The 46,998-nt window shown below is 68.7% G+C and carries 37 protein-coding genes and 3 pseudogenes; 21 read left to right on the top strand and 19 right to left on the bottom strand.

Annotated features, from left to right (window positions below):
• Nucleotides 1-93: 93 nt before the first annotated feature.
• The 7 genes and pseudogenes from ABZ818_RS31510 to ABZ818_RS31480 all read right to left on the bottom strand — a co-directional run.
• Nucleotides 94-756, bottom strand: a pseudogene (locus tag ABZ818_RS31510) (LD-carboxypeptidase); the annotation flags it as partial.
• Between the two features lie 470 nt (nt 757-1,226).
• Nucleotides 1,227-2,246 (bottom strand): Ldh family oxidoreductase, encoded by a 1,020-nt coding sequence (locus tag ABZ818_RS31505; RefSeq protein ID WP_361422108.1) that lies wholly within the window; start codon nt 2,244-2,246, stop codon nt 1,227-1,229.
• A gap of 97 nt (nt 2,247-2,343) precedes the next feature.
• Complete coding sequence (locus tag ABZ818_RS31500) at nt 2,344-3,825, bottom strand: NAD-dependent succinate-semialdehyde dehydrogenase (protein ID WP_361422105.1); 1,482 nt, start codon at nt 3,823-3,825, stop codon at nt 2,344-2,346.
• Between the two features lie 13 nt (nt 3,826-3,838).
• On the bottom strand, nt 3,839-5,098 hold the full coding sequence (locus tag ABZ818_RS31495) for an iron-containing alcohol dehydrogenase (protein WP_361422102.1): 1,260 nt from the start codon (nt 5,096-5,098) through the stop codon (nt 3,839-3,841).
• Nucleotides 5,099-5,271: 173 nt separating this feature from the next.
• Nucleotides 5,272-6,489 (bottom strand): MFS transporter, encoded by a 1,218-nt coding sequence (locus ABZ818_RS31490; RefSeq protein ID WP_361422117.1) that lies wholly within the window; start codon nt 6,487-6,489, stop codon nt 5,272-5,274.
• On the bottom strand, nt 6,489-7,412 hold the full coding sequence (locus tag ABZ818_RS31485) for a dihydrodipicolinate synthase family protein (RefSeq protein ID WP_361422099.1): 924 nt from the start codon (nt 7,410-7,412) through the stop codon (nt 6,489-6,491). Before ABZ818_RS31485 ends, ABZ818_RS31490 begins: the two co-directional genes overlap by 1 nt.
• A 129-nt stretch (nt 7,413-7,541) precedes the next feature.
• Nucleotides 7,542-8,735 carry an aromatic amino acid transaminase gene (locus tag ABZ818_RS31480; RefSeq protein WP_361422096.1) on the bottom strand — a complete coding sequence of 398 codons (1,194 nt, stop codon included), beginning with the start codon at nt 8,733-8,735 and terminating at the stop codon, nt 7,542-7,544.
• 465 nt (nt 8,736-9,200) lie between these two features.
• Between ABZ818_RS31480 and ABZ818_RS31475 the strand changes: the two genes are divergently transcribed.
• Both ABZ818_RS31475 and ABZ818_RS31470 read left to right on the top strand, forming a co-directional pair.
• A complete protein-coding gene (locus ABZ818_RS31475; protein ID WP_361422093.1) occupies nt 9,201-9,665 on the top strand; it encodes an Lrp/AsnC family transcriptional regulator in 465 nt (154 codons plus the stop codon).
• 52 nt (nt 9,666-9,717) lie between these two features.
• Nucleotides 9,718-11,370, top strand: coding sequence for an amino acid permease (locus ABZ818_RS31470; protein WP_361422090.1), 1,653 nt, complete (start codon nt 9,718-9,720; stop codon nt 11,368-11,370).
• A gap of 509 nt (nt 11,371-11,879) precedes the next feature.
• Here the strand turns inward: ABZ818_RS31470 and ABZ818_RS31465 are convergent.
• Nucleotides 11,880-13,223, bottom strand: a complete 1,344-nt coding sequence (locus ABZ818_RS31465) for an endonuclease domain-containing protein (protein WP_361422087.1) — start codon at nt 13,221-13,223, stop codon at nt 11,880-11,882.
• 848 nt (nt 13,224-14,071) lie between these two features.
• Here ABZ818_RS31465 and ABZ818_RS31460 point away from each other — a divergent pair.
• Nucleotides 14,072-15,076 (top strand): replication-relaxation family protein, encoded by a 1,005-nt coding sequence (locus tag ABZ818_RS31460; protein WP_361422084.1) that lies wholly within the window; start codon nt 14,072-14,074, stop codon nt 15,074-15,076.
• A gap of 318 nt (nt 15,077-15,394) precedes the next feature.
• Here ABZ818_RS31460 and ABZ818_RS31455 read toward each other — a convergent pair whose 3' ends face one another.
• Both ABZ818_RS31455 and ABZ818_RS31450 read right to left on the bottom strand, forming a co-directional pair.
• Nucleotides 15,395-16,411 carry an ISAs1 family transposase gene (locus ABZ818_RS31455; protein ID WP_361422114.1) on the bottom strand — a complete coding sequence of 339 codons (1,017 nt, stop codon included), beginning with the start codon at nt 16,409-16,411 and terminating at the stop codon, nt 15,395-15,397.
• A 225-nt stretch (nt 16,412-16,636) separates the two neighbouring features.
• Nucleotides 16,637-17,812, bottom strand: a complete 1,176-nt coding sequence (locus tag ABZ818_RS31450; RefSeq protein WP_361422111.1) for an IS110 family transposase — start codon at nt 17,810-17,812, stop codon at nt 16,637-16,639.
• A 557-nt stretch (nt 17,813-18,369) separates the two neighbouring features.
• Between ABZ818_RS31450 and ABZ818_RS31445 the strand changes: the two genes are divergently transcribed.
• Nucleotides 18,370-18,978 carry a hypothetical protein gene (locus ABZ818_RS31445; RefSeq protein WP_361422081.1) on the top strand — a complete coding sequence of 203 codons (609 nt, stop codon included), beginning with the start codon at nt 18,370-18,372 and terminating at the stop codon, nt 18,976-18,978.
• 1,104 nt (nt 18,979-20,082) lie between these two features.
• Here ABZ818_RS31445 and ABZ818_RS31440 read toward each other — a convergent pair.
• Complete coding sequence (locus ABZ818_RS31440; RefSeq protein WP_361422078.1) at nt 20,083-20,511, bottom strand: vanadium-dependent haloperoxidase; 429 nt, start codon at nt 20,509-20,511, stop codon at nt 20,083-20,085.
• A gap of 28 nt (nt 20,512-20,539) precedes the next feature.
• On the opposite strand from ABZ818_RS31440, the gene ABZ818_RS31435 reads away from it, so the two are divergent.
• The 5 genes from ABZ818_RS31435 to ABZ818_RS31415 all read left to right on the top strand — a co-directional run bounded on the left by ABZ818_RS31435 (nt 20,540) and on the right by ABZ818_RS31415 (nt 23,389).
• A complete protein-coding gene (locus ABZ818_RS31435) occupies nt 20,540-20,662 on the top strand; it encodes a hypothetical protein (protein ID WP_361422075.1) in 123 nt (40 codons plus the stop codon).
• A gap of 369 nt (nt 20,663-21,031) precedes the next feature.
• Nucleotides 21,032-21,229: a hypothetical protein gene (locus ABZ818_RS31430; protein ID WP_361422123.1), complete on the top strand. Its 198-nt coding sequence runs from the start codon at nt 21,032-21,034 to the stop codon at nt 21,227-21,229.
• Complete coding sequence (locus tag ABZ818_RS31425; RefSeq protein WP_361422072.1) at nt 21,226-21,630, top strand: hypothetical protein; 405 nt, start codon at nt 21,226-21,228, stop codon at nt 21,628-21,630. The genes ABZ818_RS31430 and ABZ818_RS31425 overlap by 4 nt, the downstream gene beginning before the upstream one ends.
• 305 nt (nt 21,631-21,935) lie before the next feature.
• Nucleotides 21,936-22,313 (top strand): hypothetical protein, encoded by a 378-nt coding sequence (locus tag ABZ818_RS31420; RefSeq protein ID WP_361422069.1) that lies wholly within the window; start codon nt 21,936-21,938, stop codon nt 22,311-22,313.
• Nucleotides 22,310-23,389, top strand: a complete 1,080-nt coding sequence (locus tag ABZ818_RS31415) for a caspase family protein (protein ID WP_361422066.1) — start codon at nt 22,310-22,312, stop codon at nt 23,387-23,389. Before ABZ818_RS31420 ends, ABZ818_RS31415 begins: the two co-directional genes overlap by 4 nt.
• Before the next feature lie 31 nt (nt 23,390-23,420).
• Here the strand turns inward: ABZ818_RS31415 and ABZ818_RS31410 are convergent, their stop codons facing one another.
• Together ABZ818_RS31410 and ABZ818_RS31405 are read right to left on the bottom strand one after the other, a co-directional pair.
• Nucleotides 23,421-24,524 carry an ATP-binding protein gene (locus tag ABZ818_RS31410; protein ID WP_361422064.1) on the bottom strand — a complete coding sequence of 368 codons (1,104 nt, stop codon included), beginning with the start codon at nt 24,522-24,524 and terminating at the stop codon, nt 23,421-23,423.
• Complete coding sequence (locus tag ABZ818_RS31405; RefSeq protein ID WP_361422061.1) at nt 24,521-28,870, bottom strand: AAA family ATPase; 4,350 nt, start codon at nt 28,868-28,870, stop codon at nt 24,521-24,523. Before ABZ818_RS31405 ends, ABZ818_RS31410 begins: the two co-directional genes overlap by 4 nt.
• A 624-nt stretch (nt 28,871-29,494) precedes the next feature.
• Between ABZ818_RS31405 and ABZ818_RS31400 the strand changes: the two are divergent.
• The 6 genes and pseudogenes from ABZ818_RS31400 to ABZ818_RS31375 form a co-directional block, all read left to right on the top strand.
• Nucleotides 29,495-29,743 (top strand): annotated as a pseudogene (locus ABZ818_RS31400) (ISAzo13 family transposase); the annotation flags it as partial.
• 14 nt (nt 29,744-29,757) lie between these two features.
• Entirely contained in the window at nt 29,758-30,543 is a 786-nt protein-coding gene (locus tag ABZ818_RS31395; protein ID WP_361422120.1) for a hypothetical protein, read from the top strand.
• A gap of 133 nt (nt 30,544-30,676) precedes the next feature.
• The gene (locus ABZ818_RS31390; protein ID WP_361422058.1) at nt 30,677-31,933 is read left to right on the top strand and encodes a substrate-binding domain-containing protein; all 1,257 of its coding nucleotides are present in this window, start codon (nt 30,677-30,679) and stop codon (nt 31,931-31,933) included.
• Nucleotides 31,849-32,157, top strand: coding sequence for a hypothetical protein (locus ABZ818_RS31385; RefSeq protein ID WP_361422055.1), 309 nt, complete (start codon nt 31,849-31,851; stop codon nt 32,155-32,157). The genes ABZ818_RS31390 and ABZ818_RS31385 overlap by 85 nt, the downstream gene beginning before the upstream one ends.
• Complete coding sequence (locus tag ABZ818_RS31380) at nt 32,144-32,443, top strand: hypothetical protein (protein WP_361422052.1); 300 nt, start codon at nt 32,144-32,146, stop codon at nt 32,441-32,443. Before ABZ818_RS31385 ends, ABZ818_RS31380 begins: the two co-directional genes overlap by 14 nt.
• Nucleotides 32,444-32,695: 252 nt before the next feature.
• On the top strand, nt 32,696-32,911 hold the full coding sequence (locus ABZ818_RS31375) for a hypothetical protein (protein ID WP_361422049.1): 216 nt from the start codon (nt 32,696-32,698) through the stop codon (nt 32,909-32,911).
• A 52-nt stretch (nt 32,912-32,963) separates the two neighbouring features.
• On the opposite strand, the gene ABZ818_RS31370 is transcribed toward ABZ818_RS31375, so the two are convergent.
• Entirely contained in the window at nt 32,964-34,238 is a 1,275-nt protein-coding gene (locus tag ABZ818_RS31370) for a cytochrome P450 (protein ID WP_361422046.1), read from the bottom strand.
• Entirely contained in the window at nt 34,235-35,014 is a 780-nt protein-coding gene (locus ABZ818_RS31365) for an alpha/beta hydrolase (protein WP_361422043.1), read from the bottom strand. Before ABZ818_RS31365 ends, ABZ818_RS31370 begins: the two co-directional genes overlap by 4 nt.
• Before the next feature lie 225 nt (nt 35,015-35,239).
• Here ABZ818_RS31365 and ABZ818_RS31360 point away from each other — a divergent pair.
• A pseudogene (locus ABZ818_RS31360) lies at nt 35,240-35,416 on the top strand (transposase); the annotation flags it as partial.
• A gap of 400 nt (nt 35,417-35,816) precedes the next feature.
• Nucleotides 35,817-36,338 carry a hypothetical protein gene (locus ABZ818_RS31355; protein ID WP_361422040.1) on the top strand — a complete coding sequence of 174 codons (522 nt, stop codon included), beginning with the start codon at nt 35,817-35,819 and terminating at the stop codon, nt 36,336-36,338.
• Between the two features lie 332 nt (nt 36,339-36,670).
• Here ABZ818_RS31355 and ABZ818_RS31350 read toward each other — a convergent pair whose 3' ends face one another.
• From ABZ818_RS31350 to ABZ818_RS31340, 3 genes are read right to left on the bottom strand one after another with little or no spacing between them, the layout of a single operon-like run.
• Nucleotides 36,671-37,954, bottom strand: coding sequence for an SWIM zinc finger family protein (locus ABZ818_RS31350; protein ID WP_361422037.1), 1,284 nt, complete (start codon nt 37,952-37,954; stop codon nt 36,671-36,673).
• The gene (locus ABZ818_RS31345) at nt 37,951-40,887 is read right to left on the bottom strand and encodes a DEAD/DEAH box helicase (protein ID WP_361422034.1); all 2,937 of its coding nucleotides are present in this window, start codon (nt 40,885-40,887) and stop codon (nt 37,951-37,953) included. Before ABZ818_RS31345 ends, ABZ818_RS31350 begins: the two co-directional genes overlap by 4 nt.
• Entirely contained in the window at nt 40,884-43,154 is a 2,271-nt protein-coding gene (locus ABZ818_RS31340) for a plasmid pRiA4b ORF-3 family protein (RefSeq protein ID WP_361422031.1), read from the bottom strand. Before ABZ818_RS31340 ends, ABZ818_RS31345 begins: the two co-directional genes overlap by 4 nt.
• Nucleotides 43,155-43,315: 161 nt before the next feature.
• Between ABZ818_RS31340 and ABZ818_RS31335 the strand changes: the two genes are divergently transcribed.
• Nucleotides 43,316-43,972: a DUF6233 domain-containing protein gene (locus ABZ818_RS31335; RefSeq protein ID WP_361422028.1), complete on the top strand. Its 657-nt coding sequence runs from the start codon at nt 43,316-43,318 to the stop codon at nt 43,970-43,972.
• 593 nt (nt 43,973-44,565) lie between these two features.
• On the opposite strand, the gene ABZ818_RS31330 is transcribed toward ABZ818_RS31335, so the two are convergent.
• Entirely contained in the window at nt 44,566-45,210 is a 645-nt protein-coding gene (locus ABZ818_RS31330; RefSeq protein WP_361422025.1) for an SMI1/KNR4 family protein, read from the bottom strand.
• Nucleotides 45,211-45,412: 202 nt separating this feature from the next.
• On the opposite strand from ABZ818_RS31330, the gene ABZ818_RS31325 reads away from it, so the two are divergent.
• The 3 genes from ABZ818_RS31325 to ABZ818_RS31315 all read left to right on the top strand — a co-directional run bounded on the left by ABZ818_RS31325 (nt 45,413) and on the right by ABZ818_RS31315 (nt 46,781).
• Nucleotides 45,413-45,682, top strand: coding sequence for a hypothetical protein (locus ABZ818_RS31325; protein ID WP_361422022.1), 270 nt, complete (start codon nt 45,413-45,415; stop codon nt 45,680-45,682).
• A 306-nt stretch (nt 45,683-45,988) separates the two neighbouring features.
• Nucleotides 45,989-46,228 (top strand): hypothetical protein, encoded by a 240-nt coding sequence (locus tag ABZ818_RS31320; protein WP_361422019.1) that lies wholly within the window; start codon nt 45,989-45,991, stop codon nt 46,226-46,228.
• Between the two features lie 367 nt (nt 46,229-46,595).
• Nucleotides 46,596-46,781 carry a hypothetical protein gene (locus ABZ818_RS31315; RefSeq protein ID WP_361422016.1) on the top strand — a complete coding sequence of 62 codons (186 nt, stop codon included), beginning with the start codon at nt 46,596-46,598 and terminating at the stop codon, nt 46,779-46,781.
• Nucleotides 46,782-46,998: the final 217 nt, after the last annotated feature.

The raw sequence follows: 46,998 nt of genomic DNA, 5'->3' as shown, positions 1-46,998 counted from the left end.
GAGTTCGAACGGATCATCCAAGAAGCGCGGACCCAGACCGATCAGGAGGACCGGGCCGCATAACCAACGTCTCTACGCAACCAGGGGATTGACACCTTCGACTATCCGGTCGCTGTTGTGCCAGGACCAGCCGTCGGCGGGTTCCATGTCCGGTTCGGAGTCGAAGGTATGCGGATCCTGCCAGGGGCGGTTGACGTCCCCGTAGGTGCTTGAGGGAGTGAGCTCGTACTCGCCCGAGGTGAATAGTGCTGCCCGCAGGGAGTCCGCGGTCAGCGGGTGCATCGCGCCGGGGCGTCCGAGCTCGGTCATCACGGTGCCGCCGTGGTAGCTGACGATGCCAAGGTTACGCAGGAACAGCAGCAGGTTGGTGTTGTCGCTGTAGCCGAAGAACGGCTTGGGGTTAGCGCGGAGCAGAGCGCCGTCGAGGTGGGGGAGAACGGTGATCTGGTCGTCGCCGCCCATGCTCGCGATCACCGCCTTGATGTCGGGGTCCGCGAAGGCCGCGTGGATGTCCGCGGCCCGTTCCTCGGGCGAGGCTCCCATCTTCCGGGTGGCCGGGTATTCCACTGTCTTCAGTCCGAAGTCGTCCTGCAGTCTGCGCAGCCCCAGCTCGTAGGGCAGGGGGAAGAGGCCAGGCAGGCCGGATGAGGGGGACAGCACTGCGACCAGGTCTCCGGGGCGGGGCTTGGCAGGGTAGAGAAGATCCGTCGTCTGATGATCGTAGGAGTTGGCGGACCTGGTTCCGCAGGGATTTATTCCGGGACCCGTCGATGGCGTGCCGACCAGTGGGCGCGCTCGCCGGCGAATGGCGGGCCGGGCCGTCGGCAGCTGGCGCGCCGTGCGCTTCGGCTCCGGCGTGCGCTCCAGGATCGGCGCCTTCGACCTCAGGCCGACCCGCGCCAGCGTCGCCAGCCGGTTCGGCGGGACCTTGTCCAACTTCACCCGGCCCAGCCGGAACGCCGAGATCTCATCCACCCGCTCCAGCGCCTTCGCCGGGCGCTGTGACGGCGCCCTGCTGCGCTGGGGAGCTGCCGTTTGAGCGCGCACCACTGACCGGCCCCGCCCGGGCAACGGCGCATGAACCGGGCGGGAGTTTGTAAGGGTCGGGCGGCTTGAGCCAGTCAGGAGATCGCTGGCGTTCGTTTCCTGCCGTGCCGTGTGACGGGGGCTGCGATCCGCGAAGCAACACTGTTCACGCCCAGCCATCACCGGCATCGCCAGTGCTCTTAACCCGCAACTACCGACCGACCGTGGCACGCGGTAAGTGAGAGGATGCGCTTCCAGACGTCGGGAGCGACGTCGATGCCGTTCGCGGCAGCGGCTTCTCTTGTGTGCAGCGCACGGTCGCCGGGGACAAGAACCGGATGCGCGGGATCGCTCGGCTCGGTTTCGCGAATGTCCTTGAGGTAGTGGGAGATGGCCTCGACTGGGCCGGTGGGCTCTGCGACGATGAACACATCGCCCTTGTTGCACGGTTGGGTTGAGTCGAGTGTTCCCGCGACGTCGCGTCCCGTTGCTGTGCCGGTGAGGCTGGCGACGAGGACCTCGAACGCGAGGCCGAGTGCGTATCCCTTGGCGCCGCCGAACGGTGCGATCGCGCCGGCCTTCGCTGCCTCGGCGTCGCGGGTGGGGTTACCGTCCGCGTCCAGGGCCCATCTGTCGGGGAGCGCTTCACCGCGGTGCGCATAGTCGTGGATCTTGCCCATGGCCACGAGACTGGTGGCCATGTCCATCACGAACGGATGCGGCTGGGCGGGTACCCCGATCATCACCGGGTTCGTGCCCACCATCGCCTTCCGGCCGCCCCAGGGGTGCACGAGCGCCTCGCTCGTGGTGAAGCCGATGATCACCTGCCCGGTGCGCGCGATGTCCTCCGCGTACAGGGCCAGCATGCCGATGTGGTTGTTGTTGGCGATCGATGCGAGGGCGATGCCCGTCGACCGCGCGCGCTCGGATATCGCCGTCAGCGCGTGCTGGGCGACCACGGGGCCGATGCCGCGTTCTCCGTCGACGCTCAGGTACGCGTCTGTGGTCCAGGTGTGCCGCCCGGTCGTCGTGCCGTCGGTGACCTTGTTATGGATGCGCTCGACGACCCGAGGAAGACGTAGCAGCCCGTGCGAGGGGAAGCCGCGCAGCTCGGCCTCCACGAGGGAGCGCACGAGGATCTCGGCGTTGGGCTGTGACACACCGGCGTGCAGCAGCACGTCGGTCGCGGTCGATCGGACATCGTCGACGGGGATGAGCACGAGAACTCCAGGGTGCGAAGTCCGCACGGCACGGACAGGTGGTTGTGGTGGAACGTGGGGTGGCGTTCCCGGGCGGGCGCCCGGGAACGCGGCGGGACTACCAGTCGACGGCGATGTACTTGGTCTCGGTGAATTCGAGCATGCCCTCGTGGGCGCCTTCCCGGCCGAGGCCGCTGTGCTTGACACCTCCGAACGGCGCCGCCGGGTCGGAGACGAGGCCGCGGTTGACGGCGATCATCCCGCTCTCGATCCGCTCCGCCGCGCGCATGCCCCGGCTGAGGTCCTCGGTGAACACGTAGGCGGCCAGGCCGTACTCGGTGGAGTTCGCGGCCGCGATGGCCTCTTCGTCGGTGTCGAAGGGGATCAGCGAGGCGACGGGGCCGAAGATCTCCTCGGCGACCATGCGCGCGTCGGCGGGTACGCCGGTGACGACCGTCGGCGGGTAGAAGTGGCCGGGGCTGTCGATCGGCGCCCCGCCCACCTCGATGGTCGCGCCCCGGCCCACGGCGTCCTGGACGAGTTCGTCGACCTTGCGGACGCTGGCGTCGTCGACGAGCGGTCCGACCTCGGTGCCGGCTTCGTAGCCGGCACCGACCTGCAGCTCGGCCATCCGCTTGGCCAGTTGGCGGGCGAAGCGGTCGTGGATGCCGCGCTGGACGTAGATACGGTTCGCGGCGGTGCACGCCTGACCGCCGTTGCGCATCTTGGCGATCATGGCGCCGTCGACGGCTTTGTCCAGGTCGGCGTCGTCGAAGACCAGGAAGGGGGCGTTGCCGCCGAGTTCCATGGAGCAGCTGAGGACGTTGTCGGCGGCCTGCCTCAGCAGGTGCCGGCCGACCTCGGTGGAGCCGGTGAACGACAGCTTGCGCACCCGCGGGTCGGCGAGCACGACGTCCATGACGGCGCCCGTGCGGCGGGTGGTGATGACGTTGACGACTCCCGCCGGGACACCGGCCTCGATCATGATCTGCGCGATGGCGAGCGCGGTCAGCGGGGTGAGCGTCGCGGGCTTGAGCACGGTGGTGCAGCCGGCCGCCAGGGCGGGCGCGAGCTTGCGGGTGGCCATCGCGGCCGGGAAGTTCCAGGGCGTGATCAGGGCGCTCACGCCGATGGGCTGGTGCTGGGCGACGATGCGGTTGCTGCCCGACGGCGACGTGGAGATCTCGCCGATCAGGCGCACGGCCTCCTCGGAGTACCAGCGGAAGAACTCCGCGGCGTAGACGACTTCGGAGCGCGCGTCCGGGAGCGCCTTGCCGTTCTCCAGGGAGATGAGCCGGGCGAGCTGCTCGCTCTTGGCCGTCATCAGTTCGAAGCAGCGCCGCAGGATCTCCGCCCGCTGACGAGGCGGGGTTGCCGACCATGCGGGGAGAGCGGCCGCGGCGGCGTCGACGGCGCGGGTGCCGTCGGCCGGGGTGGCGTCGGCGATCGCGGCGAGCAGGCTGCCGTCGGAGGGGTTGTCGACGGGGATGGTGCCGCCCTCGGCGCCGTCGACCCATGCGTTGTCGATGAGCAGACGCAGCGGGACCGTGAGGTCATCGACCGTGAATTCGTTCTCGGTGGTGTCGGGAGTGGAGGTCATCGCAGTTCTCTTCTCAGTGGCAGGAGCGGAAGGAGCGGTCGCCCTCGAAGGCCGCGCGCGTGATCGCGGTGAGGCCCGCCAGGTCGAGGGGCACCGGGTTGTTGTCGATGAGTCGCTTGGAGTTCTGGGAGAGCTCCGCGATGCGGTCCAGGTCGCCTTCCTGAACACCGAGATCGGCGAGGGTGGAGGGGATGCCGATCGCCGCGAGGATGTCGTCCACGGCCTCGATGCCGGCCCGGGCGGCGTCGGCGACGGCGAGATCGCGGGTGTCCTTGCCGAGTGCCTCCGCGATGCGGGCGAGTTGAGGCTGGATGGCCGGGAAGTTGTGGCGCAGGACGTACGGCAGCAGCAGACCCACGCCGACGCCGTGCGGGGTGTGCGTGAGCGCGCCGACCGGGTACTGGATGGCGTGGGCCGCGGCGGTTCCGGCGTTGCTGAGGGCCATGCCGCCGTAGAGGGCGGCCACCATCATGTCCCCGCGGGCCTTGTCGTTGCCGGGCTCGCGATACGCCGTCACGAGGCTGCGTCCCACCAGGCGGATGCCTTCGAGGGCGATGGAGTCGGTGAGCGGGTTGCGGCCGATGAACACACGCTCTCGGGCGAGTTCCGGTGTGCCCTGCCGGGCGATGGCCGTGTAGGACTCCACCAGGTGGACGAAGGCGTCGGCTCCGGTGGCGGCGGTCAGCGCCGGCGGGCAGGTCAGGGTGAGGGAGGGGTCGCAGACCGCGACGGCCGGGATGATGTGCGGGCTTGAGATGCCCATCTTCATGCCCAGCTTGGGGTCGGAGACCACGGCGATCGCCGTCACCTCCGAGCCGGTTCCCGCCGTGGTGGGTACCGCGATCACGGGCAGGACCGGCCCGGGCACCGCGAACTCGCCGTAGTAGTCGCTCGGTTCACCGCCGTGGGTCAGGAGTACCGACACCACCTTGGCCATGTCCATGCAGCTGCCGCCGCCCACGCCGATGACGACGTCGATCCGCCGCTCGCGCAGTCCGTCGACGCAGGCCATGATCCCGGGCACCGGCAGCTCGGCCTCGGTCTCGCCGTAGACCTCGACGGTCATGCTTTGCTGCTTGAGGGCTGTGACGATCTCGTGCAGCTCGTCGGAGGCCGCCAGTCGCGCGTCCGTGCAGATTAGCGCCGACGACCCGAACTCTCGGGCGATATGTGCGAGTGCTTGTCGCTGGTTGCTGCCGACCAGAATGCTGCGCGGCAGGCGCAGCACGCCGAATGGAGCAGTATCGGTATCCAGTAGGTGTGTGCACGTCACGATGCGCGCCTCCTTGTCATTCGCCTGAGCGTGATGTCGCTGTTGTGGCCCGCGCCTCGGTGAACGTGCCGTGTGGGTTGCCGGAGTTCTGGCCCTGGGACGGTGCACGGCTCTGAGGTCGCGTTTGACGCTTCTGCTCGAACTGGGGTTCTTCTGCGGTCAGTTCGGTGGTGTCAGACCGCCGCTGTTTCGGTTCGCCTGCGCATCAGCAGGGGCCGCATCGCGAGCAGTCCGAGGGCGGGCCCGGGTACGAGCAGCCAGAGCGCGTATGTGCCCCAGGCGGCCATGGCGTTCTGCAGTGCGACGATGCTCACTACCGTCGCGAGGAATCCCGCACTGTTCTGGGCGGTCAGTGCGGTACCGACCAGACGTGAGGGCACGTACCGGGCCGTCATCGAGGAGAACTGGGGCGAGTCCGCGACGACGAAGAGCCCCCACATCGCCAGTGCCCCGATCCTGACCCCGACCGCGCTCTCGGGGATCAGGGGGTAGACCAGGCAGGTCAGTCCCGAACCGGCCAGGGCGGCCGCGGCGACAGCCTCACTGCCGTACCGCTTGCTCAGGATGCCGCCGGCGACGCAGCCGACGCTGCCCGCCGCGATGACGCAAGCGCTGAGCGAGGCGACCGCGACGACGTCCCCCCGGGTGTCGACCAGTTGGGCGCACAGCAGTGGGACAGCACCCCAGAACGCGTACAGCTCCCACATGTGCCCCAGGTAGCCCGCGCACGAGGAACGGAAGGCGGGCAGAGCCAGGAGCGTGCGTACGGACGCCGAGGCCGGTGCCGTCGATGGTGCCGCAGCAGCCCGGATCTCGCGCGGTTCCTGGATGAGCAGGACCAGCACGGCGGCCACCACGGCCAGGACCGACGAGCCCCAGATCACCGCCTGCCAGGGCAGGGATGCTCCCGCCGACCGCAGGATGTGGGGCATCGCCGTGCCCAGCGTGAGCATGGCCACCAGCCAGCCCAGGGCCCAGCCCGAATGCGGGCCGACACGCTGCACGATCATCTTCATGCCCATCGGATAGATCCCCGCGAGCGTGATCCCGACGCCGAGGCGGGCCACCCACGCGAGGGCGAAGCCCGGATCGGCCCACGTCCACGCGCAGTTGAGGACAGCGCCGACGAGACTGCTGAGCGCGAAAATGCGCTCCGGGGAGAAGCGGTCCGCCGCGCCCGTCACGGTGAAGACGAGCGTGCCCAGGATGAATCCGAGCTGGGTGGCGGCCAGTAGCCAGCCGAAGCCCCCGGAGTTCACGTGCAGCCACCGCGACAGGTCCTCTGCCGCACCGCTGGGACTGAACCAAAGGGACGTGCCGAACCATTGCGAAAGAACGATGACCACGATCGCCAGCGATCGGGGCCTGCCGTGGCCACCACCTGTGTTCATCACGCCGGGAGCACTCCGATGCGCTCCAGCACCGCGCGAAGTTCGCGGGTACGGACGTCGTCCAGCGGCTCCATGACCACCTTGCAGGCGTCGTGCTCGATCACGCCCATCCACTTCAGCGCACGCTTGTAGGCCTGCGGGTACTGGAGAACGTTGGCGAACGCGATCGAGTTCAGCGGGCCGACCTTCTCGTGGAAGGCCTGGCGTGCCTCTTCGAGCTTGCCGTCGCGGATGCTCTCGAAGATGAGCGACTGCTCGGCCGGGAGCACACAGCTCGCGGCGGAGGTCATGCCCTCGGCGCCGTACTGCAGCATCAGGAAGTTCAGCTGGTCGTGCCCCGCCCAGGCCTGTACGCGCCCGCCGGTCGCGTCCCCGTACTGGGCGATCTTCGCGGGGTAGGGCAGGAACAGCTTCGAGGAGAACAGCGTCGGGATGTTGTCGGCCATGCGGCGCAGCAGTGGCAGCGAGAACTCGATGCCGGCGCCGCCGTCGTACACCATGAGCGGCAGCTCGGTCGCGTCGCCCACGTGCTTCACGTGCCGGAATATCCCCTCCGCCGCGTGCGGGTGGTAGTAGGGGCCGGTGGTGAAGATGTAGTCGCCGCCGGCCGCCTCCGCGTGCTTGGCCAGCGCGGCGCTCGCATCGGCGGACGAGTGGGCGACCCCGACGCCGACCGGCACGCGGCCAGCGGTGTGCTCGATCACGAGCTCCGCGAAGCGCTGCCGCTCCTCATCGGTGAGGGCGAAGACCTCGCCGGTGCTGCCGAGCGTCAGGATGCCGTGCACCCCCTTGCGCACGACGAAGTCGACGAGCGACCGGGTGGATTCCTCGTCGATGCTGCCATCGGGCCGCATGGGCGTGATGAGCAGGACGTGGTTGCCGAAGAGCCTGTCCTTCTTCGCCTGGAACTTCTCGATGTTCACGTGGCCTCCTATGTAGCCGACTTGCGATGTCCAAAGAATATGCTCATTGCTGGGGCATAGGATTGCTATTACTTGCTTGCAAGGCACGGCTATAGGCAGGATCTGCTAAATCTGCCTCGCCTCAGGCCTTCAGAGTGAGACGCGCACGCCCATCGGAGCTCCCGCGGCGGCCGCGATCGACACGGCGAGATCGGGGATACGAGCGGCGGGGACCCCGGCGAGGCTGATACGCCCGGACGGGATGCCGTACACGGCGTGCTTCTCGCGGAGGTGATCCATCTGTTCGGCCCCGAGGGGGAGCCGCAGGAACATGCCACGCTGATCCCGCAGGGGGGCGAAGGTCTCCCCGTTCGGTGTGCGGATCAGCTCGTCCACCAGTCCGTTGCGCAGCTCCGTCAGGCGTCGGCGCATGTCGTCCAGTTCCGCGCGCCACTGAGCCCGGAGCGCGGGATCGCCGAGGATCTCGGCCACCACGAGCGCCCCGTGCGCGGGAGGCTGGGAGTAGTCCGCGCGGGCGATGACCTCGAGCACTCCGCGCGCGTAGTCGCCCCGCTCCCGGTCAGCCGTCAGCACGATCGCGCAGCCGGTTCGCTCGCTGTAGAGGCCCCACGCCTTCGACCCGCTCACCGCGATGACCGCCTCGGGCACGGTGCGCAGCATCCGTCGCATGCCCTCGAGGTCCTCGTCGAGCCCGTCCCCCAAGCCGAAGTAGGCCTGGTCGACGAACGGTATGACACCACGCTCGGCCATGACGGCCGCCAACTCGCCCCACAGCCACCCCGGCATGCTCAGCCCCGTCGGGTTGTGGCAGCAGCCCTGCAGGAGAATCACATCGCCGGCGCGCGCGGACTTCGCGACGCGCAGGGCGGCCTCCGCGTTCAGCGCCCCATCGAGGGAGACGGGGTACTCGACGACGTTCAGGTTCGCCGCTTCGAGGATCGCCGGGTGATTCACGTAGGCGGGCGTGCCGAGGTAGACGGTCCGATCGGGGCCCGTGGTGGCGAGGAGTTCGGCAAGCAGCCGGAGGGCGCCGGTGCCGGCGACGGTCTGGATGGTGGTCGCGCGGGACACGAGTGCGTCCTCGCCCAGGATGAGCCGGGTCATCGCCGCGTTGAAGTCGAGGTTTCCGGAGAGGCCGAGGTACTCCTTGGTCGGAGCCCGCTCGACGAGCCTGGCCTCCGCTTCGAGCACCGACGGCATGACCGGGGAGCCGCCGGACTCGTCGCGGTAGACGCCGATGACGAGATTCAGGCGTTCGGCCCGGGTGTCCGCCGCATATTCGGCGCTGAGGCGCCACAGCGGATCTAGCTGAAGTGACGGCATGGTGAGCAGCATCTGCGTCTCCCGGTGTGAACTGTTGACGATGGAGCCGCCTCCCGGCGGCAGGTGCGAGGGGTGCTGATCCCGCAGGGCGCGGGAAGCGACGGACGCATCGGAAACCCGGCAAGCCGGGTTCGGGCGACTGCGCCGTTCACGGCGACGAGGAGCACGTCGTTGTGCGGCTTCGGCGTCCTTCGGTCTGCGGACGGCCGCAGGGCAGTAGTGCCTGGGGTTGACCGGTTTCGATCCCGCGGACCTGCAGGAGTGAGCCTCTGGAGGGCGGCCACGTCCTGGGCGATGCGTCGCCCGCAAGGCGCTGGGGCTACGCGGCGAGCTTCCGGGGAACCTCCTGTCCGAGCGGGTACGGCACATCCCTCGAGCGACCTGCGAGAAGAATACGAGAAGTCGACTGGCAGGCGATTGCGTATCTCTTCCCTGAGCGGCACTCGTTTTGGCAGAATCTGCTAAATGATCACCATCGATGAGATCGACCGCCACATCCTCCGTGAGCTGCAGCACAACTCGCGGATCACCAACCAGGAACTCGCTGACCGCGTCGGCCTGTCTCCGTCACCGTGCCTGCGTCGCGTACGCCGTCTGGAAGAGAGCGGCGTCGTGTCGAGCTACACCGCCATCGTCGATCAGACGGCCCTGGGCCTCCCGATCACCGCGTTCGTCCGGATCACTCTCGAACAGCACCGACCCGAGGTCGTGGATGCCGTCGAGGAGCACATCCGGTCCATCCCGCAGATCGTCGAGGCTCACCTCCTCGCGGGCGACCAGGACTATCTCCTCAAGGTCGTGACCGAGTCGTTCGCCACCTACGAGCAGCTGGTGCGGAGTCAGTTGCGCCGCATCCCGTCGCTTGCGTCGGTGCAGACGACGTTCGCCTTCGCGGTCACGAAACCGACGACCCCCCTCCCGATCGCCTGACGCAATGTTCTTGCGAACGCGGGTTTCGCCCTTGATGTGACTCGGAGGCCGGGTGCTAGCTTCGGCGGCCAGCGTCGCCGGTGGCCGGTTATCGGGCCTCACCGTCGACGGTGTCTGCCGACTACACCCAGACGTTGCCCGTGCGCACGGATGGGAAGTCCCAATCCGAGGAGCGTTCATGGCGCAGACCGAAGAATTCGAACAACAGTTCCCATCTGTTCCTGCCGCAGATTTCTCCCGTGAGGAGGAGGGCTACCGCCACGGCCTGCGCGCTCGCCAGGTGCAGATGATCGCCATCGGGGGCGCCATCGGAACCGGCCTGTTCATGGGCGCGGGCGGCCGGCTCGCCTCAGCGGGGCCGGCGCTGGTCCTGGTCTATGCCGTGTGCGGCGTGTTCGCCTACCTGATCCTGCGGGCTCTGGGCGAACTCGTGATGCACCGTACGTCGTCGGGGTCCTTCATTTCGTACGCGAGAGAGTTCTTCGGCGAGAAGGCCGCGTTCATCGCCGGCTGGATGTACTTCCTGCAATGGGCGACGGGGGCGGTCGCCGACGTCACCGCGGCCGCGCTGTATGTGCACTTCTGGTCGGCGTTCACCAGCGTTCCGCAATGGACCCTTGCCCTCATCGCGCTGGTCGTCGTGCTGGCCATGAACCTGCTGTCCGTGCGGATTTTCGGCGAGATGGAGTTCTGGTTCGCGCTGGTCAAGGTGTCGGCGCTCGCGCTGTTCCTGGTCATCGGAGCCGTCTTCCTCGCCTTCCAGTTCCCCCTGCACCCAGGAACCGCGACCGTGACGCCCGGCATCAATCTCTGGGCCGACAACGGCGGACTGTTCCCGACCGGCGTCATCGCGAGCGCGCTCGTCGTGCAGGGTGTCATCTTTGCCTACGCGGGGATCGAGATGGTCGGCACGGCCGCCGGCGAGACCGCGGACGCCAAGCGCGTCATCCCGCGCGCGATCAACACCGTCATCCTCCGCATCGCCGTGTTCTACGTCGGATCCGTCCTGCTCCTTGCTCTCCTCCTGCCATACGCCAAGTACAAGGGCGGAGAGAGCCCGTTCGTCACGTTCTTCGCCAGCATCGGCGACGGATCGTTCGGTGAGATCGCAGGATCGATCATGAACTTCGTCGTCCTCACCGCTGCCCTCTCCAGCCTCAACGCCGGCCTCTACTCGACCGGACGCACCCTCCGCTCGATGGCGTCGTCAGGCGCGGCCCCACGGTTCACCCACCGCCTGAACCGCAACGGCGTCCCCTCCGGCGGCATCTTCCTCACGGCGGGGGTCGCATCCGTGGGCATCATCTTGAACCTGGTCGTCCCGGATGACGCCTTCAACATCGTGCTCAATGTCGCAGCGGTCTGCATTCTGTGCAGCTGGACGTTCATCATCCTCTGCCAGCTGCGCCTGCGCTCATGGGCCGTGCAGGGGCGGGTCACCAGGCCGTCCTTCCGGATGCCCGGTTCCCCCGTCACCTCGTGGATCACCCTGGCCTTCTTGGCGACGATACTTGTACTGATCGCCACGGACTATCCGACGGGCACGTTCACCGTCGGGACCGTCGTGACCGTGGTCGTCCCCGCGCTGGTGATCGGCTGGTTCGCAGCGCGCAACCGGATCAACCAGATCGCCGCAACCCGTAGCGGCAGTGGCGGAGCACGTGGGTTCCAGCAGGGCGTCCAAGCCCCGGGAAACGACCGGTAGTGCGGGACTAACGGCCTTCAACCTGAAGTCCTCGGTGCAGCGGCGTGATGCTGGCGGTAGGCCTCCTCCATGAGGGGTGCGCAGACGGCGGCCCTGCCGTCGGCAGCCGAAACGGTGCGTGAGTGGCCGCGAAACGCGGCAGCCCGCCAGTAGCCGGCCTCGTTCCCATCGCCGAGCCCTGTCCAGAAAGCACCTGCTCCGGCTCGTGTACACGGCCTACTGCTCCGCAGAACCCCGACTGGCGTCTCCAGGCACGGCTGACCCGCACAGCCACGGCGCCCGATCTCGCTGCCGGGCGTGTGAGGCCTTGCCGCAGCAGGAACCAGATGGTTCCAGTTGATCGAGGTCGCGCACGGGTACTACGCCCCTGGCACGCGGTCAGCTCAGCCTGAGCGGCGATGAACTGCCGCATCACGTCAACTCCCGCATCCCAAGCCTGCGTTTCGGCACGGGACACTTCTACGACAACTGTGAGGTGACGTTGGGGTGTCAGGTCTCCCGGTGCTCGCTCAGAACAGTGCTAGGCCCTCGCCGCTGGTGTCCGCGATGACTGGCCGGGACTGGGCAGGGAGGCCGTCCAAGCGGTCAGGACCGGCCGCGGCGGCCACGGCAGGGGCGGTCTCGGCCAACCAGACGCGAAACCGCTCGGCGGCTTCGCGGTAGGGGACTCGCGCCAGGACACGGTGCTCGCCTGAGGGACAGACATCGACTGCGACGGTGAGCATGCAGGAACGGGGCGCCTTCTGACTGCCCGTCCAGGACACGCGCAGGACACCGCAGGGCTTGCGCCCACGGGGGGCGCGGTGGGTCGGGCGCAGCGATCGGCAGGCTATGTGGGCGGTCCATGCGGCGAGGTGTGGCAGGGGCAGGGTGGTGCGTGCGCGGCAGCCGGGGCAGCGGTGCCAGTGGCGAAGCCAGTGGTCGGTGTCGGTGTGGAAGAGGCGTGTGTAGCGGTTCGCCACGCGGATGTCATTGCTGTACAGGTGGTCGGGGCGTTCCTGTGTGTTGCAGGACTGGCATACGGGGGCACGGACGTAGCCGTGTTCGTGGCAGTGGTCGAGGACTGCGGCGGGCGCAGTGCGGCAGACGGCGCACGCCCATCGGGCCACCCTGCGGGAGACATCGGGCTTCCTGCTGAGCACCGAGTACAGCTGGCCTTCCAGCTCTCCGTTGTACGGGCGCAGTGGGGCGGTGGGGCCCTCGGGGCTCGTCGCCTGCTGGCCGTCAGCGGTGTGGGCCTGCCTCCGGTAGGAGGGCGGCTCGGTGACGGCTGCGCTTGCCTGGCGGGTCCGCGCGGCTTGCAGCCACTGCGTTTCGGCGTGCTCGGCCGCGTCCAGCAGCCTGACGACAGCGCGCGGCAGCCACCATGTCCGCGCCGTCCGGTCACGGGTTTGCGCCACGAGTATCTGTCGCCAGTCGATCCCCGCCAGATGGAACGGCTGGCCGCCTTCACGTCGTGCTGCCCGCTCGGGGGCGCCCAGCTCTTGCAGTTCCTTCGTGATGCGATGGCGCCAACGCAGCGGCGTTCCCTCGTTGCACTCCTGCATCGGCGCCGCACGAAACGGACCGACGCGGACCAGGTCTTGCCGATCCATCCCAACCGCGTTCAGTTCCGCTGCCGCCCGGCGTACCTCAACCTCCGGAACGCTCCACTGACCGCCGCTTGCCTTCACTGTCGCCACCGCACGACCGCCGAGCAGGACGTACCCCACCCCGGCATAGGCAGGAGAGCAGGTGAATGCCCCAGAAGCCGTCGGCACAACACTGTCGGCCGTCAAATCGACCCACAGAACGTCTGCGGCACCCAGGGTGATCAGGCCGTCCGTGCGACCGGGCATGACACGCTCTGACATACCGACAGGCTAACGGCCCGCAACGCGGCAACCGGTTCCAAGCGCCTCGGTCAGCCGGGCGGCCGCCATCGGCGCGGGGTTGGAGGGGATGGGCCCCCGGCATGCACCAGTAATTCGGCAAGTAGCGCCCGATCCTTGGCGGCACGGGGGACCTTGACGTGCCCGTCGTGGCCCAGCTCAAGCGGTCCGAGTATGCGAAATTCCACAGATCATTCTGGCATCGTGGCGCGGACGCCTGCTATCCCTGTAGGTGGCAGCTGGCCCGCGAACATCACGGTGTCCCCCGCAGCTGGCAACGTGCCGTGAACGAGGCCCGCGGGCGGTACGAAGCCGAGCAGGGTGAGGAGTCTTCCAGCGCGGCATTGTGACAGGTCTGCTGCCGCTGCTGCCGTGCTTGTGCTGCCGCTGCGCCGCCCTGCCCGCCCGCCTGTTCCTCTGGCGTGCCGGGCTCGCCCGGCACGGAGCGCGGAGGCCCCGCCGACGCGCAACGAGACATCGAGGGTGCCCGATCCCCCGCCGCGCCGACCGCCAGCCACAGCCCGCCCACTTCCTTTTTTCTGTTCTGGGGTCGGCTGCGAGAGGTGCATAGGGGGATGTCGGGCTTCCGACCACGGCTGGACAGGCGTGGTGACCTGCGGATACGCCACCCAGGCCGCGTTCGCGTGCGGGTAGTTGTCGGAGGGGTTATCGGCAGGGATGTCGGCCTGGTTGGGGGCGGTGTTGTCGCATCGTGACCGTGGTCGGGTTGTCCTGGTCGGTGGTGTGGTTGGGGGCATCGGCTGATCTGGCTCGTACACACGGCGCCGTGCAGGACAGTGCCGCACCGTACAGAGAGAGCGGGACGGGCGATGATGGACGTGGACGCGGGCGGTGGCGACCGGATGGCGTTGGCGGTGCTGGCGCAGTACCGGATGGCGACGACCGAGCAGATGCACCTGATCCTCAGCCCTGGGGTGCGGATCGAGCAGACCCGGCGCCGGCTGGCCAAGCTGCGTGCGGAGGGGCTCATCGACCGCATCACCCTGCCGCAGGCCGGACGGACAAGGGCGTGGTTCCCCACCCAGTGCGGCGTGCAGATCGCCTGCGAGTGGCCGGAGTTGCGGGGCCGACGGCCGTCGAAAACGGTGTCGGACCGGACCGCCGTAAGGTTGCGGGTCGGGCACGCGCTGACGGTGACCGAGACGGCGCTGGCCTTCCTGAAGGACGCGCGGCGGCGCGGAGAGTTGTGCCGGCCGCTGGACTGGATCCCCGAGGTCTACCACCCCATTGGAAGCGGTGAAGCCGTCATCCCGGATGCTGTGCTGTTCTACCGGTGCGGCCATGAGGACGGCGACGGCGGGGCGATGCTGCGGGCCTTCGTCGAGGTCGACCGGGCCACCATGGGCCCCGAACGAATGGCTGCCAAACTCAACTCTTATGCCCGCCTCTACCACTACGTGCCCGCGCCTGCGCCCGGCAGGCGGCAGCGGCAGGTCTTCCAGGAACCCTGGCAGGAGGAATGGAGGCGGCACTACCCGCTCTTCCCGCGGCTGCTGTTCGTCCTGGACGGCACCGGCCCCACCGGAATCAAAACCCGTATCAGGGCTCTGCGCGCGGCCGCCGCGGACCCAGCGCTCGCCGGCTTCATGCGCGAGGTCCCTGTGCTGGTGGCGCCGCTGGCCGACGTGCTGCAGGGCGGCCCTGCGGAGCCCGTGTGGCGCCCCATCCAGGACCCCGGCAGCACCGTGAGCTGGAGCCACTCCCCGGACCTGGAGACGCCCCGCGTAGCCCCTGCCCGCCCTGGTGCAGCCGCTGCGCCCTGCCCCGACCACAGGGCCGACCACAGCTGGTCACAGCGTTGCGCACCCAGTTGAGCCCGCGTGGTGCCGGTCAGTGACCCAGGCTCCTGCCCGACCTCGAGCAGCCCGACGGATACGAGTACCAGCGCGGCAGCGCCGGCCGACCCCGTCAGCAGCGCTGGAAACGCTCCCGCCTCGAGGAACTGGCCGCCCGCCGCTCGCATGCGTCCTGACTGCAGCGCGACGAACCGCGCCGCAGACGGGATACCGTAGACCCGCGGCCTCTGGTTAAAGAAGACGACGAACTCCCGGCGGACCAGACGCCGCACGGTGGCCGGTACGGAGAGGCCAGCCACCCAGGGCTTCGGCGTAGTTTCGTGTCGTCCGTTTTGATCATGTGAGGCCGAGAAGGGCAAGGGGCCGGGTTTGGTCTCGGGCTGCCCGTCGGAGGCCGGAGGCGATGTTGCGGGCGCCGGTCAGGCGGAGAGCTCCGATCGCGAGGTTTCTGCAGGTGGCCATCGCTCTGGGGGTGTTTCCGGTCCGCAGCTGGGAGGCGTCCTCGGTGAAGGTGACGTCCCTGACGTGGTGCAGGACCTCGACGGTCCAGTGCCCTCGGACCAGTCGGGCGAGCTGAGCCGGGCCGGCCTGCTCGGCGGTGAGGCTGGTGACCGCGTAGACGGTCTTGAGGCTGATCTTCCCGGTCTTGCGGCGGACGCGGCGGCGGGCGATCTGGACGGCCTGGCGGGCGCCGGGGAAGAGCAGGTTGTTGACCGTGGACACCTTCAGCCGGCGGATCTCCTGGCGGCCGTGACCGGTCGCACGGGTCCTGTCCTGCAGTGGGATCTGCGTCCAGGGAAGGGACTTGAGCTGCCGACGGAGCTTCTTCGTGTTGCGCTTGGCGATCACGATGTAGTGGGCCTGCCGGTCGAGCAGGTAGACGGCGTGGTCATGCTGGGTGTGCATCGCGTCGCTGGTGACGACTGCGCCGGCCAGATCCTCGAGGGTGTCGAGCAGAGGCCGGAAGCGGGTGATCTCGTTGGTCTTCTCACCGACGTCCATCTGGGCCAGGACCAGTGCGTTCACGTGGTCGCAGGCGGCCAGGAGGTGGATCTTCCGTCCCTTCGCGCGGGCCGCACCCCGCAGCGACTTCCCGTCGACCGCGAGCCCTCGCAGCCCTTGTCCCCTGGTCTGCCGGTCCGCGAGCCAGGCTCCGACCGCCCGGTCCAGAGCGTCCGCGTCGATTCTGGCGAGCAGGCGCCGAATCGTGGATTCCGCGGGCCAGGACCGTTTCGGGACCAGCGGGTCGACGGCCGTACCGAGCCGTTCGAGCAGGGCCGGCGGTGCGTCGGCCACCCATTCACTCACCGCGAGCAGGGATCGCGCTCCGGCGAGGACCGCGCAGGCCGTCAGTGCCAGGAGCGTCAGTCACGAGTACCCCGCCCAACATGACGAGACGTCAGCAACGGGCGTCAGCCGACGACGCCGAAGTCCTGACCGAAGAGGGCGCGGTAGTACGCGACTTCCGGTTCGCGCTCCATCCAGCCAGATGTTGCCGGTGGGGGTCTGCGTTGTTGCGTTGTCGGACCATCCGGTTTGTTTCCGCTGCGCTCTTCGAGATGCTTCCCAATGCGGATGTCAAGCCGGGGCGAATGCGGGCGGTGCGACCTCGTAGCACCGCCGATCACGGATCAAGGCCCACAAGACGTTCACGCGCCGCCGGGCCAGGGCGAGCACGGCCTGGACGTGGCGCTTGCCCTCCGCGCGCTTGCGGTCATAGAACTGCCGGGAGTTCGGGTCGCAGCGGATGCTGACCAACGCGGAGGTATAGAAGACCCGTTGGAGTCGGCGGTGGTACTGGCTGGGGCGGTGCAGGTTGCCGCTGACCTTGCCGGAGTCGCGCGGCGCGGGAGCGACCCCGGCGAAGGCTGCCAGCGCGTCCGGGGAGGCGAAGTCGTCCAGGCTGCCGCCGACAGCGGCCAGGAATTCCGCCCCGAGCACGGTCCCGATCCCGGGGAGGCTCTGGACAATGTCGGCCAGTTCGTGGCCTCGGAACCGTTCCTCGATGAGCCCGTCGATCTCGCCTATCCGCTCGTTGAGGGCAATTACCTCCTCGGCCAAGGTGCTGACCAGTTGGGCGATGGTCTGCTCTGCGGGCACGGATGTCTGCTGGCGCTCAGCGGCCTCAACGGCCCGCTCGGCGAGCAACCTTGAGTTCTTGACCTTGCGGTTGGCCAGCCATTTCCCCAGCCGCGCGACTCCGGTCCGGCGGATCGCCGCCGGGGTCTGGTACCCGGTCAGTAGCTTGAGGGGACCGACATAGGTGATGTCCAAGTCCCGCTCGAGTGCGGGGAAGAGACTCAGCAGGGAGCCGCGCAGCCGATTCACAGTACGGGTGCGGTCCTCGACCAGGTCTGCCCGGCGGCCGGTCAGCAGCTTGAGTTCGATCGCGGCCTCGTCGCCGAGGTTGATCGGGCGCAGGTCGCGCCGCATGCGGGCCTGGTCGGCGATGACGTAGGCGTCGCGGGCGTCGGTCCTGCCCTCGCCGCGGTAGCCGTCAGAGGCGCGGTTGACCAGGCGACCGGGTATGTAGAGGACCTTCTGGCTGTGCGCGAGGAGCAGGGCGAGCAGGAGCGCCGGCTCGCCGCCAGTCATGTCGATCGCCCAGGTCACCTCGTCTCCCTCGGCCACGTCCAAGACGTCACCGATCGGCTTCAGCAGCTCGGGTTCATCGTTCGCGACACGGCGCGACAACTGGGTGTTGCCCTCGGCGTCCAGGGCCAGGCCGTGGTGGTGGCCCTTGCCGCTGTCGATCCCTGCCTATATGCGGCTCATCGTGCTCCTGACGTGCAGACTCGTGCTGTCCTTACCGCAGACGACCTCGCCGGCATTGCTCTACGCAGCGACCTTCTCGCACTTCCCAATCGGCGGCCGAGTCGTCGTGGGGAGTCGGGTGGCCAAGCATCTCGAGCCACGGTCGGCAGCACGACGAAAACCACACCCGATTCCCTGGGTGCCGCAACCCTACGAATGGCTGGGGCGATCCCAGAGAGGAAGGTAGAGCACGACGAATGGATCGCCTCACCTCGCCGCCCCCTCCCCGAAGGGGATATGGGTGATATCTACCGTAAACTCCCTTTTGGTTCCTCCGCGCTACCCAACGCACCGAATTGCAACCGCCAGTTGATGCCCAACACCAGGACGAGGGACACTACCTGGCGGATGCGTGTTCCCGACCGACTGGCACTCGCTTCGGTATCCTCCCGTGCAGGTCATCGAGGCCATCTACCCAAAGATTACTGGGCAGTTGACCTCAGGGTTTCGTGGTAGCGTCCTTGTTCGGAGGGACAGTGCAACCTGAAAGGGAAATCGTGAACACGGAGAAGATCGCCGCTCGCCGCCTCTCGCTGGAAGAGGTGACGAAGCTCGGCGTGAAGGACAGGCTCTTCGTTTCCGCCGACACGGCAAAACTCAAGCTTCCCGACTGCTATGTCCCTGCTTTTCTGACCAAGTCCGGTGAGGATTTCGAGGGCGGCTCGATCACGGCGAGAACCGTATTCCAGGAAGAGGTCTCCTGCCTTCCCGACGACGAGAATGAAGCCGGAATCTACTTGGCCGACGAGAACGGCTCGGTGACCATCGAGGTCCTCCAGTCCGCCGGTGTCGTGCTGGACCTGGCACTTTTCGTCCCTGGTGGGGACAAGGGGGCCCTCACGGCCCTTTACGCTGCGGCCCGGCAGGCGTTCGGCGCCGACATTGTGCAGATCTGGCGCCAGGGCCTCAAGGAGGTTCCCGACGTGAAGGTCGACATCTTCGAGGAGCAGATTCCCCGGGGGCGCAAGGGAAGCGACAGCCCCAAGCGTGACCGTCGCGCGATCGACACCTACCCCACCCGTGCGGACTTCATCGAGTTCTCCGCGGGGTGGAAGCCGGTCGTTGAGATACACAGGCCGATTGTTGACGACACCCCGAAAATCTGAGGCAGCGTTACCTCTCGGTCTCGGCCTGAGAGAACGCCGAGAACGCATGCACCGGACCCGGTTGACCCCTGAGCAGCCCAGGGAGCCGTCGGAAAATAACTCACGAACGCCAAAGCGCCGTTCCACTCGATGACCTCGCGAGACAGCCCGCCTGACCAAGATCAAAGCCTGAAGTTATTCTGCGACAGCCCTCAGGGCTTCGGCGTAGTCGAGTGACGTCCACTTCGTGCTCAGGCGAGGCCGAGGAGCGTGAGGGGTCGGCGGGCGTCACGCGCATTGCGGCGACGGCCGGAGGCGATATTCTTCGCGCCGTTCAGTCGCAGGGCGCCGACCGCGAGGTTGCGCCATGTCGCCATAGCGCGGGGTGCGCTGTCGGTCCGCCACCGCGCACGCGGTCAGATCGAGGACGACGGCCAGCGCGTGCCGCACTCCTCGCAGCCGGATCATCTGCTATCAGCCCGAACGCCCAGCCCAGCCGCTCATCCCATGCACGAGCGTCGTCCGCATCTGCACCTGTCTCTTCAGCCACGCAGGGGATCATCCCCCGGCACCGTCGGCAGGCTCCGCCCGACGGTGCGCGGAGACGCAGGCCACCGAGGCGCCATGGACATGAGACAGGAACCGTCCGCTCGCGCTCCCTTCACCGCAAGTGGTCACGAAACGGACGCCCGCCGACTACGCCGAAGCCCTGGCCAGCCACCCCTTCCCCCGCAAAGCCACACAGCCACGCGGAACCGGCCATCGCTACTGCACGTTTTCGACGGGCACGAATGCGAGCATTGCACTGCCAGCTTCAGCAGTTGGAGGAGAAGGGCTCGCGCGGTAGGTCACTTGGTCGGCGCCCGATAGCAAGCAGGTGGGAGCTCGCCGCCAGTAGCTCTGGATAGGGCTCGGCCATGCGCGCAGCGGTCAGCGCCGACTCGCCCGTCCTGCCTCAACTGCGCGACGGAGTTCCGATATCTCCATACCGTCCTCCCTCATTTCCGGGCCCGTGAAGGGCCCAGGTCGGGGGTAGTGGGCACGCCATCGGTCATAACCAGGCCTCGAAAGGGCCAGGGCTGACACGACGCCATGTTGCGCATGAATGCCGCCCGGTGCAAACAGTCAGAGATGACCTGCCACGAAGTCGGCCACGTGCGTGCCGAGTTGCTGGCCCGCGCGGTTGTCGAGGGATGTGTGCTGGCCGGACCAGATCCGGCTGAGCCATGCTTCGGTGGCGGCGTCCTGGAAGCCGGCAAAGGTTCGGGGGATGCCTTTCGACGTCACCGCGAGATGATGCCGCGCACCGTAGAACCCGGCGAGCGTCGTTGCCGCCGCCTGGCTGAGGGCGCCGTGAGCGCTGGGATAGGACGGATCCGGGGCGGTCGTCAGCAGGGGGGTCCAGTTGAGATCGCCGACGATGCGCGGGTTGTAGTGCGTATCTCCGAGCCGGATGGCGGTCACGGGCCGCCATACGTGGTTGGCGTACTTGGCGTCGTACATCGCGATCGCAGTGTCGGCGAGGGACAGGTCGAGCCGGGCGAAGACCTTCACCGCCTTCTCCAGGCTCGCGTTCTGGGAGGTGACAAGGTTCTGGGCGATCTGGTTCCAGACGTTCCAGACGGGCGCCGCCGCCCATGTGCGTGCGGCCGCCGATGCCCTGGAGCGGGCGTGCGGGAGCGAGGTGGCCGGGGCCGTCGAGTGAGGTGACGTGCGCGAGGTCCATGCCCGTCCCTGGTCAAGCGTCGACTCGAAGAAGAGGAGGCGGCAGTCCGCAGGCTGGAATCCAGCTACGACGAGGCCCTCGTGGTGGGGCACGAAGCACGTGCCGACCGCGTGATGGACGCCCGTGAGATCGCCGACCAACTGCGGGCCGCGGGTCCGCCTTCGGCCGTCCGGCCGGCGCGGCGAGCGCGTCCAGGGCGCCCTTGTCCCGCTGCTGCCGCCACGTCGTAATCAACGACGAGTACAGCCCCTCCCTGCGCAGCAGGGCACCCTTGCCCTTCTTGTCGAGCGTCTCGTACTCGGCGAGGATTCCCGAATCGGTCGGGGCGGCACGAAGGAAGGCCGGAGCATGCCCCGCTCGGCCAGCTTGCACAGCCACACCGCGTCGAGCTTGTCGATCGCGAAGCTGAAGGCGGAGAAGGCCCGCCTGGAGGCCGACCTCGCCAAGGCCCGCACCGTGATCGAGGTGCAGGGAAAACTCTCCGCGCTGCTTGACCAGTTCGCCACGGACAGCGCCCCGAACCAGAACGGCGAGAACACCAAGTGACCGAGGCCCGGTTCGCGGCCGTTTTCGACGCTGCCCGCGACCAGGCCCTCGAGGAGCTCACCGGGCTGGCCGGACGCGTCCGGGCGTGCACCGCGCTCGGCGTGAGCCGGGCCACCTACTACCGCCACCACCGGCAGAGCCCCGCCCCGGCCCGGCCGCGGCGGGAACGGCGTCGGCACCCCCGGGCTCTCGCGCCCGAAGAGGAGATACGGGTCCTCGACGTGCTCCACTCCCCGGAGTTCGCCGACATGGCGCCCACCGAGATCTACGCGGTTCTCCTGGACCGGGGTGTCTACCTGTGCTCGGAGTCGACATCCGAGGAGCGGACCCGGGCCGCCGTCGACAAGGCGTACGCGGACCAGTCCGCCGATGCCCAGCCACAGATCGACGAAGCGGCGTAGCCGCTCCCCCGCGCGCTGACCGAAGTCAGCACGCTGCGGACTCAGTGTGGACCGCAAAGGTCGCCCAACCAGCTCCGCCGCAGGTCAGACGGCCTTTCGCCGAACGGATTGGACGTTGAACCGAGTCTGCGGCCCGATCCTGACCTGCGGGGGAGCCCGGCCCAAGTCTCTGAACAGGCATGTCACCGCTGCCCCGGGCAGCCGCGATCCTTCTTCATTCTGACCAACATCACGTGACGAGCCATTAGGCTTCTCGGGTGGACGTGCTCAGGTTCCCTGAACACGTGACGGCTTGTGGGGGATACATGAAACTGACCATCCAGACCGATCACGGCTCTGGTACCGATCTCTACCGCTGGCTCCTGGAGGACCCCGGTGCGCGTCCTTACGCGGCCGGGGCAACGCCGGCGGCCGTGGATCCAGACGGCGGCGAGATGGGGATCGGGTTCGACGTCCTCAACCTGGTGGTCCCCAACGTCATTGCCCTCGGTAGTCTCGTCGTCTCGATCGCGACCTACCGGCACCAACTCCAGCAGAGCACGGGGACAGCGCCTCGTGTGAGCATCGCCCGGTCGAATGTCGTGGTCGCCGTCGAAGGTGACGGAGCCGAGGCCGTCCAGCAGCTCACCGACGCGGCCCAGGCCGAAGAAACGTCCCCCGGGGCGCCCCCCGCCACCCCGTGACTGGTGCGCTGCTCCCGGAACCCGCCGCGTCACGCGCCGTACTGGTAGGCGTTTCGCAGTACACCGAGATGCCGGCGAACAGGCAGTTGCCCGCGGTGGAGAACAACCTCCAGGGTCTGTCTTCCCTCCTGCGCGATCCGCGGATCTGGGGTCTAGCCAAGGAGCATTGTGTGGTGCTCCACCAGCCCGAGAGCGCTGACGTCGTGATCACAGCCCTGCGAACGGCCGCTCAGGAGGCGACGGCTGCACTGCTCTTCTACTACGCCGGTCACGGGCTGATCGATCCGCTCATCGACGAGGAGCTGTACCTGGCCTTACCAGGCAGCCGCGAGCCGGCTGGAACCCATCTCGCCCTGCGCTACCGGCACGTACGGGCCGAGCTCCAGCGCGCTGCCGTCGTGCCGCAGAAGGCGGTCCTCCTCGACTGCTGCTGGAGCGGCAAGGTTTTGAAAGGCGGCACTGCCATGGGTGCCGACGATCTCGCGGCCGTCGCAGCGGTCAACGGCACCGCTGTACTCACAGCCTGTGCGTCCACAGCCAAGGCCCTCTCCCCGGCCGGTGAACACTACACCGCGTTCACTGGAGCCCTGGCTCAGACACTGGACCAGGGCCTTCCCGAAGGGCCGCGCGAGTTCGACGTCGGCACTCTCCATCAGATCCTCCAACACCGGCTCGGGGGGCAGAACCGCCCCCTGCCGCAGCTCGGCACTTCCGGTTCCGGGTCGGACATCGTGCTGGCTCGAAACGTCGCCTGGCGGGACAAGAGAAAGACAGCAGACGTTCATACCGCACCGGCACAGCCCGCCCTGACTGTTACCGGGCTGCCCTCAACAGTCGGCGGGACCAAGCGACTGCTCCAAGACCTGCTGCGCTCTGGCCGTTACAAGGAGGCGTACGAGCTACGGCTGCGCCTGGCCGAGGCCGGAGACACCGACGTGACCCGGGACCTGGTCGCTGAGCTTCGACGCGAGGGCTCCTACCGATCCGCGGCCGAGCTGGAACGTGCGGCAGCGGGCAGCGAGGCGGCACAGCACCTGCTGCGGCAGCTCCGGCAGGGCGGCCCCGGAGACCCGTAGCAGTGGGAAGGTGCGCCGCTGTTCCACGGCATCACGACTCGCCCGTTGCGCTCATCAGGACGTAACGTGCGAACTCGCGCGAGAACAGCATGGTCGGGTCGGGTCCGGACGACACCACACCCATCTGTTTCAGCCGGTTGAGCTCGAGAGACGAAGGCTCGGAGCGTGATCCGGAGGCCAGCCTCCGCAGCAATGCCGTGGCACGCCCCTCGCTGTCCGCCTCGATGTTCTGCCGCAGTTGGGAGAACTGCCTCTCGAAGGTCGCAGCCTCCTGCTCGTACGCCGCCTTCACGTCCAGCACCCCCGTGACCTGATGAATGTCGACGATCCGACCGCAGAGCAGCTCAAGCAGAAACGGGTGCAGCCCTGTGCAGCCGATGACCTCTTCACGTACCGACGCCAGCCCGATGTTCACAGTCGCAGCGCGTGCGAGCATCAGATCAGCCTCGTCATCGGTGAGCATGCCGACGTAACGGCGGGTGGCCACCACACCGCCCAGGATCGAGCCGCCCGCCGCGTCGAACTCGATGGATTCGATGTCCCGCCGGGAAATGGTGATCAGACCCAGGGGGAACATGGGATCGCTCGCCAGGATGCGCAGCAGCTGGAACTCCGCCAGCCGCGTGAACGCTGTCGCGGCTCGATCGAACTCGTCCAGCACTGCGAGAACGTGATAGCCGGCCCGGCTCAGGGCGATGAAGAAGTCCCGTACCGCCTCCCTCAGGTCCCCCCAACCCCCGTCCTGCTGGACTGCGGCGTTGATCGCGCCCAGATCACCAAGCGAAGCCTCCTCGCTCGGGCGGCCGCGTCTGCGGAACTCCTCCATTACTTGCCGAGTCATCGACCGAAACAGATCAGCACCGGAATCATGCGTTCCGACGTCGAGCCACACGTTGATCAGGTCGGCACGCTGTACAGGCGACGCATGAAGCGCCTGCCGCACCAGGCTGGTCTTGCCCGTGCGGTGGTATCCGAGCACCCGCATGTTCGACGGCCGGCCGGGCTCCTGCCAGGCGCTCTGCACCAGACGAACCAGCCCGCTCCTACCAATGAAGCGGTCGCCCTCCGCCACCCGCCCCACCTGGCGATACGGATTGACCGGCACGTGTTCCCCGCCGGCCGCGAGCGGCGTCACTGGACACCAGCTCTCGAGGTCGCGCCGAGGTACTTGAGCAGCCATTCCTGGTAGAGGCGGACCACGATCTGATAGGCACCGGACTCACGTCGTACCACGTCCCTCAGGACGAGGTCGTCGAGCAGCTCCTCAAGACGCTCTCCACGGTACTCAGCCTGGATCGCCTGGAGCCTGGCCGCCTGATTGCGGGACGCCCGTGCCACGGCGAGCAGGACCGGTTGGTACTGCTGGCTGGTGAAGGCGTCCGGGTCCGTGTACCCGGGCGACTCAAGGTTGTCAAAGTCCTCGCGTGTCAGCCTGCCGAGGAACTCGTCACGGACCCGTTCGACATCCGCCTCCGTCACTACCGGTGCCCTCTCGGAGTTCATGTACTCGACGAGATGTGAGCAGAAGCGCTGGATGTAGAAGGCGCTCCCTCCCGTCAACTCAATGATCTGATCGACCGCGCGCTCACGGTACCTACTGGTCGCTCTTTCCCCGTCACCAATTCGGATCGGATTCTCGATCAGTGCGCGCGCATCAGGTTCGGCAAGATACGTCACCCGCTCCTTGTGGAATACCCCGAAAACGTTGGGATCCTCTTGGATGAGCCGGTCGATCGCATCCTGACCGACGATCACCAGGTGGAAGAGCCGCCGCTCGATGAGCGCCTTGAACGCCTGCATGAAGGACGGCGAAAGCAGACCCATCCGGATCCACCGGTCAATGTACTGGAATTCGTCGATCAAGACGATCAGTGGCGGCACCGCGCCCTGGTTTCTCTCACGCTGCTGCTCGATCAGTTTGGCGCAGTCGTGAATCGGTTCCGGGCTGGTGAGGAACTCGTTGCGGCCCAGCCCCTCGGGAATCAGCCATACCGATGCATCGGCCGATCCGTCAAGCCGCGCCAACGCCTCGTGCGCTCCCTCCAGGATGCGCCACATCAGCAGAGCCAGCAGGCGGGTTCCGGTCAGGTCGTCGGTCTCCGGGGAAAGGTAGCCGATGTTTCCCACCTCGACGACCGGCAGACCGTCGTCCTTCAGTCGCCGGGCCAGATGATGAGCAATGGAGGACTTGCCAGCCCGCTTCTGGCCGTATATGGCTACTCCCACGCCTGGCGAGGAGACCTCCCGCAGGCGGGTGCGGATACGGTCGATCAGGTCGTCCCGACCGAAGAACATCTTCGGGTCGATCACTGGACGGCCGGTGGCACCGTCCTGGAACGGATCGGGGATCCGCTCGAACTCCTCCTCGCGTGCCAGTCGAACCGGCAAGGTGGCCTCGAACGTCGCATGGTCGTCGCTGGAACGGCGCCTGTACCGAAGGATCACCGGCAGCGAGAAAGCGCCGGCAGCGAATCCCTTTTCGGTAACGCGTAGCCTCACCTGCTCGATCCGGTGGTCGCCTCCGCGCACGGCTGTCGGAAGCTGGACCTTCGGCTCTTCGACGGAGAACAGATCGGCGTCGGCAACCACCGTCAACTCCGGAGATTCAAGTGGCGCCATGCCAACCGAATTCGCCACCTTGATCTGTACTGTCACAACGCCGTTCTGACCGCCGCTGCTTTCCTCCAGTGCCAGGCTGAGTTCGGGTTGAGGAGGCTGCGTGGCGAGCAGGTTCTGCTGAGTGTCCGTCACGAGTGTACGGATGCGCACTGCGGCCGGCTCGACAAATCCGACCGCCAGGCTGGTCGGGCCGCGTCGGATGTCCGCGCTCAGTGCGCGGGCCTTCTGCTCGGCAAGACGCAGGCAGTTCTCCCGCTCTTCGAAGGAACGCTCGTTGATGAACCTGCGGAGTTCGAAGAGGGCCTCCTCGATCCGGCCCAACGCCTCGCGTAGCAAAGGAGAGGTCAGCGTGTCCTGGTCCCGAAGCCGGTCGAGAGCGGAGTCCAGATCGTTCTCCGACATCGACAGATGCTGCAGTTCGACAAGGCTGTGCTCCAGCTGCCGACGGTCCCGCGCCCACTTGTCGCCCGCCTGCTGCCATGCCTCCCGCACTGCCCTCTGGTCCGGGCGGAAGCGATGGGAGCCGTCAGCGATTCCCAGGTGTTTTGCCGCCGCGCCCAGCAGTTCCGGCTTCGAGCACATCGCATCCAGCACGAGGTCCCTGGCCATGCTGGTGTCTGCGAACAGCGGAGGGATCAGCGAGAAGATCACCTTGGGTTCGTGCTGGCGAATACCCTCCAGGAGCGCCCGGGCCACCTCGTCCCTGAGAGAGGTGGCCTCGTCCCTGTCTCGATGCCTGGTCGGTGCTGCGCGGCGACCGTTCGGCGAACGCAGGTACCCGAGCAGCGCCGCCCTTACGTCCGGCGTCAGCTCATCGTCGTCGCCCTCGTCCGCCACCGCCAGCGCTGCACAGTACAGGTCCTGTGCCGACTCGTACTCCTGCTGGTCGAGAACGATGCCGGCCAGCGTGGTCAACCCCAGGTACAGATATCGCTGCGTCACTCCCTCACCCAGCTCCTGCGCCAGCACCGCGGCCGAGATGTACGCCTGGGCACTGTTCACCGGCTGCCTGCCACTCATCTGCCGAGCCGTCTCGGCAATGACGTTCAGGTCGCTCCTCGTGACCGGCTGCTGGGTGCGCTCCCGCTCCTCCTTCATGCGCGCGGCGGGCTCCGAATAGTTCTGCATCACGAAGGTGACAAGCGGCGGAGTCGAGTCGACGAATCCGGTGACCTCCTCCAGCAGCCGCTCCACCCAGCCGGACTCCGCGCCGAAGCCTCCGCTCTGCCGCAAGTCCGCGATCTGACGCCGGATCCGAGCGGATCTGTCATCCGTGTGATGACCGATGAGCTTCTCGGCTTCCTCCAGGTCCTGCGGGGTGCCGCGCTGTACGAGCGCCAGCGCCATGCCGTGCTGCGCGTTCTGGTTGTCCGGGGACTGCTTCAGCAGCATCTGCCACTCCGCCGTGGAGTCCTGGCCGTCGGCGAGCTTCACATACGCGATCTGGTGACAGAGGACGTAGCGCCGGCTACTGGTGAGGTCGGTCCGCCTGAACTGCCGGTCCAACACCTCCAATGCCTCGGCGTAGCGCTTGGCCCCGATGTAGAAGTCGATGAGGATGTTGTCGAGGGCCTGGCCGGGCTGGATCATGCCCTGGCATTCCTGCTCGATGACGCGGAGCGCGGCTTCCGCTCCGTCCACCCGTCGAGTCAACCACGCCAGGTCCTTGGCGGCGCTCTCCCGCTTGACGTTCTGCTTGATCGCTTGGCGGTAGGCGACCTTCGCACCTTTCAGGTCTTTTTCCCTGTGCTCCAGATACTTGGCGCGTTGATAGGGATCTTCCCAGCGCCGTTGCGAACCGGACCGTGCGGTCGCCGCATCAGGCCTGCTGTGCGTGGCCGCGGTCAGGGTTCGCGGCTTGTTCCTCGGCTGCACCGGCTCCGGCGGCACCACGCGCAAGGCCGCCACGGCGGGAACGGCGCCCGTCGGTGGAGGGAGTGGTGCCGAGACCGGCGTGGCGCCGCCGAGCGCGGCGCGCACCGTAGCCCTCGCGGCATCGTCGCGGGAGGGAGACTCCAGGAGCTCTCCCAGCTGTCCTCGGTCTCCGTACGCGTCGAGCAGGCCGAGCAAAGCTCGCCACGCCTCGGCGTCACCATCGGGAGCAACCTCGTGGAAGTACCGCAGCAGCGCGAACCGGGCGGTTTCCGGATCGTTCATGTGAGCCGCGCTGATGGCCATCAGCCTCCGCGCCGGCACGTCGTCCGCCTGCGCCTGCGTCAAGAACCGATGCGCGGATTCGACGTCGCCCTTGAGCAAGGCCAATGCACCGACCAGACGAGTCAGCTGGGCATTGCTCCGGTCGGCGTTCCACAGGTTCCTGGCACGGTTGTACAGCTGCCCGGCGCGACCGAATCGCGGATCAAGTTCGTCGATCTTCTGTGCGTTGTCGTATGAGTTCCGGATCCTCTCCAGTTCCTTGCGGTCCTCTGGGACGACGTACACCTCCATGTCTACTGGAACGAGCGGCAGTTGAGCGACAGCTGCCAGCACCTCCGCAATCCGCGCCGGGTCGTGCGTACGGGGGCCGGCGGGCATGGACGGGTGCGGGATCCGGGACACGGGCCCCTGCGTCGCAGCCGCGGGGGCAGGAGACACCTCGGTCGGAGGCATCTCGGCGGGAGGTGTCTGAGCAGGGACTTCCGGCGTCGTGTCGGCAGCCGAGTCGGAATGTTCAGCGCGTTTCGGCTGGATCATGGCGACCGTCGGCAGCGCGACCGCGACGACCCGCGCGTCAGGCGTGCGGAGGTTCAGACGGGTAAGCGTCAAACCTTCCAGAACACCTTCGAAGCGGTCCCCGGTGAGCAGCATGATTTCGACATGGTCACCGACTCGGGCAACTGACTGGATGAATTCCGCGTCCACGCCCACCCTCCCATACTGGCCTCGCCCTTCTGGCCGCCAGCGAGAGGTCCGCCGACCAACGACAGCACTGTGATGGTGACTGCACGCACGCCAGGAAGCCCGCCCCAGACCTCTGCTGGTCGTGCGTCAACTGTAGTACGGATCACACAGGCCAACCGCAGATCTCGGCCATCGCCTACATCGGCTAATGGCACGTGCACCAGGGATCCTCACGCCACTTGGGGGCCAAAGAGCCAAGAGGCGCGAGGCGCAGTCCTCGACTTCACCGCCGGCTCTCAGCGCCAGCCGCTCAGTGCTGAGCTCGCTGAAGCGCCTTGGAGACGGCCTTGAGCAAAGCATTTCCCGTGTGATTGGGTATCCCTTGCGGACCGAGCAGTCAGGGGCGGAGGCGTTCGTTCACCTCATTTCCGCGAATGGCTGATCTACGCCAGCATCAGCCCGCAGAGCGATCCCGTTGTCTCTCTCCCCCACACACACGCACTGATGGGGCACGCCGGTCCGCCCACACAAAGGCTGGCGTGCCGGGGCACCTTCGGCCACACCGTTGAGGCCATGATGCTGAACATCTAAGGGCTCGCAGAGAATCAAGGTGTTGCTTCCGCGGATCTGGCTCGTTGATGCGGTATGGGCATATCGCAGGAGACTCGAGATCAACTCGCCGTGAGATTTGCGGCGTTGTTCCCGCACTTGGACGAGCGTCAGCGCCGCCTGCTGATGGGGGCCGAGGCCCGGATCCTGGGGCATGGCGGGATCCGGGCTGTCGCGCGGGCGGCCGACGTCAGCGAGACCACCGTCCGCAACGGCGTCGACGAGCTGGATGCGGGTGCGGAGCCGCTGGGTCGGGTCCGCCGCCCCGGCGGCGGACGCAAGAGGGCCGCCGCAGGGGGATGCCGCGCAGGGTCATGCGGGACGTGGGGGAGATGGCGTGCTTCCTCGACCTCGCCCAGGCCAACGGCGGCATGGGCAAGCGGTGGGACGACATAGGTCTGGGCCGGTACGGGCTGCACAACAGGAACAAGGTGCTGGCGCAGACCTCCGATATCTGCGAATCCAACTCCGCCGGCACCTACTTGGGCCTCGTCGCCTTCCTGGAGAACGGCAACGACATACCGAAGTCCGAGGCGGGGGCCGACCGGCTGGCCCGGCGGATCAAGCCCCTGCTCATCGCCCAGGGAATGCCGTCGTTCGAGAAGTACCAGACGTACATCTCCCCCGAAGGCAAGAGCATCGCCCCGGTCGCGGTCATCTACGAGCACCAGTTTCTGGCCTATCAGATCGGGCACCGGGGCAAGGCGGGCGCACTGGACAGCGAGCGCGTGCTGCTCTACCCCTCCGCGCGATTCGTCACCGAACCCAAGCTCATCGCGCTCAGCGACGCCGGGGACCGGCTCGGCAGGCTTGTTTCCACCGACCCGGCGCTCCAGGAGCGCGCCATGGAACTGGGTTTCCGGCTGCGCGACGCCGACAGCGGCCTCACAAGCGTCAAGTTGAACGACTTCCTCACACGACATCAGATACCGGCGCCGGTCACGTCGACCGACGACACCAGGGCGGTCCTGCCCGACCTCGCCCTGCTGGAGCGCATGATCGAAACCGTCGGTCAGTGCGACCCCACAGGTCAGGCGGTCACCGGGCAAGGCGAGCCGGTGGGTACGACAGAGGGCTCCCCGTGACATGGCCGACGACCAAAGACCCGGTGTGAGTAGACGGACGCGGACCGGCATTCTCGCGCTGTGCCTTGTCCTAGTCGCCGCGTGGAGCGCGCTCACTGCCTGTTCGAGTGGGAACGGGACGACCACGCTGCGCGTGCCGGCCAGTCCCGAACTCGCCGACATGTGGCCGGTCCTCGACAAACTGGAACGCGACACCGGCGTGCGCCTCGACCTCGACTACCGGGCCACGAACGACGTCGGCGACCTGCCTGTCGATGGGCGCCACGACTACGACCTGGCCTGGCTGTCCTCCGACCGCTACCTCCGGTTGAAGCTCAAGGAGTCAGGCAGGACCGGCGCACGCCCACCCCTGAGTACCGCCGTCATGCGCTCACCCGTCGTCATCGGCCTGACGCGCGACGTCGCGCAGCGGCTGCGGCAGCAGGTACCCGGTGGGCGCCTGTCCTGGGCGGACATCGCCGACGCCGCCGCCACCGGCACCATACGCTTCGGCATGGCCGACCCCCGGCATTCGGGCAGCGGGCTCGCCGCTCTCGTCGGGGTCGCCACCGCCGCCGCAGGCACCGGAAGCGCGCTGCGCCCCTCGGACGTCTCCTGCGACCGGCTGCGCGGCTTCCGCTCCGGGCAGTCCCTCACCGCCGACACCTCACGGAACCTGATCGACGCCTTCGTGGCGGGAGGGCGGAAGGCCAACGCGCTGATCACCTACGAGTCCGAACTCCTCGCGCTGAACAGGTCCGGCCGGCTCCCCCAGCCCCTTGAGATCGTCTACGCCGCCGACGGCACGGTGCTCTCGGACTATCCGCTGCTCCTGCTCGACGACGGCCGCCGCGCTGCTTACGACCGGGTGGTGGAGTGGCTGACGCACGACGACCACCAGCGGGAGATCATGCGCCGGACCCTGCGGCGCCCGGTCAGCCCGTCGGTGCGCCGCGAGGCCGAGTTGAGCGTCCCGCTGGCCAACGCGCTGTACTTCCCCGACGATCTCGCCGTCGTCGAACGGCTCATCACCGACTATGGCGACCCCCGGCGCCCCGCCGCCGACCAGGTCGTCTTCCTGCTGGACTTCTCCAGTTCGATGCGGGGTGGCCGGACGGCGTCGCTGCGCGCCGCGTTCGCCGGTCTCAGCGGGGCTGACTCCTCGCCGACGGCCAAGTTCGCCCGGTTCCACCAGGGCGAGCGGCTGACCGTGGTGCGCTTCGGGGACAGCGTCCTGGGCGAGCGGACGGTCACCGTGCACGGCCCCGGGGACCTCCGGGCCCTCGACGCGTTCATCGCCCCGACGACTACGACGGGGCCACCGCCGTGTGGTCCGCGCTCGACCACGGCTACCGCACGGTTGCTGCGGCCGTCCGCGAAGACCCTCGGCGGGCCGTGTCCATCGTGTTGATGACGGACGGCGAGAACAACGCCGGCATCACGTACGCCGAGTTCGTACACCGGTACCGGGCGCTGGCGCCCAAGGTCCGCCGGGTCCGCACCTACCCCGTGCACCTCGGCGAGGCCGACGCCGGGGAACTGCGGCGCGTGGCCGCCGCGACCGGCGGGCACATGGTGGACGCCGACGAGTCATCCCTCTCCGAGGCATTCAAGGAGATCCGTGGCTGTGGTTGACGGCGCCTGGTGGGGCGCGTGGTGGGCATGGATGATCGCCTGGCTGGTGGCGGCGCTGGGCGTACTGGGCGCCTGCGTCCTGCTCCTGGCGCTGGCGCACAGGAGACTCAACGGCCCCCGCAAGGAGCACCCGGGGCTGAGTATCTGCGTCTACTTGCACGAGAAGTCCGTCAAGAACTTGGACGAGCTCGGCAACTACAACGCGGCGCTGGAGAGGGTGTCGAGGAGCGCCGCAAGGTCACCGCCGAGATCGGGTTCTGGGCCAGGCTGTTGTCGCTGGTTCTGAAGGCGCGCCGGGAGAGCAGCCAGGAGACGTTCACGAGTTACGTGCGGGGGAACTCTTCGCTGTCGACCGTGGGCATGCTGCTGTCCGTGTTCGACCGGGAGGACGCCGTCGTCCACGTCGACCTGCGTTCGGGTGTCCTGTCTCCGAACCGCGCGCTCAACCGGGAACTGAGGGTGGCCGGTGGCCGCGCTGCGAACGTGGACCAGGTAGCCCTGCGACGTCACGGAGTTCGTCTCGGTCCGGGGCCGCTTCATGGTCCATCCCGAGCCCACAGGCGGCTACGTCCTACGGGCCCGGTACGGCAACGGGGAGGAACCAGCGCATCTCAGGGTCCCGCTCCCCGCCGCCGGACTGCAGACCGACACGAAGTACGAGATCGAGGTCCAGGCCCGCTGCCTCGGCAAGATCACCGGCTGGAACCCCGAACTGCGGGAGGTCACTCTGGATGCGATCGCCGTCTTCCAATAGTGCCCCAACTCGCCCCGAGGGAAGGCACGGGCGCTGGGCACAGGGCTTCGCCTCATGAGTCGGCCACTCGCACGGGCAACGACTTCAGACCGTTGATGAAGTTCGACACCAGGCGGCGTGGTGGAGTTGAGAGTTGGAGTGGGGCGGGCAGAGCACGGCAGACCTCGTCGTACAGGGCTCGTAGTTGCAGGCGCGCGAAGTGGGCGCCGAGGCAGACGTGGGGGCCGTCGCCGAAGGAGACGTGGGGGTTCGGGGTGCGGGTGAGGTCCAGGGTGAACGGGGCGGGGAAGACGCGTTCGTCGTGGTTGGCGGAGGCGTGGAACACGACCACCTTGTCGCCTGCGCGGATGCGGGTGCCCGACAGTTCCGTGTCATGGTTGGCGGTGCGGCGGAAGGTCAGCACCGGTGGGTACCGGCGGAGCAGTTCGTCGATTGCGGTGGCTGGTTGCACCTTGCCGTTGCTCAACTGAAAGTAAGCATCCGGGTGTTGGGCCAGCAGGTGCAGGCCGCCAGGGGCCGCGCTGCGCACCGTGTCGTTCCCGGCGATCACCAGCAGGAAGAAGAACATCTCCAGTTCGGGGCCGGTCAGTTCGGGGTCGGTGGCGAGCGCCGTCATCACGTCGTCGGCGGGGTGCCGGCGCTTGTGGGCCGCCAGGGTGTGCGCGTAGTCGAACATGTCGCGCAGGGACGAAGGGGAGCGGGGGTTGACCGGCTTGCCGTCCGGGCCGAGCGTCGGCGGTCCGGCCTCCTCGGGGTCCTGGTAGCCGATGACGCGTCGGGTCCAGTGCAGGAGGAGAGCCCGGTCGCTGTCCGGTACGCCCAGCAGGTCGGTGAGGTTGAGCAAGGCGTAGTCGTCGGTGACCCGGGCGACGAGGTCGCAGGTGCCGTCGCCGGCCCGCGCCTCGGTGACCGCCCGCGTGAGCAGGGAACGGGCTCGTTCACGGACGACCGCGGCGAAACGGTCCACGCGCTTCGGAGTGAAGGCTCGGCTGACCAGTACGCGCAGGCGCCGGTGGTGCGGCGGGTCCTGGTTGAGCATCATGCGGCGGATGAACGGCAGGTCGGCGGGGTCCGGGTCGCGGATCTGGGTGGCGCCCAGGTACGAGGAGTACGTCGCGGAGTCCTTCAGGACCCGGACCACGTCCTCGTGCCGGGTGACCGCCCAGAAGCCGGGGCCTGCCGGCCAGCCGAGTACCTCCGGCTCCTCCTGCCACGCCACGGGGTGGTGGTCGCGCAGGTGGCGGTAGCGGTCGTGGGGGATGCCTCGCTCGTACTGCCTGGGGTCGAAGACGTCCGGTACGGGCGTTTCGGGGGCGGGCGCGCTCACACCTCGGCGTCCGCCCGCAGGAAGTCCTCCACCACCCGGATCAGGTCGAGCGGGGTCTCGTCCATCGCGTAGTGGCCGCACGACGGCAGCTCCGCCAGTTCGGCCCGCGGGAACCAGCGCATCCAGGTGGCCCGCTGCAGCTCGGCGGACAGGGCCGGGTCCAGCGCGCCCACGACGGCGAGGGCGGGCACGGGTGAACCTTCGACCTGGTCGTGGAAGTCCTCGCTCGCCCAGGAGTCCAGCCAGGCCCGGAACGCCTTGGCGTCGCTGCATTCGACCGAGCGGCGCACCATGCGGTCCAGCCAGCCTGCCGGGCGCCGGCCCCCGGTGGTGATGTCGAGGATGATCCGCCGGTTCTGCGGGGTGTGCGCCGCCGCGGCGAAGAGTTCCCACTGCTCGGGCGGGAGGGGCAGGCCGGATGCAGGGACCGGCGACACCCCCACGATTCTGCGCACCCGCTTCGGCGCGGCGGCCAGCGTCCGCTGGATGACGGAGCCGCCCATCGAGTGACCGATCAGCGAGAACCGCTCCCAACCGAGCCGGTCGGCCAGCGCGAGCACGTCCTCGGCTCCCTCGGTCGTGGTGTACGAGCCGACCGCGCCCCGGGCCTCGCCGTATCCCCGCAGGTCCACCACCGCGTACTGGAACGAACCGAGGTCGAGATCCGGCAGTACGGGGGCGTACGCGGAGCGGTCCGCGAGCCAGCCGTGCACCGCGATCACCTTGTGCGGGCCGTCGCCGTGCAATTCATGGGGCAGAACGGACAATGCGGTCACGCTGGCTCCCGTCGCCGTACGGAGAGAAACCGGTCGGTCACCGGCCGGCCCCGGACCACAGTCGCGTCAACTCCGGGTCCACGCAAGGGACCGGACCGAGAGTCCACCGTCTTGCCGCAGAAAGCGTGGCTTTCTCCTACTTCATGCATTAGGGCGCGTATCGAGTCGTGATCAATCTGCAGGAAACGCCCTCACTCCGAGGTCTGATTCGGTAGATCATCTTGCGTGACGCGAGTGCAACTGACGGACGAAGAGTGGGAGTTCATCGGGCCATACCTGCCGATCGGCGAGTATGGCCCTTACCCCGAGCGCCTGCGGCAGCAGCTCGAGGGCGTGATCTGGCGGTTCAAGACCGGCGGGCAGTGGCGGGAGATGCCGCAGGAGTTCGGGGCCTGGTCGACGGGGGATCGGCCGGTACCGGGATGAGGGGGCGCCGCCGCCGACCGCGGGTTCGTTGTGGCGTGCGCGGGGAGCCCCCATCCCGTCCGCCGTCGACCCAGGCAGAGCCGAGCAGACGCGGCCCATGGCGTCCAGGTCGTTCGTACAGTGGCGCGCTCCACCTGGACGCCATGGACCACGCCCGCTCCACGGTGTGTGGGTCGACGGCGGACGGGATGGGAGCTGGGGAGGGCGGTGGGTTGAGGAGGAATGATGCCGTCATAGCAGGTAGGCGTCCCCTCAACGACCTCCAATCGGTCCGTGGCCTGTTCTGGCGCCCGGCCCCCGCAAAGATCAGCTCCCCGCCCTTTGGACGCCGACCAATGGGCGTGCAGCGCGCAATAGGCGCGACCACACTGAAAGCATGAAAGGTAGTTCGCCTGGGCAGGGCACGCCCTCACCTGGCGCAGACGCTGCGCAGCGGCGTGATCACACAGGTGCCGCATACGGCTCGCTGCTCATGGCCTCGGTAGTGATCGGAGCCAGCTCGCTCGGTTCCTTCCCGCGGCTGAAACTCGTAATCCTGTTGCTGTGCACCGGGGTGGCGTTCTGGGCCGCCAACGTGTTGGCCCGGCTGTTCGGACAGCGGATCATGTACGAGCCGGTGAGCGTGAAGGAGACCCGGCGGGTGTGCGTGGCCCAGTGGCCCATCGCCAAGGCGGCCGTCCCACCCGCCGTGGCAGTCGCCGTCAGCCCTCTTCTGGGCCTCGACCCAAGAGGGACGGCTTGGCTGGCTCTGGGCGTAGCGCTGGCCGGTTATGTCGGATGGTCCACAGCCGCTGCTGTGCGCGCGGGCGTCACAGGCCGCACACTGGTGACCGCGGGGGCGGTCAACTTGGTCCTCGGCCTGCTCATCGTGCTCCTCAGGGTCGCCCTGGCGGGCTGACGGCGCCGGCATCCGCGATCCGCGGTTGGCGTGCCCGCCCTCGTGGCTGGCTGTCGTCGGCTGAGATCCATGCGGCCCGTTCGATGGTGTCCGCCGTCGACCAACGGCCGAACTCTAGTGATCAATCCTGGGCCGTCCCTGGGCCGTGCGAGGGCGACCAGCGGCGACCGACAGTGACAGACGTCCCATGGTCGTTGCGAGCGAAGTCGGGTGCGTTGTCGAGGTCACCGGCTTCCCAACCACTCGGCCGGGGCGGCAGCATCCAGGGCGGGAGTGCGTCCCATGCGGTCGTCATCGTGTCCTCCTTCGGGCGCCCCGGCCAGCTTAATCCGTCAGTTCCGCGTGGCGGCGGTGCGGGCTGCGACGAGGGCGGCGACGGGGTCGGCTGTGGCGGGGGCGCAGGGCCACCATTGGGTGGCGGAGCCGCTGCCTTCACGGGCGTAGGGATGCCATCGGCCGTCGGGGCCGAGGCGGATCTGGACGTCCTCGTCATCGGCGGTGAGACGGTTGCGCCAGACGCGTACCCGCACGGTGCTCGCGGTGTCGTCCTCGGTCTCGGCGTTGTCGGGGTCGCAGAGGGCGGCGCGGGCGGCGGCCATGGCATTGGCGTCGGGGGTGAGGGGCGTGCGGGCGACGGCGACGCCGGCGGGGCCGCCGTGGCGCTGGGCGCGGACCAGGAGGGCGAAGTCGAGTGGAGGCAGGCCGGTGGCGCGTACGAGTTGGTGGAACCAGTGCTCGCCGACCCCGCTCGCGGCGAGGCGTACGGCGTCGTCGAGCGGGGTGCAGGTGAGGGAGGCGGTGTGCCCGGCCGTGAGGGCGCGGGCGCGCTGAGCGGTGTCCCGGGTGAGGGCTTCGAGGTCGTCGAGGGTGAAGGGGGCCTCGGGCGGGGGCGTGGTCGTGAGGGGGAAAGGGGCCGGCCCGGCGTCGGCGGGAGCACTCTCGGCTCCCTCGGTCCGTGGGGTGGGCGGGGCGAAGACGCCGCTGTAGGAGGCGAACGCATCACGGGCGGGCACGCCCCGGCCGCGGGGTGTGCCGCCGGTTTCCGGCGCGGCGCCCGTGTGGGCCTGGCGGCGGGTGCGCAGCGCGGCCAGGACGGTGTCCTTGGTGCGGCCGCGGAGAGTGAAGAGCCAGAAGGGGTCGTCATCAAGGTGGACGGCGGTGGCGTAGCACAGGGCGGCGGCGTGCTTGCAGGGGTAGCCCCAGTCGGGGCAGGAGCACTCCGGGTCGAGTTCGCTCGGCTCGGGCAGCAGGGGTACGCCGGCGGTGCGGGCGTCGTCGACGAGATCGGCGGGCATCTCGCCGTCGAGGAGGGCGGCGGTGCGGCCGGCCTGGGCGGCGATGGCGTCGAGGAGGGTGTCCCACTGGGCGTCGGTCAGGACGCGCAGGTGCACCGCGGCGTCGTACGGCCACGGGTTGCTGCCCTCGACCTCGGCGCGCAGCACACCGGGAGTGACGGTGACCGGGCCCACCATGCCCTTGCGGGCGTAGGTGCGGCCGCGGGAGAGGCGACCGTTATCGAGGGTGGAGGCCTCCAGGGCATCCACCCAGGCCTGCCCCCACCAGGTGGCGGCGAAGGCGCGGCTGCCGGTACGGGGGGCCTTGCGTGCGGGGGTCATGCCTCGAACTCCTTGGAGAGTGCGACGAGTTCGGCGAGGTCGGCGTCGGAGAGTTCGGTCAGGGCGGCCTCACCGGAGGCGATGACCTGCTCCGCGAGGGCGCGCTTGGCACCGAGCAGGCGGGCGACCCTGTCCTCGACCGTGCCCTGCGTGGTGAGCCGGTGGACCTGGACGGGGCGGTCCTGGCCGATCCGGTAGGCACGGTCGGTGGCCTGGTCCTCGACGGCCGGGTTCCACCAGCGGTCGTAGTGGATCACATGGGTGGCGCGGGTGAGGTTGAGGCCGGTACCGGCTGCCTTCAGAGAGAGCAGGAAGACGGGGAACTCGCCCTCCTGGAAGGCGGCGACCATCTCCTCGCGCCGAGGGACGGCAGTGGCACCGTGCAGGTAGCGGGCGCGGACGCCGCGGTCGGCGAGGTGCCGCTCCAGGAGCTTGCCCATCTGCGTGTACTGGGTGAAGACCAGAGCGCCCTCGCCTTCGGCCACCACCGTGCCGAGTAGTTCGTCGAGGAGCTCCAGTTTGCCGGAGCGGCCGGGCAGCGGGCCGGCCTCGCGCAAGTAGTGGGCGGGGTGGTTGCAGATCTGCTTGAGGGCGGTGAGGAGTTTGAGGACCAGGCCACGGCGGGCGATGCCGTCTGCCTTCTCGATCCGGGCCATGGCCTCGCGCACCTGCGCCTCGTACAGGGCGGCCTGCTCACGGGTGAGGGCGACGGGGTGGTCGGTCTCGGTCTTGGCCGGGAGCTCGGGGGCGATCCCGGGGTCGGACTTGCGGCGGCGCAGCAGGAACGGGCGGGTGAGCCGAGTGAGGTGCTCGGCGGCCTGCCGGGCCTGATCGGCGGTCTCCGCGTCATCGTCCATGCCCAGCGCGCCGCGCTCGATGGCTCTGGCGAAACGGTCGCGGAAGGCGGACAGTGGGCCGAGCAGGCCGGGGGTGGTCCAGTCGAGCAGTGCCCACAGTTCGGAGAGGTTGTTCTCCACCGGGGTGCCGGTGAGCGCGACGCGGGCGCGGGCGGGCAGGGCGCGCAGTTCGCGGGCGGTGGTTGCGTACGGGTTCTTGACGTGCTGGGCCTCGTCGGCGGCGACGAGCGACCACTTCACGGCGGCGAGCCGCTCCCGGTCGCGACGCAGCACACCGTAGGTGACCAGGACGAGTTCGTTCCCGGCGAGGTGGTCCAGGGTACGCTCGCCGCCGTGGTAGCGGCGTACCGGCACGGCGGGGACGAAGCAGGCGGCCTCGCGCTGCCAGTTGCCGAGCAGCGAGGCCGGGCAGACCACGAGGGTGGGACCCGCGGTGTCGGGCTGCTCCTGGCGGTGCAGGTGGAGGGCGAGCAGCGTGACGGTCTTGCCGAGGCCCATGTCGTCGGCGAGGACTCCGCCCAGCGTGAGGCGGGTCATGTCCGCCAGCCAGGCAAGGCCCCGCTGCTGGTAGCCGCGCAGGGTGGCGGTCAGGCCCTCCGGCGCCCGGACGGGGGTACGGCCCTCGGGGTCGCGCAGCCGCGCCACCAGCTCACCGAAGGTGCCGGCCGCCTCGACCGCGACGCGCTCGCCGTCCCACTCCACCTCCCCGGTCAGCGCCGCTTGGAGCGCGTCCAGCGGGGCGAGTTCGCGGCTGCGTTGCCGCTTGAGGCGGGCCACCAGCTTCGGGTCGGCGACGACCCACTGGTCGCGCAGCTTGACCAGCGGACGGCGGGCCTCGGCGAGCAGGTCGAGTTCGGCTTCGGTGAGCTTCTCGCCTCCGAGCGCGACATGCCAGGAGAAGTCGAGCAGGGCATCGCGGCCCAGCAGGGTGTCCACGGTCGCACCGGGAGCGGTGACCGCCCCGATCTCCGCACGCGTTTCTAGGGACTTGACCAGCTCGCGTGGCCAGTGCACGCGCACACCCGCCATGCTCAGTGCGCCGGTGGCGTCCCCCAGCAGGTCCATGGCCTCCTCGTCGTCGAGCCGGAGCGCGCAGGGGGCGGCCTCGGCGAGCAGGCGGGTCAGCGGCTGCCAGGCGCGGGCTGCGCGGCGCAGCGCGAGCAGCGCCTCGGCCTCGGCGTGCGGGCCGAGCAGGCGCTGTGCGCGGTGCGGGTCGGCCCACAGCTCGGCGGCGTCCAGAACCAGGGACGGATCGGCCGCGGTGCGCAGTTGCAGCACGGCCCGGAAGGCGCGGCGCCGCCCGGCCGGGGGCTCCACCCTCAGTTCCACACTCACCTGCGCGGCCCGCTCGGCGGCGGCCTCGACCGCCCACTCGACCAGGCCCGGATGCAGGGCGGTGGCCCGGTCGGCGTACGGATTGCCGGGCACGGCCCAGCCGGCCGCCGGCGTGCGCGGCAGAGCATCCGCGAGCGCGTCACAGAACTCCCCTATCAGAGCAGCCGGTTCGGCGATTCGTACGGTCTTGTCGTCCGTCGAGGGCGCGGGGAGGTTGTGGGCGTACGGCGGCAGGGCAGCGGCCAGCGCGTCCAGGTCCCGCTTTCCGCTCGCACCGGGCGGTCCGAAGCGCCAAATGGTGTACGTGTCGGAGGTCAGCGCCGGATACAGGCGTCCCTCGCCCAGCAGTCGAAGGGCGAGACGGGCGACGGCTTCCCACGCGAGGAGGGAGGGATGAACCCCGGTCTCAGGCAGGTCGAGCAGGAGGGCGAGCGCGGCGCACGGGCCGAGAGCCCACCCTTCGACGGTGCGGGTGCGCACCCCGGCGCCGTGTGGCAGAACCAGCGGCAGCCGGACCCGCTCCACTGCCTCCGGCGCGGCGGCCTGGGCGGGCACGCAGCGGGCGTCGGCGGCGGACCGGTAGAGCACCAAACGGCCGAGCCGGGCCGGCTGTCCCGGCTCGGCCGGGGCGAACACGGCCGCCCAGCCGCTGGCGACGAGATGCTCGCGGGCCCAGGCGGTGGCAGCGGGATTGGCGAGCGGTGCGGCTTCGGTGCCGATCTCCCTCACGAGCAGGCTCACTTGGCGCTCCCCGCCTTGAACGCGGCCTTCCGCAGCCGCTTGGCCAGGGCCTTGTCGACGGGCTTGACGGCATCGGCCAGCGCGCCGAGCACCTCGCCGGCGTGCGGGTGGCCGGCCCGCCACAGGTCGTCGGCGCGCTCGGCCAGCTGATCGAGCGGACGCCGGCCCCCCTCGGCGCCCGCCAGCAGCCGTTCGCGGAGCGCCTGCTCGCCCGCCCTGGCGAACGGCAGCGCACCGTCCACCAGCATCCACTCCAAACCCCACGCCTCTTCCCCCTCGGCGGGTTCACCGATCCGGCGCAGCATCGAAGCCGCCGCGTGCGAACAGCCGGTGACCTTCGAGACCGCCGCCTTGCGCAGCACCGCCTTCGCCCGCCCGGTGCGGTCCGCCTCCAGTACGGCGGCCAGCACCCGCGGGGCCTGCAGGCGGCGCAGGGCATCGGCCGGCTCCGTGCCGTCGCAGGCGTCCACCACCTGGACGGCCGCGTCCGCCGTGGGGCGGGCCGCCAGCCAGCCCGCCACCTCCGCCGCCGCGTCCGTCTCGGAGCGGTACGAGCCGAGCGCGGCCAGCAGCGCGGAGGCATCCGCCTGGGCGAGCGAGCCGATCACCGGTGCCGGGACGCCTGCCGCCACCAGCAGCGCGCGCAGGCCGGAGCGGCCCAGCGCAGTGAGCCGGAAGCGGCCGGCAGACGGCGTGCCGCCGTCGGGCCCGTCGAGCAGCAGGGCGAGCGCGGCGCCTTCCACCAAAGGCTCGTGGCCCTCGCGTTCGGCGGCCCCGAACAGCTCCAGAGTCCCGGCGGTGTCGTGGTACTGGTCGACGAGGAGCGCCGAGACCAGCCGCCGGGCCGGACCTTCGGGCAGCCCTTCCATGCCGTCGGTGAGGAAACCGGCGACATCCAGCCACTCCCCGTCAGGCAGCCCGTACGCCGTGATCAGCATCAGGAACACCAGCGGCGGGGCTTCCTCGGTCAGCTCCCGCAGCGGCTGCAGCCCGCCCAGCAACTCGTCCAACGCGGGGAAGGCGAGGGAGAGTTCGACCGCCGCACCCGCCACCGCTTCCTGCCAGGCAGCCAGGAGTGCCGCGTCGTCGTCCTGGTCCGGCAGTTCGTCGCCGGCGTACGCCCGGTTGCCTTCCACCTCGACGAAGCCACAGTTCAGCGCCCAGTCCCAGGGCAGAGCCAGCGGCTCCATGTCAGCCGCGCTGCGGACCTTCGCCAGCCGCGCGGCCCGCTCCTCGGCATCACCCCACTCGTCGGGGTCGACGCGCCACAGCTCAGCCTCCTCCACGGCCTGCCGGGCGAGCTTCGGCCGCAGCACCTCCTTCGGGGTCAGTTCCTGACCGTCGCCGCACCAGTGCGCGAGCCGTACCGCCGCCATGAAGGCGGGCACCTCGCGCACCGCGCGAGCCAGCTCCGCCTCGCCGGGCAGCCGCACGGCCGGCAACCGCAGGCCCACGGCTTCCAGGACATCGGACAGCGACATCTCGTCGTCCGGCCCGTCGTCCTCGGCAAGCGGCCCCGCGCCGCCGGGCAGCGGGTGCAGACCGCCGCACTCGCACCGGTACATCCCCGGCGAAGCCTGGCGTCCGCCCGGCCCGCCGCGCCTCTTCCGCTTCGTGCCCACCGCCCGGCGCAGTGGCACCTGCGCGAGCTCCCCGGTGAGCTCGGCGGGATCGAAGGCGGCCGGGTCGAAGCCTTCCTCGTACAGGCCCGCCAGCACCTCGTCGTGCAGGCCGTCGTACTCCACCCACTCCTCACCGCCGTGCCGGACAAGCATGGGGCTCGGCCGCTCCCCGTCCGCGTACCGCTCCAGCAGTGCGGCCAGTCCCCACACACCGCCGAGGTCCTCGGCGGGCGGCATGGCCCGGCGCCCGCCCGTGCACACCGCGTGCTCCCCTTCGCCCTCCCGGACGGGGCGGACGGCCTCCACCGTGATCCGGTGCAGCCAGTCGTCGCCGAAGTCGTACGAGTAGTCCATGCGGCCGCCGGTGCCCGGCAGGACGTCCGCGAGGGCGGCCTCCTCCTCGTCGAAGACCGGGGTGTCGAGGTCCTCCGGAGGGGCGTACCGTCCGCCGGAGCGGTCCTCGAAGGCGTGCAGGTGCATGCCCTCCCAGCCGAACGTCACCTGGATCACGTCGTGCAGCGACCCCAGGGTGATGTCCGAAGGCACCACCAGCCGCCGCCACACCGGAGGTTTCATCCCCACCAGAGCGACCTTGAGCTGGTGGACGGAAGCAGTGCGCTCCCCGGGGCTGCGCTGGGCGGTCATGGCTGAGGGCTTCCCACTCGTCGGAGGCATAAGCACCGGGGCACACGACGCGCCCGTCACTGTACGCCGAACGGCTGACCCTGCAATTCTTACAGTCGGCAACCATCGGCCCGGCCGTCGGGCGGAATTTCCCCGGCCGACTTGCGCATGAACCGCATCTTGTGCCTGAGCTGAACCAAGCAAGACGGTGCGAGAGACAGCCGTGGACGGCCCAAAGGCCTGGGCCCGTCATCCGAGCGAAAAGGACAAGAGTAGTCATCGTGGACCAGGGAAAGGACGCCCACCGCGTGCCACCGATCTTCGTCATACTCCCCGACGCCCAGGAAGTCCGCGGACGGCTGCACGCCCGCCGACAGGTGAAGGACGGCTGGCTCTACCAAGTAGGAATCCTGGTGTGGCAGGACGGCACAAACGGCTCCGCCGAACCTGCCGAGCAGCGAGTCTGGGTGAGTCCCGCACACGGACGCCCGGTACCCGGTGTCTCCTACGAGCACGTCCCGACCCACCGTCTGTCCGGAACAGACACCCCGTCCCAGAAACGCCCGCCCGCATGGACACTCCAGTACCTGCCCCACCGCCCCGGACACCCGGGCGCCACACTCCTCCACGTCGTCGGCTGCACCCCCAGCGACCAGACACTCACCCGGGAAGAGGCCCTTGCCGCGCTCCATCAACCCCGCTCAGCAGCCTGCATTGAGTGCGACGCGGCCCGATCCCTCACCCCGGAACAGCATCAGACCGACCAGAACCACCAGACCCAACAACAGCGCGACGACGAATCTCTGCAGGACACGGACCCCAGCGAAACGCCCCCATAACCGCCCAGCCCGAAAGAGCGGCGCGACAAGGAACAGAGAACAGAGGAGGTTGTCGCCCTCGGCGACCCACACGTACGTCAAGAGCGTCTCTTCCGCACCCAGGATGCTGCTCGGGACCTGCTCTTCGGCCTGTGAGCACACCGGCCGATCGCCCGTGAACCAGCCCGGAGATGCCGTCGGCCTGTGCGCACTACCGTGGAGCCGTGCCGATGACGATAAGCAGCTGCTCTGCCTGCGGCGGGGAAACTTGGGTGAACACCGCCGACACCGAACGGTGGTTCTGCGACTGCGGAGCCGAACAAATTCCCGAGAGCTCTGTGACCTGTGAGGGCGACGGCCCCAAGGGCGCGCGGCCCTGACATCGTGGGCTCGGGCCTTTACTGACCTGCTTCGCTGGTTGTGCGGGCAGGCCGCACCAGGGGGTCCGCGCTTGCGCGAAGGGGCGAAGCCCGCAACGTTGTGCCAGGTCAGGCACGACCCGGTTACGCGATCTTCCAAACTGGTGCTCCAGGACCCGAGCGCGGCGACGCTTGATTGGGTCATTGAAACTCCAGCCCAAAGCCGCTCCACCGACCTCGCTATCCGCTGCTGCGTCATGACCGATGCACGGTCCGATCACTGCGCAGCGGCATGGAGTCCCAGTACAGCCATTGCTCCTCGTCCACTACCGGCGTGTAGCCGTTGAGGGGCTGGCCGGTCTCGAGAGACGTGGCGATCGCCTCCATGAGCACCGGCAGGGACGTCCACATCTCGTGCGATTTACGCATAATGCCGTCCACGGCATCGGCTTCGTGGACGCGCCCCCGGTCGATCTCGGGACGGTGGTCCAGTACGAGGAAACCCCCGCTGACGTCCCGCGCGATGGGGATCAACTGCGGGTGTCCGTACAGGACGCTACTGAACCCGATCTTCATGAAGTCGTAGTCCGCCTCCTCCCCTTTCTCATCCGCCGTGCGCTTGTCGTAGAAGCCGGTGAAGCGTTGCCACTCAGCCACTATCTCGCGTGCACTCATCGGTCTGTAGAACCCTGGCAGCAGCCAGCCCCGCTGATCGAGGAGACCGTCGTGCCGCAGCAGCGACATCACCAAGGGCTTCAGCAGTGGCCGGCCGATGACGCGTTCGGTCGCCGCGATGTCCGCCGGATCCGCGGGCGGCGCCAGCGCGGCGTAGGTCGCCGGCGCATGCTCGGCCAGCCAGTTCTCGATTCGCGTCCACGACTCACTGATCGATGCGGTCATGGCCCGGCATCCTGCCACCCGATGCCGACAACCCCTTGAGAACAGCCGACGGTGGCCGTGCCCCCGGCACATCCGGCTGGGCCGTCTCTGGGCCGTGCGAGGGGACTCAACGATGACAGGCGACGACAGCCGCCGACCGCTGACCCGCAGGAGCTTGACTCGACCATTGAGTCTCCACCGACCTCGTGGGAAGGCGCAGGTCGTGGCAGAGAAACGGCCCTTGGCAATGCGCGCGGTCACCTGCCACGATCTAGCCGTGATCAACCTTTCGAAGATCGCGAGGCTGGCAGACGTGCTCCTCGATGTGGTGGGCGTGGCAGTCGGTTCACTGCTGCTGGTGATCGGTATCGAGACCTACCGCGACGGTGGATCCGTGGGCTGGCCCATCGCCGGATCAGTGCTGTTCTTGGTCAACCTCTGGGTAGCCTGCCGTCGATTCACCCGGCGCAGAAAGCCGGCTCCGTCGTCGTAGCCGCACCCAGGCAGCCCCCCGTGCCCCTTGCGTGCCCGATGGGAGAGCAAGCAGCGGGGACCAACGGGGAACGTCGGCGATCCTCCCGAGAACACCCAGCCACCGTTCTGCCAGGTCAGGCCGGATCCGCATACGCGATCTTCCAAACTGGTGCTCCAGGATCCGAGTGCGGCGCTTGACTGGGTCATTGAAACTCCAGGCCAAAGTCGCTACACCGACCGCGTGGGCGGGTGCTGGCGTCGTCCCATGGTCACGATAGCTGTCGGGTTATAGCCGTGCGGCCTGATCGCACTCATCATGAGCGGCATGCAGAGTGTTCAGGTGGGAGCAGGAACCGGCAAGAAACGGGGATCACTTGGTAGGATCTCGGGCCTTTTCTTCATGATGGGGAGCATGGACGCGGGGATTTACCTTGCCGAGTTGATCACGGACGGTGACCGCTGGGTACAGATGCTTGAGCCCGCTGCTGGCCTGCTGTTCCTGAGCTGGGTTACTGGAGCCGTGCACCTTCTCCGGATCAGGAAGGCAGAGAGGCAGAACAGGTAGGGGTCACCAGCCCCGGGCGCCTGTGCGGTGCAGCAGCGAACCGCGACACCCCGCTCGGGCCGTCTCTGGGCCGTGCGGGGGTGCTCAACGATGACAGATCACGACAGTCGACGACGGCTCTTCCTCTGCTCAGAGACGGTGCTTCGGGTACCAGCGCAGGTGCTCACCAGTGAAGCAGAGTTGAGGAAGTGGGAACCTAACGGCCGCAGGTCAGTCCCGCACGCTGCGCTACCTTGCGGCAATGGATGAGGCGACTGTGGGGTCCCCGGAGCCCTGCGACTGGTGCGGGCGGCTCGGATCAGTGATCCAATTCGACAGCTGGGCGGAGGACGGGACACTCCTCTACCGTGACCCGGCCCTGTGCCCCGTGTGCGAGCTGCTCACCGACGCCGACACAGGCGACGTCGGCGACGCCTTCTATCAGCTCGTGACAGATCTCAATCTTCGGCTGGCGAACTTCGAGGCCGGGTTGGCTGCCCGGTGGCAAGAGAAGGTCCGTACCGGGCAGCGGCAGCCACAGCGGGCGGACGAACGGCCGCCAGGACAACGCTGAAGCTGGGGCGTGGCCGCCAGCAACGGGGCGTGCCCTCCGCGTGCCTGATCACGCGGTACCTGGCGGGGAACAACGGGACTCGTGGTGTCCACAGCACGAAGCCGCAGGTTGGCGCCTTGGCTGGTCAGACATCCCATGCCGTTGTGGTGTCAAGTGGCGGCCGAGAGGGTCGCGTGGTGTGACCACGCGGTGGATTCGTCGTAGGGAGTGCGCGTCT

The organism is Streptomyces sp. NPDC047453 (assembly GCF_040643155.1).
GTDB lineage: Bacteria > Actinomycetota > Actinomycetes > Streptomycetales > Streptomycetaceae > Streptomyces.
Note: the sequence above shows the minus strand (reverse complement) of the source record. Positions and strands in the feature narration are given on the sequence as shown.

What these genes read in the sequence shown, in the direction of transcription:
- ABZ818_RS31475 (WP_361422093.1), top strand. Translation starts at nt 9,201, where the DNA reads ATGATCACCATCGATGAGATCGACCGCCACATCCTCCGTGAGCTGCAG.
- ABZ818_RS31340 (WP_361422031.1), bottom strand. Translation starts at nt 43,154, where the DNA reads ATGACCGCCCAGCGCAGCCCCGGGGAGCGCACTGCTTCCGTCCACCAG.
- ABZ818_RS31355 (WP_361422040.1), top strand. Translation starts at nt 35,817, where the DNA reads ATGAAAGGTAGTTCGCCTGGGCAGGGCACGCCCTCACCTGGCGCAGAC.
- ABZ818_RS31420 (WP_361422069.1), top strand. Translation starts at nt 21,936, where the DNA reads ATGAAACTGACCATCCAGACCGATCACGGCTCTGGTACCGATCTCTAC.
- ABZ818_RS31350 (WP_361422037.1), bottom strand. Translation starts at nt 37,954, where the DNA reads ATGACCCCCGCACGCAAGGCCCCCCGTACCGGCAGCCGCGCCTTCGCC.
- ABZ818_RS31500 (WP_361422105.1), bottom strand. Translation starts at nt 3,825, where the DNA reads ATGACCTCCACTCCCGACACCACCGAGAACGAATTCACGGTCGATGAC.
- ABZ818_RS31395 (WP_361422120.1), top strand. Translation starts at nt 29,758, where the DNA reads ATGCCGCGCAGGGTCATGCGGGACGTGGGGGAGATGGCGTGCTTCCTC.
- ABZ818_RS31480 (WP_361422096.1), bottom strand. Translation starts at nt 8,735, where the DNA reads ATGCCGTCACTTCAGCTAGATCCGCTGTGGCGCCTCAGCGCCGAATAT.
- ABZ818_RS31320 (WP_361422019.1), top strand. Translation starts at nt 45,989, where the DNA reads ATGCAGAGTGTTCAGGTGGGAGCAGGAACCGGCAAGAAACGGGGATCA.
- ABZ818_RS31460 (WP_361422084.1), top strand. Translation starts at nt 14,072, where the DNA reads ATGATGGACGTGGACGCGGGCGGTGGCGACCGGATGGCGTTGGCGGTG.
- ABZ818_RS31490 (WP_361422117.1), bottom strand. Translation starts at nt 6,489, where the DNA reads ATGAACACAGGTGGTGGCCACGGCAGGCCCCGATCGCTGGCGATCGTG.
- ABZ818_RS31330 (WP_361422025.1), bottom strand. Translation starts at nt 45,210, where the DNA reads ATGACCGCATCGATCAGTGAGTCGTGGACGCGAATCGAGAACTGGCTG.
- ABZ818_RS31375 (WP_361422049.1), top strand. Translation starts at nt 32,696, where the DNA reads ATGGTCCATCCCGAGCCCACAGGCGGCTACGTCCTACGGGCCCGGTAC.
- ABZ818_RS31430 (WP_361422123.1), top strand. Translation starts at nt 21,032, where the DNA reads ATGCCCCGCTCGGCCAGCTTGCACAGCCACACCGCGTCGAGCTTGTCG.
- ABZ818_RS31465 (WP_361422087.1), bottom strand. Translation starts at nt 13,223, where the DNA reads ATGTCAGAGCGTGTCATGCCCGGTCGCACGGACGGCCTGATCACCCTG.